This window comes from Microvirga arvi (genome assembly GCF_016892765.1).
GTDB lineage: Bacteria > Pseudomonadota > Alphaproteobacteria > Rhizobiales > Beijerinckiaceae > Microvirga > Microvirga arvi.
Window position 1 is genome coordinate 171,620 of sequence record NZ_JAFEMD010000003.1, and the last position, 43,629, is coordinate 215,248.

42 protein-coding genes and 2 pseudogenes (1 of these 44 running past the window's edge) are annotated in these 43,629 nt (G+C 63.6%); 19 read left to right on the forward strand and 25 right to left on the reverse strand.

Features of this window, described 5'->3' with window-relative positions; all coding sequences use genetic code 11:
- Positions 1–477: the 5' portion of a 2-hydroxychromene-2-carboxylate isomerase gene (locus tag ILT44_RS03145; RefSeq protein ID WP_204238108.1), read on the reverse strand. The gene continues 153 nt to the left of window position 1, outside the view; 477 of the gene's 630 nt are visible here — the first part of the coding sequence; its start codon is at positions 475–477; the stop codon falls past the left edge of the window.
- Positions 478–809: 332 nt separating this feature from the next.
- Between ILT44_RS03145 and ILT44_RS03150 the strand changes: the two genes are divergently transcribed.
- Both ILT44_RS03150 and ILT44_RS03155 read left to right on the forward strand, forming a co-directional pair.
- Positions 810–1,313: a hypothetical protein gene (locus tag ILT44_RS03150; protein ID WP_204238109.1), complete on the forward strand. Its 504-nt coding sequence runs from the start codon at positions 810–812 to the stop codon at positions 1,311–1,313.
- 93 nt (positions 1,314–1,406) lie between these two features.
- Positions 1,407–2,639 (forward strand): argininosuccinate synthase, encoded by a 1,233-nt coding sequence (locus tag ILT44_RS03155; RefSeq protein ID WP_239467860.1) that lies wholly within the window; start codon positions 1,407–1,409, stop codon positions 2,637–2,639.
- Positions 2,640–2,712: 73 nt separating this feature from the next.
- On the opposite strand, the pseudogene ILT44_RS30675 reads toward ILT44_RS03155, so the two are convergent.
- The 3 genes and pseudogenes from ILT44_RS30675 to ILT44_RS03165 form a co-directional block, all read right to left on the reverse strand.
- Positions 2,713–3,000: pseudogene (locus ILT44_RS30675) on the reverse strand (GIY-YIG nuclease family protein).
- Positions 2,997–4,922, reverse strand: coding sequence for an adenylate/guanylate cyclase domain-containing protein (locus tag ILT44_RS03160; RefSeq protein ID WP_204238110.1), 1,926 nt, complete (start codon positions 4,920–4,922; stop codon positions 2,997–2,999). Before ILT44_RS03160 ends, ILT44_RS30675 begins: the two are co-directional and overlap by 4 nt.
- Positions 4,923–5,205: 283 nt before the next feature.
- Complete coding sequence (locus tag ILT44_RS03165) at positions 5,206–7,095, reverse strand: PAS domain-containing HWE histidine kinase family protein (protein WP_204238111.1); 1,890 nt, start codon at positions 7,093–7,095, stop codon at positions 5,206–5,208.
- A 1,002-nt stretch (positions 7,096–8,097) separates the two neighbouring features.
- Here ILT44_RS03165 and typA point away from each other — a divergent pair.
- Positions 8,098–9,927, forward strand: a complete 1,830-nt coding sequence (gene typA, locus ILT44_RS03170; RefSeq protein ID WP_204238112.1) for a translational GTPase TypA — start codon at positions 8,098–8,100, stop codon at positions 9,925–9,927.
- Positions 9,928–10,003: 76 nt separating this feature from the next.
- Positions 10,004–10,627, forward strand: coding sequence for a glutathione S-transferase family protein (locus ILT44_RS03175; RefSeq protein WP_204238113.1), 624 nt, complete (start codon positions 10,004–10,006; stop codon positions 10,625–10,627).
- Positions 10,628–10,675: 48 nt separating this feature from the next.
- Here the strand turns inward: ILT44_RS03175 and ILT44_RS03180 are convergent, their stop codons facing one another.
- The 9 genes from ILT44_RS03180 to ubiE all read right to left on the reverse strand — a co-directional run bounded on the left by ILT44_RS03180 (position 10,676) and on the right by ubiE (position 17,107).
- Positions 10,676–10,840, reverse strand: a complete 165-nt coding sequence (locus tag ILT44_RS03180; RefSeq protein ID WP_204238114.1) for a hypothetical protein — start codon at positions 10,838–10,840, stop codon at positions 10,676–10,678.
- Positions 10,841–10,853: 13 nt separating this feature from the next.
- Entirely contained in the window at positions 10,854–11,087 is a 234-nt protein-coding gene (locus ILT44_RS03185; RefSeq protein ID WP_204238115.1) for a hypothetical protein, read from the reverse strand.
- 12 nt (positions 11,088–11,099) lie between these two features.
- Positions 11,100–11,450, reverse strand: a complete 351-nt coding sequence (locus tag ILT44_RS03190; protein WP_204238116.1) for a hypothetical protein — start codon at positions 11,448–11,450, stop codon at positions 11,100–11,102.
- 148 nt (positions 11,451–11,598) lie between these two features.
- Positions 11,599–12,579: a cysteine synthase A gene (cysK, locus tag ILT44_RS03195; protein ID WP_204238117.1), complete on the reverse strand. Its 981-nt coding sequence runs from the start codon at positions 12,577–12,579 to the stop codon at positions 11,599–11,601.
- 73 nt (positions 12,580–12,652) lie between these two features.
- Positions 12,653–13,102: an RrF2 family transcriptional regulator gene (locus ILT44_RS03200; protein WP_204238118.1), complete on the reverse strand. Its 450-nt coding sequence runs from the start codon at positions 13,100–13,102 to the stop codon at positions 12,653–12,655.
- A gap of 13 nt (positions 13,103–13,115) precedes the next feature.
- Positions 13,116–13,571, reverse strand: a complete 456-nt coding sequence (gene dut, locus ILT44_RS03205; RefSeq protein ID WP_204238119.1) for a dUTP diphosphatase — start codon at positions 13,569–13,571, stop codon at positions 13,116–13,118.
- A complete protein-coding gene (gene coaBC, locus ILT44_RS03210; RefSeq protein WP_204238120.1) occupies positions 13,568–14,782 on the reverse strand; it encodes a bifunctional phosphopantothenoylcysteine decarboxylase/phosphopantothenate--cysteine ligase CoaBC in 1,215 nt (404 codons plus the stop codon). The genes dut and coaBC overlap by 4 nt, the downstream gene beginning before the upstream one ends.
- The gene (ubiB, locus tag ILT44_RS03215) at positions 14,779–16,353 is read right to left on the reverse strand and encodes a 2-polyprenylphenol 6-hydroxylase (protein ID WP_204238121.1); all 1,575 of its coding nucleotides are present in this window, start codon (positions 16,351–16,353) and stop codon (positions 14,779–14,781) included. The genes coaBC and ubiB overlap by 4 nt, the downstream gene beginning before the upstream one ends.
- A gap of 4 nt (positions 16,354–16,357) precedes the next feature.
- Entirely contained in the window at positions 16,358–17,107 is a 750-nt protein-coding gene (ubiE, locus tag ILT44_RS03220) for a bifunctional demethylmenaquinone methyltransferase/2-methoxy-6-polyprenyl-1,4-benzoquinol methylase UbiE (RefSeq protein ID WP_204238122.1), read from the reverse strand.
- Between the two features lie 208 nt (positions 17,108–17,315).
- Here ubiE and mutM point away from each other — a divergent pair, with 208 nt between their 5' ends.
- The 10 genes from mutM to gyrB all read left to right on the forward strand — a co-directional run bounded on the left by mutM (position 17,316) and on the right by gyrB (position 28,959).
- The gene (mutM, locus tag ILT44_RS03225; protein WP_204238123.1) at positions 17,316–18,209 is read left to right on the forward strand and encodes a bifunctional DNA-formamidopyrimidine glycosylase/DNA-(apurinic or apyrimidinic site) lyase; all 894 of its coding nucleotides are present in this window, start codon (positions 17,316–17,318) and stop codon (positions 18,207–18,209) included.
- Between the two features lie 85 nt (positions 18,210–18,294).
- The gene (locus ILT44_RS03230) at positions 18,295–19,068 is read left to right on the forward strand and encodes an enoyl-CoA hydratase (RefSeq protein ID WP_204238124.1); all 774 of its coding nucleotides are present in this window, start codon (positions 18,295–18,297) and stop codon (positions 19,066–19,068) included.
- Positions 19,069–19,070: 2 nt separating this feature from the next.
- Positions 19,071–19,862, forward strand: coding sequence for a TSUP family transporter (locus ILT44_RS03235; protein WP_204238125.1), 792 nt, complete (start codon positions 19,071–19,073; stop codon positions 19,860–19,862).
- Positions 19,863–20,035: 173 nt separating this feature from the next.
- A complete protein-coding gene (rpsT, locus tag ILT44_RS03240) occupies positions 20,036–20,302 on the forward strand; it encodes a 30S ribosomal protein S20 (protein ID WP_204238126.1) in 267 nt (88 codons plus the stop codon).
- An 832-nt stretch (positions 20,303–21,134) separates the two neighbouring features.
- The gene (gene dnaA, locus ILT44_RS03245; RefSeq protein ID WP_239467878.1) at positions 21,135–22,589 is read left to right on the forward strand and encodes a chromosomal replication initiator protein DnaA; all 1,455 of its coding nucleotides are present in this window, start codon (positions 21,135–21,137) and stop codon (positions 22,587–22,589) included.
- Positions 22,590–22,728: 139 nt separating this feature from the next.
- A complete protein-coding gene (dnaN, locus tag ILT44_RS03250) occupies positions 22,729–23,847 on the forward strand; it encodes a DNA polymerase III subunit beta (protein WP_204238128.1) in 1,119 nt (372 codons plus the stop codon).
- Between the two features lie 154 nt (positions 23,848–24,001).
- Positions 24,002–24,418, forward strand: coding sequence for a hypothetical protein (locus ILT44_RS03255; RefSeq protein WP_204238129.1), 417 nt, complete (start codon positions 24,002–24,004; stop codon positions 24,416–24,418).
- A 52-nt stretch (positions 24,419–24,470) separates the two neighbouring features.
- Entirely contained in the window at positions 24,471–25,652 is a 1,182-nt protein-coding gene (recF, locus tag ILT44_RS03260; protein WP_204238130.1) for a DNA replication/repair protein RecF, read from the forward strand.
- Between the two features lie 66 nt (positions 25,653–25,718).
- The gene (locus ILT44_RS03265) at positions 25,719–26,333 is read left to right on the forward strand and encodes a LysE family translocator (RefSeq protein ID WP_204238131.1); all 615 of its coding nucleotides are present in this window, start codon (positions 25,719–25,721) and stop codon (positions 26,331–26,333) included.
- Between the two features lie 199 nt (positions 26,334–26,532).
- On the forward strand, positions 26,533–28,959 hold the full coding sequence (gyrB, locus tag ILT44_RS03270; protein ID WP_204238132.1) for a DNA topoisomerase (ATP-hydrolyzing) subunit B: 2,427 nt from the start codon (positions 26,533–26,535) through the stop codon (positions 28,957–28,959).
- Positions 28,960–29,004: 45 nt separating this feature from the next.
- Here the strand turns inward: gyrB and ILT44_RS03275 are convergent, their stop codons facing one another.
- The 4 genes from ILT44_RS03275 to ILT44_RS03290 form a co-directional block, all read right to left on the reverse strand.
- On the reverse strand, positions 29,005–30,384 hold the full coding sequence (locus tag ILT44_RS03275) for an FAD-containing oxidoreductase (protein WP_204238133.1): 1,380 nt from the start codon (positions 30,382–30,384) through the stop codon (positions 29,005–29,007).
- A complete protein-coding gene (locus ILT44_RS03280) occupies positions 30,381–30,845 on the reverse strand; it encodes a DUF4126 family protein (protein WP_204238134.1) in 465 nt (154 codons plus the stop codon). The genes ILT44_RS03275 and ILT44_RS03280 overlap by 4 nt, the downstream gene beginning before the upstream one ends.
- A 176-nt stretch (positions 30,846–31,021) precedes the next feature.
- Positions 31,022–31,432 (reverse strand): DoxX family protein, encoded by a 411-nt coding sequence (locus tag ILT44_RS03285; protein ID WP_239467861.1) that lies wholly within the window; start codon positions 31,430–31,432, stop codon positions 31,022–31,024.
- Positions 31,433–31,437: 5 nt separating this feature from the next.
- Positions 31,438–31,869: a VOC family protein gene (locus tag ILT44_RS03290; RefSeq protein ID WP_204238136.1), complete on the reverse strand. Its 432-nt coding sequence runs from the start codon at positions 31,867–31,869 to the stop codon at positions 31,438–31,440.
- 73 nt (positions 31,870–31,942) lie between these two features.
- On the opposite strand from ILT44_RS03290, the gene ILT44_RS03295 reads away from it, so the two are divergent.
- The gene (locus tag ILT44_RS03295; protein WP_204238137.1) at positions 31,943–32,386 is read left to right on the forward strand and encodes a MarR family winged helix-turn-helix transcriptional regulator; all 444 of its coding nucleotides are present in this window, start codon (positions 31,943–31,945) and stop codon (positions 32,384–32,386) included.
- Positions 32,387–32,402: 16 nt separating this feature from the next.
- On the opposite strand, the gene ILT44_RS03300 is transcribed toward ILT44_RS03295, so the two are convergent.
- From ILT44_RS03300 to ILT44_RS03310, 3 genes are all read right to left on the reverse strand, one after another.
- Complete coding sequence (locus ILT44_RS03300; protein WP_204238138.1) at positions 32,403–33,143, reverse strand: dienelactone hydrolase family protein; 741 nt, start codon at positions 33,141–33,143, stop codon at positions 32,403–32,405.
- Positions 33,144–33,416: 273 nt separating this feature from the next.
- On the reverse strand, positions 33,417–33,596 hold the full coding sequence (locus tag ILT44_RS03305; RefSeq protein WP_204238139.1) for a hypothetical protein: 180 nt from the start codon (positions 33,594–33,596) through the stop codon (positions 33,417–33,419).
- Between the two features lie 83 nt (positions 33,597–33,679).
- Positions 33,680–33,952: an HNH endonuclease gene (locus tag ILT44_RS03310; RefSeq protein ID WP_204238140.1), complete on the reverse strand. Its 273-nt coding sequence runs from the start codon at positions 33,950–33,952 to the stop codon at positions 33,680–33,682.
- A gap of 89 nt (positions 33,953–34,041) precedes the next feature.
- Here ILT44_RS03310 and ILT44_RS03315 point away from each other — a divergent pair, with 89 nt between their 5' ends.
- Entirely contained in the window at positions 34,042–34,617 is a 576-nt protein-coding gene (locus ILT44_RS03315; protein WP_204238141.1) for a BON domain-containing protein, read from the forward strand.
- Between the two features lie 24 nt (positions 34,618–34,641).
- On the opposite strand, the pseudogene ILT44_RS03320 reads toward ILT44_RS03315, so the two are convergent.
- Positions 34,642–35,306 (reverse strand): annotated as a pseudogene (locus ILT44_RS03320) (HAD family hydrolase).
- 26 nt (positions 35,307–35,332) lie between these two features.
- Here ILT44_RS03320 and ILT44_RS03325 point away from each other — a divergent pair.
- Both ILT44_RS03325 and ILT44_RS03330 read left to right on the forward strand, forming a co-directional pair.
- Positions 35,333–35,527, forward strand: a complete 195-nt coding sequence (locus ILT44_RS03325) for a hypothetical protein (protein WP_204238143.1) — start codon at positions 35,333–35,335, stop codon at positions 35,525–35,527.
- Positions 35,528–35,758: 231 nt separating this feature from the next.
- Positions 35,759–36,577 (forward strand): MipA/OmpV family protein, encoded by an 819-nt coding sequence (locus ILT44_RS03330; protein WP_204238144.1) that lies wholly within the window; start codon positions 35,759–35,761, stop codon positions 36,575–36,577.
- A gap of 80 nt (positions 36,578–36,657) precedes the next feature.
- On the opposite strand, the gene ILT44_RS03335 is transcribed toward ILT44_RS03330, so the two are convergent.
- The gene (locus ILT44_RS03335; protein ID WP_204238145.1) at positions 36,658–38,589 is read right to left on the reverse strand and encodes a putative bifunctional diguanylate cyclase/phosphodiesterase; all 1,932 of its coding nucleotides are present in this window, start codon (positions 38,587–38,589) and stop codon (positions 36,658–36,660) included.
- A 543-nt stretch (positions 38,590–39,132) separates the two neighbouring features.
- On the opposite strand from ILT44_RS03335, the gene ILT44_RS03340 reads away from it, so the two are divergent.
- On the forward strand, positions 39,133–39,879 hold the full coding sequence (locus ILT44_RS03340; protein ID WP_204238146.1) for a class I SAM-dependent methyltransferase: 747 nt from the start codon (positions 39,133–39,135) through the stop codon (positions 39,877–39,879).
- A gap of 45 nt (positions 39,880–39,924) precedes the next feature.
- Here the strand turns inward: ILT44_RS03340 and ILT44_RS03345 are convergent, their stop codons facing one another.
- The 3 genes from ILT44_RS03345 to ILT44_RS03355 all read right to left on the reverse strand — a co-directional run bounded on the left by ILT44_RS03345 (position 39,925) and on the right by ILT44_RS03355 (position 43,315).
- Positions 39,925–40,443, reverse strand: coding sequence for a putative pterin-binding protein (locus ILT44_RS03345; protein WP_204238147.1), 519 nt, complete (start codon positions 40,441–40,443; stop codon positions 39,925–39,927).
- 249 nt (positions 40,444–40,692) lie between these two features.
- Entirely contained in the window at positions 40,693–41,631 is a 939-nt protein-coding gene (locus ILT44_RS03350) for a ring-cleaving dioxygenase (protein WP_204238148.1), read from the reverse strand.
- Positions 41,632–41,878: 247 nt separating this feature from the next.
- Positions 41,879–43,315: a M20 family metallopeptidase gene (locus ILT44_RS03355; RefSeq protein ID WP_204238149.1), complete on the reverse strand. Its 1,437-nt coding sequence runs from the start codon at positions 43,313–43,315 to the stop codon at positions 41,879–41,881.
- Between the last annotated feature and the right edge of the window lie 314 nt (positions 43,316–43,629).

Consider the following 43,629-nt stretch of genomic DNA (forward strand, 5'->3'; position numbering starts at 1 on the left):
CAGGCGCATCTTGTTGGTCTCCCCCTGGGCCTCGGCGATGACGCCGCCGGCCTCAAGGCCGAGATCCGCGAGGATGCCGGTGACGACCTGCGGGTCGGCGATGTCGCGCCCTTCCGCGAACTGCGCCGTGTAGACCGCCTTGGTGAAGGCCGGGGTCCAGCCCCGGTCGGCGCCGAGAAGGGCGATTCTTGCGGCCAGGAGCCCGTTCTGCGGGAAGGGGTTGGGGCGGTAGAAGGGCAGCCCGAGCCGGGCGGCCTCCCGCTCCATGTCGCGCCACATATAGCGGCCCTTGGCAGGATAGAGGTTGAAGGGTGAGTTGTCCCACCCCTGAGCCTTGAAGATCGGCCCCAGCAGGACGGGACGCCAGACCAGCACGACCCCGGCCGCATCCGCCGCAGCCTCAACGCGCATGGCGGCGAGATAGGAATAGGTCGAGGCGAATTCGTACCAGAATTCGAGAACCGGCTGACGGTGCATGGGCGTCCTTCGCAACCAGAAAACCCGCGGGGACCAAGCCAACTCTCAAAGCCGGCTCATCGCTCCATAAAGGGCCTAGTCCATTCCGCTGGGTTACGGCAGCCTTCGACTCTCCGGGCAGGAATGCAGCGCAAGCATGGCGGCTCAACCACAGTTCGTTGCTTCTGCGACCGCAGAAAATTGATCTGAGTTTTTCGTCCAACCGAAGCGGAACGTTTGTTGCGACCGAGCAACAATAAGCATGCGGCTGTAAAAATGCTGGTGAGTGCAGTATCAAAGCAGAGACCAGTAGGATAGTTATCAAACCCTCAACGCACTTAGCCTACCAAAATATGCGCCATAAAAGAACGGCAATACCGAGAGATTGGGCTCTTTTCACGGAAATGCTTCAGTTACTTCTCTTTCTAATACTTATGACTCTTCTGGCAGCTTTCTTCCCGTTTATTTTCGGGTCGGTAATTACTCTGATTTTGGGAGTCATCGTAATCGCCTTCCTAGCTGGGATTATAGGCGAGATTGTACATGGGACTTCCAAGGCTATACGTGGGGCACCTGCAGCGCTGATCAGGTTCAAAGATGGAGCCGTCTGGCTCATCGGCAAATGGGCCGAAGTAATGGTCTCTCCGATTACCGAAGCAAAGAGCCGATGGCGGGAGCTTCGATCCGATCAAAGAAAAAATGGGAAGAGGGGGCTGGTAGTAACCCTTGCTCTGGTCGCCATCGCCATAATGATCGAACTCGTTCAGGTTCTCGTTATTGGGATCCTGCCGCTGCTACTCATACTTGGTATGGGTGCGACGCTCTTTGACTCCGGCACTGTACCGCCCCGTCATTGAGGAGAGCGGCGTGTTTCGTGCGAGAATTGCCCGTTGCGCTCAAAAGCCTTCCCGGCTAAGCCGCTGGCACCCTTTCTCTCTGGAACCTTTGCCATGGCCGACAAGCGCGTGAACAAGGTCGTGCTCGCCTATTCGGGCGGCCTCGACACCTCCATCATCCTCAAGTGGCTGCAGACCACCTATGGCTGCGAGGTGGTGACCTTCACCGCCGATCTCGGCCAGGGCGAGGAGCTGGAGCCCGCCCGCAAGAAGGCCGAGCTTCTGGGCATCAAGCCGGAGAACATCTTCATCGAGGATCTGCGCGACGAGTTCGTGCGCGACTACGTGTTCCCAATGTTCCGGGCGAACGCCCAATACGAGGGCCTCTACCTGCTCGGCACCTCCATCGCCCGTCCGCTGATCGCCAAGAAGCAGATCGAGATCGCCGAGAAGGTGGGCGCCGATGCGGTGTCCCACGGCGCGACCGGCAAGGGCAACGACCAGGTGCGCTTCGAGCTCGGCTACTATGCCCTCAAGCCCGACGTGACCGTGATCGCGCCCTGGCGCGAATGGGACCTACGCTCCCGCGAGCAGCTCATCGCCTTCGCCGAGCAGCACCAGATTCCGATCGCCAAGGACAAGCGCGGCGAGGCTCCGTTCTCCGTCGACGCCAACCTCCTGCACGCCTCCTCCGAGGGCAAGGTGCTGGAGGATCCGGCCATGGACGTGCCGGACTACGTCTATTCGCGCACCAACGACCCCGAATCCGCGCCCGACAAGCCGACCATCATCAAGATCGAGTTCCTGAAAGGTGATCCGGTCGCCATCGACGGCCGGAAGATGGGCCCTGCCGATCTCTTGGCGAAGCTCAACGAGCTCGGCAAGCTCAACGGCATCGGCCGCCTCGACCTCGTCGAGAACCGGTTCGTGGGCATGAAGAGCCGCGGCATGTACGAGACCCCCGGCGGCACGATCCTGCATCTGGCCCATCGCGGCATCGAGTCGATCACGCTGGATCGCGGCGCAGCGCACCTGAAGGACGAGCTGATGCCGAAATATGCTGAGCTCATCTATAACGGCTTCTGGTTCTCGCCGGAGCGCGAGATGCTCCAAGTGATGATCGACAAGTCGCAGGAATTCGTCACCGGCGAAGTGACGCTCAAGCTCTACAAGGGCGGCGTCCACCTCATCGGCCGCCAGAGCCCCTACACCCTCTACGACCAGGACCTCGTCACCTTCGAGGAAGGCGCCGTCGCCTACGACCACCGCGACGCCGCCGGCTTCATCAAGCTCAACGCGCTGCGCCTGCGCACGCTCGCCCAGCGCAAGAAGAAGCTGGGGCTGTAGGCGACGTCACCGGTCGCGTCATCCCGGGGCGGCGCAGCCGAGCCCGGGATGACAGTGTTGCGGCTCGCGCGCCTTACCGATTAAGCGTCAAGGTCAAATCCTCCCACTCGGGATTCATCTCCTCGATCAGCCGGATCTTCCAATCCCGACGCCACTTCTTGAGCGCCTTCTCCCGCGCAATCGCTTCATCGATACGCTCGTAGCTTTCCTACCAAACGAGACGCGCCGCATCGTATTGAGCGGTGAAGCCGGGCATGCTCTTCGACTGATGCTCGCGCACTCAACGCGCCAGATCATTGGTGACGCCGATGTAGAGCGTGCCGTGGCGACGACTGGCGAGGATGGAGACGTGGTAGGTCATTCAATGGGCACCCCCGTCATTCCGCACAGCTCGTAGACCTGGACGGTCGCTTCGAATCCCTTCGGCCTGATCGTGTCGATCTTCCGAAATTCGAAGCGGTCGGCAACGCGTTGCCGGACGGCGTCGCTGACGAGGATCTCGGTGCCATATTCCTTGTTGAGCGGCTCCAGGCGGGCGGCCAGGTTCACGGTCGCGCCGAGCACCGTGTAGGCCATCCGGTCATCCGACCCGATGGTGCCGACGACCGCCTCGCCCGTATGAAGCCCGAACCGTGTCCTGTAGGCCGGCCACCCTTCACGTTCGAATTCCGCATTGAGCTTGTGATTGGCCTCCCGGCAGGCCAGCACGGCCGCACAGGCATGGGCGACATGATCGGGATCGTCGGCCGGCGCGTTCCAGATCGCCATGATGGCGTCGCCGACGAATTTGTCGACCGTGCCGCCATGCTCCGTGATCACCGCCGACAAAACCGCAAGATAGCGCGAGGTACGAAGCATCACCTGTTCGGGATCCGCCTTCTCGGTGATGGCGGTAAAGCCTGCGATGTCGGTGAACAGGACTGTGACCTCGCGACGCGACCCGCCGGGCTGGAGAGCATCACCTGTCGCGACGAGCTGCTGGACGAGGCGCTTCGGCACGAAGCTGGCGAAGGTCCGCACCACCGTCTGCATCGTGGCAACCGATTGTCCGAGGTCGTCGATCTCCCGGATCATCGAACGGATCCGCCGCGTGGGACCGCCGGTCTCGAACCTCTGGATGCGGTCCGTCTCGAGCGCCAGCACCTTCATGGACCGCGACAGCATCGATCCGATCCACCAGACGACTGGCAGCATCGCGAGGACGAAGCCGAGCGCCAGGAGAACGAGCTGGCGCCGTCCCGCTTCGATCTCGGCGAAGAACTCGTCGAGCGGCGCCACGACGGCGAGCTTAAGACCGGACGATCCGGCCGCCTGGATCGAACGAAAGGCTGCCACGTAAGTCCGCCCGTCCGCCGTGTCGAAGATCTGCTGCGCCGCCCCGCCCCATTGCCAGAGGGCGAGAGGGCGAGCGATGTCGACCGCCACGAGCTGATCGAGACGCGGCAACTCCAGCGCCGCGTCGGGACCTCGCGCACGGAAGAATTCCGACATGCGGGAATGGGCCACGATCCGGCTGCGGTCGTCGAAGAGAAAAACGGCCCCCGAGGCTCCGAGCTTCTGGGCGCGCAGGAAAGCGTCCGTCTCCGCGAGAAGAATGTCCCCAGCCGCGATGCCGCGCCGTCCTTGCGTGAACGGCGCACGCACGGTGTACCCGATCAGGGACGCAACCTTGAACATGTAAGGGTCGGTGATCGCGGCAGCATCGGGCTCGAAGGCTCCCTGGTACCATGGCCTCTCTCGCGGGTCGTAATCGGCCGGGCGATGGTCCTGGGCGAGAACGGTCAGGTCGGATGAGAGATAGGACGTGAAGCGGATCCGATCTGCCTCTCCCGGCGGTCTCTCCATGACGGACAGCCTGAAGGCGGCGTCCGGCGGCGCTTGGAGCTGCCCGCGGATCGCCGGCCCGGCCCGGTCCAGCATGTCGAGTTCGATGAACCCACCGTCTTCATACCCGACATAGAGGTTGTAGAGTTGCCCATGCCGACGCAGGAGCGCTGCCAGCGTGGCATAGAGGGGCGGATTGCCAAGGATTGTGCCGGACTCGATGGGCTGAAGCTGCCGCAGCACCTCCAGGATATCGAGGACGTCCTTGAACTGTCCGTTCACGCGGTCGGCCGTGTGGTCGGCGACCCGGTCGATGAAGCTCAGAGCCGCGGACCGGGTGATCGAGCGGGCGCGGTCGAAGCTGAGGAAGACCAGGGCCAAGCCGACGGCAAGCACCACCGCCACGAACAGCGACGTGACGGAGAGTTGAAAGCCGAGCCGAACACGCATGCCCCTCATCGGATCTCCGGAGAAGGAGGGATCGCCTTTGCTGCCCAGGGCTGAAGCGGGCACCCATACTCTCACCAAGCCGCTTGCCTTGTCGATCAGGAATCTTGGCGGGCCTGGCAGCGCGGGGGCGATGGAGACGCTCCCCGTGCTCCTCACGACGTGCCCGAGAGCAACGCCATGACACCCGCGGGCCGGTCCTGACAGGTGCTTTCATCGCCGCGGGTCGAAAGAGCGGGTATCGTGACAGGCCTTCGCCTGCCGTGTCGCCTGGAGACGATGGCCCGGACTTTTCCTACGGGCCCGTAGAGTGCTCCAGCATCCCACTTTCATCGATCAGCGGGGCGTTCATCACGCACACGACGCCGGCGGGATCGTAGATCAGCCGGACCTCTCCCCCTACATCGGTTGCGAGGCTCCGCTCGATCAACCGCGTGCCGAAACCCCTGCGGGTCGGCAGGGCTACCGGCGGGCCGTCGCGCTCCTGCCAGCGCAGTTCCAGATGCGGAACGCTGCCTGATGTGACCGTCCAGGTGATGAAGACGCATCCGGACGGGACGGAAAGCGCACCGTATTTGGCGGCGTTCGTCGCCAGTTCGTGGATCGCCATGGCGATGGCGAGAGCCGTTCTCGGAATCAGGCGAAGATGCGGTCCTTCGATCTCAAAGTGTTTCGTCTTCTGCCGCAGATAGGGCTCGACCACCTCGTTGATGATCTCCCGCAGTTCCGCTCCCTCCCAGTTCTCGCGGGTGAGAACGTCATGGGCCCGGGCCAGGGCGAACAGGCGATCCTCGAAGGCCTGGACCTTGGGACGGTTCTCCTCGCTCATCTGCCTCAGGCTTTGCGACGCCATCGACTGAACAATGGTGAGCGTGTTCTTCACCCGGTGGTTCAGCTCGTTGATGAGAAGCTCGCGATGCTCCTCGACCTGCTTGCGGTCGGTGATGTCGAGCACCGAACCCACATAGCCGAGGAAGGTGCCGTCTTCGCCGAAGCGCGGCGCGGCGGCGTCGATCGCCCAGCGGTAGGTGCCGTCGGCGCGACAGAGCCTGTACTCGAGCCGGAACGGCTCACGTCTGCCATTGGCGTCTCGGAAGACCTCTCCCGACCAAATCCTGTCGTCCGGGTGGACGGCGTCGAGCCAGCCGAAGCCGAGACCCGTTTCCGATGTCTGGCCCGTGAACTCGTACCAGGAGCGCGATAGGTAGCTGCAGGTCCCATCCGGCTCCGTGACCCAGACCATCACGGGCGCGTTGTCGGCGAGATTGCGGAACCGCGCCTCGCTCTCGCGCAGACTTGCTTCAGCCTGCACGCGCTCGGTGACGTCATAGCCTTCGGCAAAGATGCCGGTCACGCTGCCCGCCTGATCGGTGACGGGCTGATAGACCAGATCAACGAACCGTTCCTCGACTTCGCTCCCCGGCTCGCGCTGCAGCCCGACCCGCAGGTTGCGCCCGACGAACGGCTTGCCCGTCGTATAGACCTTGTCGAGCAGCTCGAAGAAGCCCTGACCTGCCACCTCGGGCAGCGCTTCGCGCACGGGCTTGCCGACGATGTCGCGGCGATGGCCCACGAGCTGCAGATAGGCATCGTTCACCAGCTCGAAGACGTGATCTCGCCCGCCCATCATCGTCATAAAGCCCGGCGCCTGCTTGAAGAGATCGCGAAGCCGGTCTTGCTCCGCCCTCAGGGCCGCGCGCAGCTTCACCTCCTGGGTGGTCTCCGTGCAGGCGCAGAACATGCCAGCGATTTCACCTGTCTCATCACGCACGGGCGAGTAGGAGAAGGTGTACCACGTATCCTCCGGATAGCCGTGGCGCTCCATCACGAGATGCAGGTCCTCGTGATAGGTCGCCTCGCCTGCAAGCGCCTTGATCACCAGGGGTTCGATGTCGGGCCAGATATCCGACCAGACCTCACGAAACGGCAGTCCGAGAGCATGCGGGTGCTTTGCGCCCAAGATCGGCACGTAGCCGTCATTGTACAAAAACGCCAGTTCCGGGCCCCAGGCGATGAACATGGGGAACTTCGAGGTGAGCATCAGGCTCACCACGGACCGGAGGCTCTGCGGCCAGTATTCAGGCCGGCCCAGCGGAGAGGACGACCAGTCGTGGGCGCGCATGAGCGCACCCATCTCGCCACCCCCGCTCAGAAAATTCGAACCGGAGGCAAGACTATCGTGCATGAGGCTCGCCTGCCGGCCCTGTCCGGTCCTGCCATGCATCGATCCGGCCTCGCCGGTCGATCGGCCGATGGATGGCAGACACGGTCACAAAGACGCGAGGACGGGACCCGGACCCGACCTTGGCCGCTGTCGGACCTTCAAGCTCGGGCATGCGGAAGGCGTTCAAGGTTGTCCTGGTGAGCATGCGGAGCTTTGGAGTGGCAAGGGATATCAGCCATTTAGGCTCTCGCCGCATGACTTCAATCATTGTGTAGAACATATCATGGCCTCGATCGATGCCTTAGCGCCGCAGCAATCCGGGATCGGCTGCAGGATAGGGCGCGGCTTTCCCCTCCCCCCTGTGCGGGGGAGGGTGGCGAACGAAAGTGAGCCGGGAGAGGGGGCGTCATTGGTCTTGCACCGCCCCTCTCCCGACTCTCGCTGACGCGAGGGCCACCCTCTCCCGCTAAAGGGGAGAGGGCAGGCGCACGTGTTCTCATTTTGTTCTTGACAAGGTTCCTAAGCTCGGCTATATCGTTGTCTTAGATCTGGTCCTGTCGAGGGGCGCGCTCGCGAGGCGTCGCAGTGCGGGAGCAGACACGGTCTCGCAGGCTTGCCTCGCACGCAGTCTGGCGAGAGGCCCAGGCTGTATGCCGGTGGTCGGGATCGGTTCAAGGCCCCCGTCGAGCAGACGGACAACGCCTTAAACGGTCACCGGGCTGGCATCGCCTGAACGCCTAAACAAACCGTGCGCGAAGAGGCATCTCGGCTCTTCCATCTCACACCATCCATCATCGAGCCGGGCTGCCTGACGCGCCACCCTCGATCTCAACCCAAGGCTCGCAGCTCACGCTGCGGGCCCCAAGGCGCTGCCCTATCGGCCTGTCACAGGAGCCAAGCTGCCCTATTGCCGCCGCACCTTAATCATTATATTGCAGCGCATCAGATTTCCGCCCGGTTCGAGCCAGGGGCGCGGCCACGCTTGCCGCGAACCGGGCCATTTTGTTTTGAAAGACTAGCCTCATGAAGCTGCGCAACATCGCCATCATCGCCCACGTCGACCATGGCAAGACTACCCTCGTCGACAAGCTGCTCCAGCAATCGGGCAGCTTCCGCGAGAACCAGCGCGTGGAAGAGCGCGCCATGGACTCGAACGACCTCGAGAAGGAGCGCGGCATCACGATCCTGGCCAAGGCGACCTCGGTCGTCTGGAAGGACACCCGCATCAACATCGTCGACACCCCCGGCCACGCCGATTTCGGCGGCGAGGTGGAACGCATCCTGAGCATGGTGGACGGCGCCATCGTTCTGGTGGATGCGGCCGAAGGCCCGATGCCGCAGACGAAGTTCGTGGTCTCCAAGGCCCTCAAGATCGGCCTGCGCCCCATCGTGGCGATCAACAAGATCGACCGTCCCGACGCGCGCCACGTCGAAGTCGTCAACGAGGTGTTCGATCTCTTCGCGGCGCTCGACGCCACCGACGAGCAGCTCGACTTCCCGATCCTCTACGGATCCGGCCGCAACGGCTGGATGGCGAAGGCCCCGGAAGGCCCGAGCGATGAAGGTCTGGCTCCCCTGTTCGACCTCGTGCTCGAGCATGTGCCGCCGGCGAAGACCGAGGAAGGCCCGTTCCGCATGCTCGGCACGCTGCTCGAAGCCAACCCCTTCCTGGGCCGCATCGTCACCGGCCGCATCAGCTCCGGCACCGTGAAGCCGAACCAGTCGATCAAGGTGCTCGACCGCGAGGGCAAGGTCGTCGAGACCGGCCGCGTGTCCAAGATCCTGGCCTTCCGCGGCCTGGAGCGCCAGCCGATCGAGCTCGGCGAGGCGGGCGACATCGTCTCCATCGCGGGCCTGGTGAAGGGCTCGGTGGCCGATACCTTCAGCGCGCCGGAGAACGACATCCCGATCCAGGCGCAGCCCATCGACCCGCCGACCGTGACCATGTCCTTCATCGTCAACGACTCGCCGCTGGCCGGCACCGAGGGCGACAAGGTCACGAGCCGCATGATCCGCGACCGCCTGTTCAAGGAGGCGGAGGGCAACGTGACCCTCAAGATCGAGGAAGCCGCCGACAAGGATTCCTTCTACGTGTCGGGCCGTGGCGAGTTGCAGCTCGCGATCCTGATCGAGACCATGCGCCGCGAGGGCTTCGAGCTCGCCGTGTCCCGCCCCCGCGTGGTGTTCAACAAGGACGAAGCCACGGGCCAGCTCCTCGAGCCCATCGAGGAAGTGGTCATCGACGTGGACGAGGAGCATTCCGGCGTCGTGGTGCAGAAGATGTCCGAGCGTCGCGCCGACATGGTCGAGATGCGCCCCTCCGGCGGCAACCGCCAGCGCCTGGTGTTCTATGCTCCGACCCGCGGCCTCATCGGCTACCAGGGCGAGCTGATGACCGACACCCGCGGCACCGCGATCATGAACCGCCTGTTCCACGCCTACGAGCCCTATCGCGGAGAGATCGCGGGACGGCGCAACGGCGTGCTGATCTCCAACGATTCCGGCGAGGCCGTGGCCTATGCGCTGTGGAATCTCGAGGATCGCGGCCCGATGATGATCGAGCCCGGCTGGAAGGTCTATCAGGGCATGATCGTCGGCGAGCACAACCGCGAGAACGATCTCGAGGTGAACGTGCTGAAGGGCAAGAAGCTCACCAACATCCGCACGACCTCGAAGGACGAAGCGGTGCGCCTGACGCCGCCGATCCGCATGACGCTGGAGAAGTCGCTCGCCTGGATCCAGGACGACGAGCTCGTCGAGGTGACGCCGAAGTCGATCCGCATCCGCAAGGCGATCCTCGACCCGAACGACCGCAAGCGCGCCGAGCGCTCGAAGGAAGCGCTGAGCGCTTAAATCGCAGCGCCTTAGGCAACAGTTGAAAGGCCGCTCCTAGAGCGGCCTTTTTCATGAATGGGGATGAGGAGCGGACATGCTGAGGATCCACGGATATGCAGGCTCCATCAATGTCCGGAAGGTGCTCTGGACCTGCGTGGAGCTGGGCCTTCCCTTCGAGCGGATCGATTGGGGTGGCGGCACGCGGCCCGTCACGGACCCCGACTTTCTCAAGCTCAATCCTGTCGGCATGATCCCCGTGATCGAGGATGCAGGCCAGCTCTTCTGGGAATCGAACAGCATCGTCCGCTATCTGGCGGCGCGCGAAAACCGCCACGACCTGCTGCCTGCCGCTCCGGCGAGGCGGGCGCAGGTCGAGAAGTGGATGGACTGGCAGGTCTCCGACTTCAACAACACCTGGCGCGCCGTCTTTCAGGCAACGGTGCGCAAGAACCCGAACTTCCAGGACCGGACCGAGATAGCAGCATCCTGGAGCAGGTTCTGCGCCGCGGTTGAGGTGCTCGACCGGGAACTCGCCCGCACCGGCGCCTATATCGCAGGGCCTGATTTCACCTGCGCCGACATCGTCATCGGCCTGTCGATCCATCGCTGGAAAAGCATTCCGCTCGAGCGGCCCGATCTGCGGCAGATCGAGCGCTACTACGATCGTCTGTGCGAGCGTGAAGGCTTTCGGCTCTATGGACGGGATGGGGGATTGTAGAGGGAAACCGCTGCGGGCTTCCCCGGTGCTGCCGGCAAGTAGTCTTGCTTAGCCTTCCGCCTTGTCGCTCTGCCCCTTCTTGGCGCCCTCACCCATCGGGTCGGTGGAATCCTCGCCCGATGCCTCGGGGTTCTCCCGACCCTGCGGAGTCAGCCGGGGAGCGCTGATATCCTCCTCGGTCGCCTTGTTCGATTTCTTGTCGGGTGCTGTCATCGCTGCTTGTCCCTCATGAGCTTGTGGAATCGGTCGCATCCCGGTCGCCGGCATCAGGCAGAGCGCCCGTGCCCGGGGTCGAATCCGGGTTGGTCAGCGACGGCTTGCTGTGAGGACCCGCCGCCGGCTGCTTGCCGCCTGGCTGCTTGTCGGAGGAAGCCTGCTGGCCGTCCTTCGGGTCGAGACGCTTGGACTCGACGTCCTTCTTCGTGTCTTCGGTGTGATTGCCGTAGCCTGCATTGCCCATGGCGCTCTCCTGTCAGCCCTTATCCTTGCCGTTGACGGCCGTCGCCCGCTCGATCGCCTCGGCAGTCGCGTCCTTGTCCTTGGGCGAAAGGCTGGCATCGCTCAGATGCTTGGTCGTCTCGGGCGTTTCATCGGCTGTGAGTTCGTCATGCCCTTCGTCCCTATTTCCGGCGCCACCCATGGATTGGCGATAGGCATAGGCCTCACCGCCGGGCTCGTCCCAGACCTTGCGCATCGTGGCATTGCCCTCAGCTCCGCCGTCTTGGTTCGGATCAATGGGGCTGTCGATGCCGCCGCGCTGCTCGTTGCGGATCTGGTCCGCGTCCTGGTTCTGCAATGAATGGGGAGCCTTGCGTTCCGCCATGATGAACTCCTTGAAACATCGTTTGAATTCGGATGCAGCAAGGAGAACCCAGCGGGGGAAGCGAAGTTCTGGCTACGCTTGGGCCCGGCGCAAACAAAAAGGGCGGCTGTGACGCCGCCCTCTGGTTTGTGTGCTCACTGGATGGAGATCAGAGCCCTTCGAAGAGCGCACTCGAGATGTAGCGCTCGGCAAAGGAGGGGGCGACGGTGATGATGCGCTTGCCCTTGAACTCGGGTCTGGCGGCCACTTCGAGCGCCGCCGCCACGTTGGCGCCGGTGGAGATGCCTCCCGGAATGCCCTCGAGCTTGGCGAGGCGACGGGCCGTGTCGAAAGCCGTCTGGTTGCCCACCGTCACCACATCGTCGATGAGGGAGCGATCAAGCACGTCCGGCACGAATCCGGCACCGATGCCCTGGATCTTGTGCGGGCCGGGCTGGCCACCGGAGAGAACCGGAGAATCCTCGGGCTCGACCGCGATCACTTTCATGTTGGGCAGGCGCGGCTTGATCACCTGGGCGACCCCGGTGATGGTGCCGCCGGTGCCGACACCGGCCACGAAGGCATCGAACTGGCCGTTGGTGTCGTTCCAGATCTCCTCGGCCGTCGTCTTGCGGTGGATCTCCGGATTGGCCGGGTTCTTGAACTGCTGCGGGATGACCGAACCGGGGATGTCGCGGAGCAGTTCCTCGGCCCGGGCGATGGCGCCCTTCATCCCCTGGGGACCGGGAGTGAGTTCGAGTTCCGCTCCGAGGAAGGCGAGCATCTTGCGGCGCTCAAGCGACATGGTCTCGGGCATCACCAGGATGAGGCGGTAGCCTCGCGCCGCCGCCACGAAGGCAAGCGCGATGCCGGTATTGCCGGAGGTCGGCTCGATCAGGGTCGCGCCCGGTTTGATAAGACCCGCCGCCTCCATGGAGTCGATCATGTTGACGCCGATGCGGTCCTTCACGCTGGAAATCGGGTTGAAGAACTCGAGCTTGAGGAGAATCTCCGCGTCGATTCCGTGCTCCTTCGGCAGCCGGTTCAGGCGCACGAGAGGGGTGTTGCCGATGGTTTCCGTGATGGAGCCGTAGATGCGGCCGCGTCCGGGTTTGGTGCTGGCCCCCGATGCATTGACAGTGTCAGCCATGAAATCCTCCTACAGGTCAGAGGAACCTTAACCTTTCCCGCAATAGGTGTCGATATTTGGAGTAATTTACATTTCAGATCGTGAAATCGACCGCCGAAGCCGGTTCGACAGCCGATTCCGCCTGCGCCTTCTGGCAAAGGTCCTCCACCGTCACCTGATCGAGTTCGGTGAGGAAAGCCTCCGTGCCGCGCTGAACCAGGGGGCTGACAACAGCCTCGGCCAGGCGTGATTCGGGGATTGGCGACGAGCCGTCCTCCTCCAGGGCCGCCATGGCGATGCGCACGATGTCGCCTGCCGTGATCCGCCGCCGCTCGCGGGCGAGTTCATAGCCGCCCCGGGGCCCGCGCACGCCCTTCAGGATGCCCTGGCGCACGAGAGCCTGCAGGATCGGCTCAAGATAGCGCGGCGGCAGGTTGTGCCGGGCGGCCAATGCCTTGGCCGAGACCGGCATGGGCCGGGCATGGAGCGCGATATCGGTCACGGCGGCGATGGCGAGAAGCGAGCGGCGTGAGAGAAAGTTCATGGCGGATGCTCCCCTAGCCCAATCCGGTGGAGCCGAAGCCGCCGGCGGCGCGAGGCGTCTCGTCGACCTGCTCCACTTCCACAGGCTCGACCTGGATGACAGGCGCAACGATCATCTGGGCAATGCGCATGCCGCGCGTGACGGTGAAGGGTTCTGAGCCCAGATTGACGAGCAGCACCTGCACCTCGCCACGGTAATCCGCATCGACGGTGCCCGGCGCATTGAGCACCGTGACCCCATGCTTGAACGCCAATCCCGAGCGAGGACGCACCTGCGCTTCGAACCCCGGCTCGAGCTGGAACACCAGACCTGTCGGGATCCGCGCGCGGGCCCGGGGATGCAGGATGATCGGCGCATCGGCAGGATTGGCTGCGATGAGGTCCATGCCCGCGGCATCGGCCGTCTCATAGCGCGGCAATGGCAAATCGGCAGCATGGGCGAGACGCTGGATGCGCAGGCGATGGCTCATGGAGTCCCACCTTCGATCATCGCGCCTAAGCGTTCGACAAGCTTTTTCGCGACATCGGTTTTCGACAAAGTCGGCCAGGTTTCCACATCGGACGTGGAGACAAGATGCACGGTGTTGCTGTCTCCGCCCATCACGCCGGTTTGCGCAGAGACATCGTTGGCGACGATGAGATCGCAGCCCTTCCTGGCGAGCTTCTGCTTCGCATGCTCGATCACATGCTCGGTCTCGGCCGCGAAACCTACCATGAGCGGCGGGCGGTTTTCGGTGCGGCGCGCGATGGTGGCGAGGATGTCGGGGTTCTCGGTGAGCGACAGGTTCGGCAGGGCGCCATCCTTCTTCTTGATCTTCTGCTCGCCCGCATTGGCCACGCGCCAATCGGCCACGGCGGCGGCGAAAATGCCGACGTCGGCAGGCAGAGCCTGCTCCACGGCCTGCAGCATCTCGCGGGCGCTCTCCACATGCACGGTCGTGATACCGGGAGGATCGGGCAGGGTGACCGGACCGGAGATCAGCGTTACGCGGGCCCCGGCCTCGGCGGCGGCTCTCGCGATGGCGTGGCCCTGCTTGCCGGAGGAGCGGTTGGCGATGTAGCGCACCGGATCGATGGGCTCGTGCGTCGGGCCGGAGGTGACGATCACATGCTTGCCGGCGAGCGGACCCGAGGGAGCCACCAGCCGCTCGACGGCCGCCGCGATTTCCAGGGGCTCGGCCATGCGGCCGGGGCCGAATTCGGCCTCCGCCATGGCGCCGTCATTGGGCCCGACCACATGAACGCCATCCGCCTGCAGGGTTTTCAGGTTGCGCTGCGTCGCCGGATGCAGCCACATGCGCACGTTCATGGCCGGCGCGATCAGGATCGGCAGGGTGGTGGCCAGCAGCACCGTGGAGGCGAGATCGTCCGCATGCCCTCCCGCCATCTTCGCCATGAGATTGGCGGTGGCAGGGGCGACGACGATGAGGTCCGCATCGCGGGCGAGCTTGATGTGGCCGATATCCGCCTCGTCCTCGCGGTCGAAGAGGTCCGTATGCGAGCGCTGGCCCGTCAGGGCGGAGGCGGCGAGCGGCGTGATGAACGCTTGAGCGCCGTTGGTCAGGATACAGCGCACCGAGGCGCCGCGTTCGCGCAGCCGGCGGATGAGATCGAGCGACTTGTAGGCCGCGATACCGCCGCCGATGACCAGAAGGATGCGTTTGCCTGAAAGCGCCGTCATGCGAAGCCTCTGAACAGCATGATCATCAGCGAAGCGGCGATGATCCACAAGGCCGCCACCCCCCAGCGGTTGCCCCGCGCCTCGGCGCGACCGATGGCGGCGACGCTGTCCTGGTCCAGCGCCACGCCCCGGGCCGTCACCTCCTCGAGCTGGCTGAGCACCCGTTCGGCGCGCAGCGCCAGCTCCGGCAGGTCGCCGATGACCCCCGCCAGCGTCCACAGGCCCCGGCCGGCCTGCTCGGCGCGACCGAGGGGACCGAGATTCCGCTCGATCCAGTCGCGCACGACGGGCTCGGAGGTGGTCCACATGTCGAGCTTCGGATCGAGGTTGCGCGCCACGCCCTCGACCACGACCATGGTCTTCTGCAGCATGACGAGTTCGATCCGCGTTGCCATGTCGAAGAGCGCCGTGATCTCGAAGAGAAGCGTCAGCAGCTTCGCCATGGAGATCTCGTCGGCGCGCCGGTCGTGGATCGGCTCGCCGATGGCGCGGATGGCCTGGGCAAAATCCTCGACCGAGTGGTGCGGCGGCACGTAGCCGGCCTCGAAATGCACCTGCGCGACACGCAGATAATCGCGGCGGATGAAGCCCAGCAGGATCTCGGCGAGGAAGCGTCGCTCCTTCATGCCGAGCCGGCCCATGATGCCGAAATCGACGGCCACGAGGCGGCCTTGCACATCGACGAACAGGTTGCCCGGATGCATGTCGGCATGGAAATAGCCGTCGCGGATCGCATGGCGCAGGAAGGACTGGATCACCGCGCGCCCGAGCGCCACCCGGTCGAAGCCGGCGGCATCGATGGCGGCGAGATCATTGAGCCGAATGCCCTCGATCCAGGTGGTGGTGAGCACGTCGCGGGCGGTGAGGTCCCATTCCGGCTTCGGCACGCGGAAATCGGGATCGTCCTTCGTGTTCTCGGCGAGTTCTGAGACGGCGGCGGCCTCGAGACGCAAATCCATCTCGACGGAGACGGAACGGGCCAGCGCCTCGACGATCTCGAGAGGCTTGAGGCGGCGCGCATCGGGAACCACGCGCTCGAACAGGCGGGCTGCGGCGCGCATGGCCTGGAGATCGCGGGCAAAGCCCTCGCGCACGCCCGGCCGCACCACCTTCACGGCGAGCGTCTCCTCACCTTCTGCGGTACGGATGCGGGCCTTGTGGACCTGAGCGATGGAGGCGGCCGCGATCGGCTCGCTAAATTCGAGAAAGAGCTCGTCGATAGGACGGCCGAGGGCGATCTCAACCATGCGCACGGCTTCAGCCCTTGGAAAGGGCGGCATGCGGTCCTGCAGGCGCTCCAGATCGCGGGCGGCCGCCACGCCGACGATGTCGGGACGGGTCGCCAGGAACTGGCCGAATTTCACGTAGGATGGACCGAGCCGCGTGAGGGCCTTCGACAATCGCGTGGCGCCGTCACCGGCCTGCGGACGCTCGACGAGCCGGGCCATTTTCAGGGCGAGGCGGGCAGAGGGCGGCAGGGCGCTCGGATCGACAAGCGCCAATGCGCCTTCGCGCGCCAGGACGAAGCCTGCGCGCAGGTTGCGGGCGAGATGGAAGAGGCTGCCGATCACGCGCTTAGATCTTCCAGCCTGAGTGAATGGCGACCACGCCCGCGGTGAGCGAGCGGTGCGTGACCCGCCTGAAGCCCGCCTCCTCGATCATCCGTGCGAAGGCGACGGGCGGTGGGAAGCGGCGGATCGACTCGACGAGATATCGGTAGGATTCCGCATCCCCTGTCACCATCTGCCCGAGCCTCGGGATGACGTTGAAGGAATAGGCGTCGTAGATCTTGTCCAGCACCGGCACGTCCACCTTGGAGAATTCCAGACACAGGAAGCGCCCGCCGGGCTTGAGAACCCGATGCGCCTCGCTTAAGGCGCGGTCGATGCGCGGCACGTTCCGGATGCCGAAGGCGATGGTGTAGGCATCATAGGTTTTGGGCTCGAACGGCAGCTCCTCCGCATTGGCCTCGACGAAATCGATGCGGCCCTCATAGCGGTGCCCGGCCCGCTCGGCGCCCACCTTCAGCATCTCGCCATTGATGTCGAGCACGGTCACGTGAGTCCGGGGTCCGCCTTCGTCCAGGATGCGGAAGGCGACATCGCCGGTGCCGCCGGCCACGTCGAGATGGCGGAAGGAGCGGTCGCGGGGCGGGCGAAGGGTCGAGATGAGCGCGTCCTTCCAGAGGCGGTGGAGCCCGACGGACATGAGGTCGTTCATGAGATCGTAGCGGCTCGCGACCGAGCGGAAGACCTCGTTGACCTTGCCCTGCTTCTCGCCGAGCGGCACGGACTGGAACCCGAAATGGGTCTTCTCGTCGGTCATGATCCTCACCAAACCTCTCGTCACCTTGAGCATCGGACCCAAAAGTGGATTTGCACTTTTGGGATCCATCCGATGCTTAATCCTTTGATCGGCGCATCGTGCGGAAAAGTGGACCCGGTTTTCCGCACGATGCGCTAGTGTCGCGATCCATAGCGGAAGCGGGGCCTAAAGGCTATGTAAGAGCCCTCAAGAAGCCGAGAGATGGTTGATGCCCGAACTGCCCGAAGTCGAAACCGTGCGCCGGGGCCTGGAGCCCGCCATGGTCGGAGCCCGCTTCACCAAGGTCACCCAGCGCCGGCCAGACCTGCGCTTCCCCTTCCCCGATCGGTTTTCCGAACGGCTGGAGGGGCAGGAGGTCAAGGCGCTTGGCCGCCGGGCCAAGTATCTCCTGGCCGATCTCTCCTGCGGCGAGGTGCTGGTCATGCATCTGGGCATGTCCGGCCGCTTCCTCGTGACCAAGGACGGAGCCACCCGCATGCCGGGCGAGTTTCATCACGAGCATGGGGGTCTGGGCGCTCACGATCATGTGGTCTTCCAGCTCTCCAACGGAGCGGCCGTCACCTATAATGACGCCCGCCGCTTCGGCTTCATGGATCTGGTGCCGCGTTCGGACATCGAAACGTCCAAGCATTTCGCCGGCATGGGCATCGAGCCGCTCGGCAACGAGCTCTCGGGCGAGACCATCGCCAAGCTCTTTTCCGGCAAGCGCACGCCCCTGAAGGCCGCCCTCCTCGACCAGCGCCTGATCGCGGGCCTCGGCAACATCTATGTGTGCGAGGCCCTGTTCCGCACAGGCCTCCACCCGGAGGCGCCCGCCGGTTCGCTCGTGACGAAGAAAGGTGAGCCTACGGACCAGGCGCACCAGCTCGCTGAAATCATCCGGGATGTGCTCTCGGAGGCGGTGGAGGCCGGCGGCTCTACCCTGCGCGACCATGCGCAGGTCGACGGGTCCCTCGGCTATTTCCAGCATTCCTTCCGGGTCTACGACCGGGAGGGCGAGCCCTGCGTGACGCCCGCCTGCACCGGCACCGTGGCGCGGCTCGTGCAGTCCGGACGCTCCACCTTCTATTGTCCGGAATGCCAGAAGCGCTCCTCGGCTTAAGGCGAAGGCTGGCCTCCCTTTTTCCTCTTGCCGCATCGTCCGCCCTCACATACCGGTGTCTCTCCATCGAGGAGGAGATGCCGGCATGGCTTTTGAGACGATTCTCGTTGAGACGCGCGGCAAGGTTGGGCTGATCACCCTCAACCGCCCCCAGGCCCTGAACGCCCTCAATTCGGCGCTGCTGAACGAGGTGAACCAGGCCCTCGACGCCTTCGAGGCGGATGCTGATATCGGCTGCATTGTCATCACCGGCTCGGAGAAGGCCTTTGCCGCCGGCGCCGACATCAAGGAGATGGCGGAGCTCGCCTATCCGCACACCTACATGGCCGATTTCTTCTCCGGCTGGGAGAAGGTATCGGGCCGGCGCAAGCCGATGATCGCGGCGGTGGCGGGCTTTGCGCTCGGCGGTGGCTGCGAATTCGCCATGATGTGCGACTTCATCATCGCAGCGGACAACGCCAAGTTCGGTCAGCCGGAGATCAAGCTCGGCGTGATGCCGGGCATGGGCGGCACCCAGCGCCTGACCCGCCTCGTCGGCAGGGCCAAGGCCATGGAGATGTGCCTGACGGGCCGGATGATGGGCGCAGAGGAAGCCGAGCGCTCCGGGCTCGTCGCCCGCGTGGTGCCGCTGGCCGATCTCCTCACCGACGCGCTGAAGACGGCGGAGACCATCGCGTCCATGTCGCTGCCGATCGCCATGATGACCAAGGAGACCGTCAACCGGGCCGACGAGGTGTCGCTCTCCGAGGGCATCCGTTTCGAGCGGCGCCTGTTCCACGCCATGTTCGCCACCGCCGACCAGAAGGAAGGCATGGCGGCCTTTGTGGGCAAGCGCCCGCCTGAGTTCAAGAACGGGTAATCGTGTTCGACATCGGTTTCGACATGATCGCGGCGCTCGCCGCGATCTCTTTTCTGGCGGGCTTCGTGGATTCCATTGCCGGGGGCGGCGGGCTTCTCACCGTGCCGGCCCTCCTGCTCGCGGGCTTCGATCCGGCGCAGGCGATCGCCACCAACAAGGTGCAGGGCTCGGTCGCGGCCGCCTCCGCCACCTACACCTTCGGCCGCAAGGGGCTGATCGAATGGCGCAAGGCCTGGGGCTTCACCTTGGTGGCTTTCCTAAGCAGCGTGGCGGGAGCCCTCTGCGTTCAGTTCCTGCCGCGCTCCGTGCTCGAGGTTCTGATCCCGGTCATGCTCATCGCGATGGCGATCTACTTCGCCGTCTCGCGCAAGATGAAGGACGAGGACGCCCATGCCCGGATGACGGCTCTCGCCTTCGGCCTCACCGCGCCCGTCGCCATCGGCTTCTATGACGGCATCTTCGGGCCGGGTGCGGGCTCCTTCTACATGCTCGCCTTCGTGACGCTCCTCGGCTATGGGGTGGTGAAGGCAACCGCGCATACGAAGCTCGTCAATTTCGCGAGCAATTTCGGCAGCCTCCTCCTCTATGCGTCGACAGGCGCGGTGGTGTGGCCTCTGGGTCTGGTCATGGCCGGAGCGTCATTGCTCGGGGCTCAGGCGGGGTCGCGGCTTGCCATGCGGCTGGGCTCCCGGCTCATCCGGCCGCTGCTGGTCCTGGTGTCGAGCCTGATGGCCCTGACGCTCCTGCTCGACCCGGCCAATCCGTGGCGCCAGGGGCTCTTGGCGCTTTTTTGACGCGCAAAGGCCCACGGACGTTGACGTTCGCGAGCATCGCGTCTATAAGCCGCCTCACATGAGCCCGCGCGTCCCGCGGGCTCTTCGGTTTCCATGCAATCAACCGATCGCTGCCGGAGCTCTCCTTAGGGCTTGAGCTTGGCCATCGGGATTTTAAAGAACGAGGATGGGCCATGGCCAACACCGTGTCCGCCAAGAAGATGACCCGCAAGATCGCGAAGCGCACCGCGATCAACAAGTCGCGTCGCAGCCGCATGCGGACCTTCGTCCGCAAGGTTGAAGAGGCAATCGCTTCCGGTAACCAGACCGAGGCTGCGGCGGCTCTGCGCGCTGCCGAGCCGGAGATGATGCGCGCGGCCCAGAAGGGCATCGTGCATAAGAACACCGCGTCGCGGAAGGTCTCGCGCCTGGCGAACCGCATCAAGACGCTGAGCGCTTAAAACAGCAGCTCAGACAGCTGTCTTTATCGCGTTGATCAGACCCGGCCGAGAGGCCGGGTTTTTTCATGTCCGATGTCGGATTCTACGCCAAAATTTTATCCACACGGGAGCTTGACTTTATCCCGGCCTGACGGGGTGAACGCTCCACAGCCCAGATTCAAACCGCACATAAAAGAACAAGATGCCTCAATAGCTTAGCAGGCAAAGCTTCGCGAAGCATCAGAATCACCTCGCGAGTCGAGCCGAATCGGTTCTGAATCAAGGTTGCGCGAAAACTCTTTTTTCGGGCCTGCGCACAGGCTGTGATGACACAGTGAATCAGTTGAAGAGTCAGGACTTTAAAGCCCAGATTCAAAACCTGTGGACGAGGCTGTGAACGCACTCAGGAGGCTTTCAGGCGCTTGCGACTCGACTCAGGTCTGTTGCACGCCCTGCCGCACCCTGTGTAAGGTCAATCTGCTTCAACGGCTCGCCGTTAAGTCATTCACTCAAAGCTCGAACTAGACACACCATGTGTGGGGATAAGCGGTTGTTTCATTCTCTCAAGAAGCAAGCGAAGACTCATCCTTTACCAAGGGGTAAACTCGATAGACCTTGAGTGAAGACGAAGGAGGTGGCAGCTGACGATCATCTCCACTTAAAAGTGAAAAGATAATCTTTAGTACAATTGGGGGCGCCAAGTTTTGAATAACCTGTGAGGCATCTGTGCCTTGGTGTTCAAGACGGGTCATGCGTGGGGGTTTCCGACCTTAAGAAGGAGGGACCTCGTGGAGGAACATTGATGTATCGCAGCGAAGATCACCGCACCTTTGCCGCTCCCAGCGAGAACGGCATGGAGGTTCCGGGCGAACAAACGGCCTCAGAGGTATGGTCGCGGGTCAAGCGTCGCCTTCGGGCCGAGCTGGGCGAGGATATCTTTGCCAGCTGGTTTGGACGCCTGGAGCTGGATTCGGTGGTCGAGGGCTGTGCTTATCTGACCGTTCCCACCCGCTTCCTGAAGAGCTGGATCGAGTCGCATTATGCCGATCGGGTGCTGGCGCTTTACCGCTCCGAGACCGGCGATGTGGAGCGCGTCTCCATCGGCGTTCGCAGCACCCTCGGGCGCGACGCCACAGCCCTGCGCCGGGCCAGCGAAGCACCCCGCTCGGCCTCGCCAACCCCTACCATGGCAATGCCCAGCATGGCCGGAGAGGTCAAGTCTTCCTCCGCGGCGCCTTCACACGAAGAGCGTAGCGAGAATGGCGAACTCGGCGGTGCGCCGCTCGATTCCCGCCTGACCTTCGAGAGCTTCATCGTCGGCCGCTCCAACGCCCTCGCACACGCCGCGGCAGATCGCATTGCCCATGCTCAGAACGGCCAGGCGATCTACAACCCGCTTTATTTCCACGCGGGCGTCGGGCTTGGAAAAACGCATCTTCTCCATGCCATCGGCCATGCGGTGCGCGCTCAAGGGCGCCGGGTCATCTATCTCACCGCCGACCGCTTCATGTACGGCTTCGTCGCCTCCCTGAAGGCGCAGACGTCGCTCGCCTTCAAGGAGCGCCTGCGCGGCATAGACCTGCTCATCATCGACGACGTGCAGTTCATCCAGGGCAAGCAGATCCAGCAGGAATTCGGCCACACCCTCAATGCTCTCATCGATGCGGGCCGCCAGATCGTGATCGCCGCCGACCGTCCGCCGGCGGATCTGGAGAACCTCGACGAGCGGGTGCGCTCGCGCCTGGCCGGTGGGCTCGTGGTCGAGGTGAGCGCCCTCGACGAGGCCCTGCGCACCTCGATCCTCACCACGCGCATCGAAGGCCTGAAGGCGATCCATCCCACCTTCGAGGTGGGGCCGAACGTGATCGCCTATGTGGCCCGCGCCATCACGGCCAACGGGCGCGACCTCGAAGGCGCCGTGAACCGCCTGCTGGCGCACGCGACGCTCACCGGCTCGGCCATCACGCTGGAAACCGCCGAGACCGCGATCCGCGACCTCGTGCGCAACCGGGAGCCCAAGCGGGTCAAGATCGAGGACATCCAGAAGCTGGTGGCCTCGCGCTACAACGTCTCCCGCTCCGACATCCTCTCGGAGCGCCGCACCGCCGCCGTGGTACGCCCGCGCCAGATCGCCATGTACCTGTCCAAGGTGCTCACCCTGCGCTCCCTGCCCGAGATCGGCCGCCGCTTCGGCGGGCGCGACCACACCACGGTGCTCCACGCGGTGCGCAAGATCGAGAAGGCCTTAGGCGAGGATCACGCGCTCTCCGACGAGGTCGAACTCCTCAAGCGGATGCTGCAGGAATAGGACGACCGAGGCCGGGAGAGCCCCCGGCCTTGCTTTCTCCGGCGACAAAAGCCAATCTTGCTGCCCTGCTTGTCCTGCACGAGGCTGAACTCGCTCGGGTCCGAGCCAAGAATTTCACCGAAACCGGGTGTCGAAGGTTATGAGAGTTACCGTTGAGCGCGCCGCTCTGCTGAAGGCGCTGGGGCACGTGCACCGCGTCGTCGAGCGCCGCAACACCATTCCGATCCTGTCCAACGTCCTGCTGCGGGCGGACGACGGCGCCTTGCGCCTCAAGGCCACCGACCTCGACATCGAGGTGACGGAGACGATCCCCGCCGACATCACGGAGGCCGGCTCCACGACGGTTCCGGCCTACATGATCTACGACATCGTGCGAAAACTCCCAGATGGGGCGCAGGTCTCGCTCGAGATGACCCCCGACATGGGCCAGATGCAGATCCGCTCCGGCCGCGCTCGCTTCATGCTGCAGGCCCTGCCCGAAAGCGACTTCCCGGATCTCGCCGCCGGCGACCTGCCGAACCGCTTCACGCTGCCGGCCGCCGACCTCAAGCGCCTGATCGAGAAGACCCAGTTCGCGATCTCGACGGAGGAGACGCGCTACTACCTCAACGGCATCTATCTCCACACCCTCGATGCGGGCGGCACCATTGTCATGCGCGCGGTCGCCACCGACGGCCACCGCCTCGCCCGGGTCGAGATCCCGGCGCCGAACGGCTCGGAGGGCATGCCTGGCGTGATCGTGCCGCGCAAGGCCGTGGCCGAGATCGTCAAGCTCGTCGAGGACGGCTCGGAGAACGTCACCGTCGAACTGTCCTCCGCCAAGGTGCGGCTGACCTTCGAGGGGGTGGTGCTGACCTCCAAGCTCATCGACGGAACCTTCCCCGATTATCAGCGGGTCATCCCGGCCGGGAACGACAAGGTCCTCGTGGTCGAGCGTGCCGATTTCTCCAAGGCGGTGGACCGCGTCTCCACCATCTCGTCGGAGCGCGGCCGCGCCGTGAAGCTGGCCTTGGGCGACGGGCGGCTGACGCTCACCGTCAACAACCCGGATTCGGGCAGCGCGACGGAAGAGCTCGAGGTCGATTACGATGCGGCGCCGATCGATATCGGCTTCAACGCCCGCTACCTTCTCGACATCGCAAGCCAGCTCGACGGCGACACCGCTCTGTTCAAGCTTGCCGACCCCGGCTCCCCCACCATCGTCCAGGACCGCGAAGGCGCCTCCGCGCTCTACGTCCTGATGCCGATGCGGGTGTAAACACAGCATGTTCCCTCCACGTTAGGGGAGGGAACAGCATAGCCATCCTGTCACATGACCATAGGACCTCGCGCTGAGATTGACCTGTCCGCTCGACAAAGGTAACTTTATAATAAATCACCTTTAGTCGAGCTGTGACGGGACTCTGAGCCCGATGTCGATCAACAAAATACGCTTCCGACGAATCGCGTTCCCGGTCGCTATGCTTGTCATGGTTTGGGTGAAGCTGTTCGAAGACTTCGGCTATAAACTACCCGACCCTACAGGGCTTGTGCTCGCAACACTGCTCTTAGGGCTGGTGTTATGGGCTCTGCCTCTCCCTCAGTTCGTAGGGGCGGCTGAGCAAAGCAGGCGCAAATTGATACTCATTCTCGGCCTGTTTCTTACTCCGGCGGTTCTGTACCTCATTGCAATGATAGCAATCGGCGACAGGCTAGGCTTGAGTAGCTCCCAGGCGTGGCAACTTGGGCTTGCGATCTCAGCCACTCCCGTGTTCACCTTCGTGGTGTGGGAAGGCCTGCGCGCCAACGAGCACCATTCAGCCCCATGCGATAACCGGGATCAGGACTGATCGAGTCCGTCCCGCTTGATCTTTCGCGCCCGCTCCTGAATGAAGGGGGCGCATGTCCTCCGCCCCCCTCGCCGCTTCCCGAATCGCCCGTCTGATCCTCCAGGATTTCCGCACCTATGCGAGCCTGGACCTCACCGTCTCGCGCCCGCTCGTGGCGCTGGTCGGCGAGAACGGCGCCGGCAAGACCAATGTGCTGGAGGCGATCTCCCTCTTCATGCCGGGCCGGGGCCTGAGGCGTGCGGAGCTCGCCGAGATGGCGCGCAACGAAGGGCCGGGCTCCTTCGCCGTGTCCGTCACCCTCGACGCGCCTTACGGCGAGCACCGGCTTGGTACGGGCATCGAGCATCAGAATGAAGGCTCCCGCGCCTCGCGGGAAGGGTCCCGTGCCTCACGGGTCTGCCGCATCGACGGCATGCCGGCCTCCTCGCCCACGGCCTTTGCCGAGTACCTGCGTATCGTCTGGCTCACCCCCGATCTCGATGCCCTGTTCCGCGGCCCCGCCGGCGACCGGCGGCGCTTTCTCGACCGGCTCGTGCTCGCCGTGGATGCGGAGCACGGCACGCGGGTGAATGCGCTCGAGCGGGCGCTGCGCTCGCGCAATCGCGTGCTGGAGGAGAACCCTGACGACCGTCTCTGGCTCGACGCGCTCGAGCGCGAGGTGGCGGAACTCGCCATCGCGGTCGCAGCCGCCCGCCGCGAGACGGTGGAGCGCCTCGCGGCCCTGATCCTGGAGACCCGTGAGGAGGATTCCCCCTTCCCCTTCGCCACGATGGGCTTGGAGGGCGACCTCGATACCTTGGTGGCCACCTTGCCCGCCGTCGACGCCGAGGACCGCTACCGGGCGATTCTGCGCGAGTACCGGCCGCGCGATCGGGCCGCCGGACGCACCCTCGTCGGGCCACAAGCGTCCGATCTGCTTGTGCGGCACGGTCCCAAGGACATCCCGGCCAGCACCGCCTCCACCGGCGAGCAGAAGGCGCTCCTCATCGGCCTCGTGCTCGCCCATGCGCAGCTCGTCGCCAGCATGAGCGGCATTGCCCCCTTCGTGCTGCTCGACGAGGTCGCGGCCCATCTCGACCCCCGCCGCCGCGCCGGCCTCTTCGCGGCGCTCGAATCCCTCGGCGGACAGGTCTGGATGACCGGAGCGGACCCGAGCCTCTTTGCCGAGCTCCAGGGCCGAGCCGACGTGCTGCAGGTCTCCCCTGGCGTGATCGAACCCATTACAACAGCTTAGTGGTGCTGCAGGCCTGACGGCGCTATGGTGAGCGGCAATGTCGTCCCCCATCTCCGTTTGAGAATCATGGATCCCGCAGGCCTTCTGCTCTTCTCCTCCGCCCTCTTCATCGCCGCCGCTTCGCCGGGGCCGGGCATTGCCGCCATCGTGGCGCGGGTCCTGGGGCGTGGCCCGAAGGGGGCCGTGGCGTTCAGCATCGGGGTGGCTTTGGGCGACGTGGTGTGGCTGTCCTTCGCGATCCTGGGGCTCGCCGCTCTCGCCCAGACTTTCCACGGGGTGTTCCTGGTCATCAAGTATCTGGGCGCGGCTTATCTCCTGTACATCGCCTACAAGCTCTGGACGGCCCCTGCGACGCACCATGAGCTTGAGGCGAACGTGAAGGCGGAGCATCCGGCCAAGCTCTTTCTCGCCGGCCTTGCCGTGACCATGGGAAACCCGAAGGTCATGGTGTTCTACCTTGCCCTGCTGCCGACCTTCATTGACCTGACGCAGATCACGATGCTGGGCTTCGCCGAACTCGCCCTGGCGGCTCTGACCGTGCTGGGCGTGGTCTTTGCCGGCTATATCGCCCTCGCCGCCCGTGCGCGCCGGCTCTTCACCAGCCCCCGGGCCATCCGCATCCTCAACCGAACCACCGGCACGGTCATGGCGGGCGCGGCGGCGGCTGTGGCAGCGCGCTGAGCGCCGATTCTGGGCCTGAGGCAAAGAACCGCCCCTGAGACAACCCGATCCGGCAGTTTTTGGTGGATTTTTCGGCCGCTTTTCACGCGCGCGTAGGCGCGTGGGGGTGAAATTTCAACCATTCATCCCTAAATAACTGATCTGACGAATCAAAACCCTGGCGCGCCCAGTCCTTTCGCTGCGCCTTGAAGGATCCCAAATGGCCGAACCTGCTATCAACGTGAATGCCGACGCCTATGGCGCGGAATCGATCAAGGTGCTCAAGGGCCTTGATGCGGTGCGCAAGCGGCCGGGCATGTATATCGGTGATACCGACGACGGCTCGGGCCTGCACCACATGGTCTACGAGGTGGTGGACAACGCCATCGACGAGGCACTCGCCGGTCACGCGACGGAAGTCACGGTCACGCTCAATGCCGACGGCTCGGTGACCGTCACCGACAACGGCCGCGGCATTCCCACCGATATTCACCAGGGCGAAGGCATCTCGGCGGCCGAAGTCATCATGACCCAGCTGCACGCGGGCGGTAAGTTCGACCAGAACTCCTACAAGGTCTCCGGCGGCCTGCATGGGGTCGGCGTGTCCGTGGTGAACGCCCTCTCGAGCTGGCTCAAGCTGCGCATCTATCGCAACGGCAAGGCCCACGAGATCGAGTTCCGTCATGGCAATGCGGTTGCGCCCTTGGCCGTCGTCGGCGATGCCGAGGGCAAGCGCGGCACGGAAGTCACCTTCCTGGCCTCCACGGAAACCTTCACCATGGTGGAGTACGATTACGCCACCCTGGAGCACCGCCTGCGCGAGCTCGCCTTCCTGAACTCGGGTGTGCGCATCATCCTCACCGACAAACGCCATGCGGAGCACAAGCGCGAGGAGCTGATGTACGAGGGCGGCGTCGAGGCCTTCGTGCGCTATCTCGACCGCGCCAAGTCCCCGCTGATCCAGCAGCCGATCCTGATCCGCTCCGAGAAAGACAATATCGGTGTAGAAGTGGCTCTGTGGTGGAACGATTCGTACCACGAGAACGTGCTCTGCTTCACCAACAACATCCCGCAGCGCGATGGCGGCACCCACCTCGCGGGCTTCCGCGCGGCGCTCACCCGCCAGGTCAACGGCTACGCGGAATCCTCAGGACTGACGAAAAAGGAAAAGGTTTCGCTCACCGGCGACGATTGCCGCGAGGGCCTGACCGCCGTCGTGTCCGTGAAAGTGCCGGATCCGAAATTCTCGTCGCAGACGAAGGACAAGCTCGTCTCCTCCGAGGTTCGCCCTGCGGTCGAGAACGTGCTCAATGAGGCCCTCAACAACTGGCTCGAGGAGCATCCGCAGGAAGCCCGCACCCTCGTCGGCAAGGTGGTGGAAGCCGCCGCCGCCCGCGAGGCCGCCCGCAAGGCGCGCGAGCTCACCCGCCGCAAAGGGGCACTCGACATCGCGTCGCTGCCCGGCAAGCTCGCCGATTGTCAGGAGCGCGACCCGTCGAAATGCGAATTGCTCCTCGTCGAGGGCGACTCGGCCGGCGGCTCGGCCAAGCAGGGCCGCAACCGCGCCTTCCAGGCCGTGCTGCCGTTGCGGGGAAAGATCCTCAACGTCGAGCGCGCGCGCTTCGACAAGATGCTGTCCAGCCAAGAGATCGGCACGCTGATCACGGCGCTCGGCACCGGCATCGGACGCGAGGAATTCAATATCGAGAAGCTGCGCTACCACCGCATCATCATCATGACGGACGCGGACGTGGACGGCTCGCACATCCGCACCCTGCTGCTCACCTTCTTCTTCCGGCAGATGCCGGAGCTGATCGAACGCGGCTACCTCTACATCGCACAGCCGCCGCTCTATAAGGCGACCCGCGGCAAGTCCTCGATCTATCTCAAGGACGAGCGTGCGTTGGAAGATTATCTCATCGGCGAGGGCATCGAGAACGCCTCACTGCGTCTCGAAACCGGCGTGGAGTTCCAAGGCGATCAGCTCAAAGGTCTCATCGACGAGGCCCGCCTCGTGCGGCAGGTCCTGAACAGCCTGCACACGCGCTATAACCGCAAGGCGGTGGAGCAGGCGGCGACTGCCGGCGCGCTACGCCCCGATGTGGTGGACGATCCCGACCGCGGTCCCGCGGCTGCGGCCTATATCGCCCAGCGTCTCGATGCGATTTCGGAAGAGCTCGAACGCGGCTGGACCGGCGAGGTTCGCGATGGCGGCTATGTCTTCTCGCGTACCGTGCGCGGCGTGACGCAGACCGCGACGCTCGACCAGGCGCTGATCGCCAGCCAGGAGGCCAAGAAGCTCGACGAGCGCGCCAACTCCCTGCAGGATGTTTACGCCAAGCCGGCAAGGCTCGTACGCAAGAACGACGAGATGCAGATCGACGGTCCGCTCTCGCTCTTCAATTCAGTGCTCGCAGCCGGCCGCAAGGGCCTGCAGCTCCAGCGTTACAAGGGCCTCGGCGAGATGACCGCGCAGCAGCTCTGGGAAACGACTCTGGACGCCGACGTGCGCTCGCTGCTGCAGGTGAAGGTGAAGGACACCACCGACGCTGACGACCTGTTCGTCAAGCTCATGGGCGATGTGGTGGAACCGCGCCGCGAGTTCATCCAGGAAAACGCCCTCTCGGTGGCGAACCTGGACGTGTAAAAGTTCTCTCCGGATGCGGGCCCGTCTCGCATCCGGAAACTCGCCTCACGACACAGGCTTCAGATCCCCCAGGATTGTTGGAATCAGCTCCGAGACTGTTGGGTGGATGGGGACCGCCCATTGCAGGGTGGGATAATCCACTCCGGCATTCATCATGTCGAGAATGCCATGAATGGCCTCATCGCCATTCACGCCCAGGATGGCGGCGCCGAGTATCTTCTGGCTCTCGGCATCGACGACAATCTTCATGAAGCCCTTCGTTTCATCCTTCTCGATCGCGCGCCCGACCCGCGTCATTGGGCGTTTGGAGATGAGCAGCCTGCGGCCTGTCTTGCGCGCATCCGTCTCAGACATCCCAACGCGGCCAAGCGGCGGATCGATATAGAGGGCATAGCCCGGTAGCCTGTGGCTGACCCGACGAGACGCACCCTCAAGAAGATTGGCGGCGACGATCTCGTAATCGTTATAGGCCGTGTGCGTGAAGGCGCCGCGACCGTTGCAATCGCCCAAGGCCCAGATGCCGGACACATTCGTCGCCAGCGTATCATCGACGATGATATTGCCCCGTGCATCGACGGCAACGCCTGCCTTGTCGAGACCGAGATCGTCCGTGTTAGGGCGGCGGCCGACCGCGAGCAGCACGTGCGAGCCGACCACTACCGGATCGCCTGAGGTGCAGTCGACATCGACCGCCACGCCGTCCGCATGCGGCTTGAAGCCGATGCAGGTGGCGTTGGTGCGAACGGTAAGGCCCTCGTCCGTGAGGATGTCGCGGATGGCCTCAGAGACATCCTCATCCTCACGGGAAATCAGGCGCGGCCCCTTCTCGACCACTGTCACCTCGGCTCCGAAGCGACGGTACATCTGCGCGAATTCGAGACCGATGTAGCTGCCGCCGACAACGACCAGATGTCTTGGGACGACATCGAGCTGCAGGATCGAGGTGTTGGTGAGATACTGAACGGCATCGACGCCCGGCATGTCGGGAATGTTCGCACGACCACCCACATTGAGAAAGATGCGCGGCGCCGTGATGAATGTATCGCCTACGCGAATGGTATCCGGCCCTTCAAAGCGGGCGTGTCCTTGGATGACGGTGAGCCCGTCCAGGCTGCGCAGCGAGGTCTCCACGTTTTGTCGGGCATTGGTCGAGACCTTGTCGGCGCGGGCTTTGACCTTCTTCATGTCGATCGCGACCGGTCCACCGAGCGCGATCCCGTAATCCGCTCCCCTTCGCGCGAGATGCGCCGCATAGGCGCTCGCCACCAGCGTCTTGGTCGGCATGCAGCCGGTATTGACGCAGGTTCCGCCAAAAAGCTTGCGCTCGACGATGGCAACCTTCATGCCCGCCGCGACCAGCCGTCCAGCAAGCGTCGGCCCCGCCTGCCCGGCGCCGACGACGATGGCATCGAAGACTTGCGTCATGGCAGCGCTCCTACGATCAACACGGCTCCAAGGATCGCGACCGCGTCCTCGGTCAGGGCGGCGGTTCGGTCCTTGCCAAAGGCGGCAGCCAGGCGCGCCCGGCCTTCCGCTCCGCCGAGCGTGCCGATGATACCGCCCAGCGCTCCGGCGACGAGGCCGCCGAGCAAGGAGCCGCTCTGTGCCGCAATGGCTGCGCCGCACAGGGCGCCGACGATGATTCTCGTTGCAAACGGCATCAGCGTCTTGCGGCTCGGCGTGGTGGGAAGCTGGTCGCCGATCAATTCTCCGATGGCGAGAACCGTCATGATCCACGGCGTCCAGCGATAGCCTAGAAGGGCGAGCCAGGTTCCATCGAGGTTGAGCAGGCCGAGATACGCTGCCCAGCTGATGGCTGCGGGAGCGGTCATCGCGCGCAGGCCGGCGACCACTCCGATCAGAAGCGCCAACACATAAAGGACCATCGCTCCGCCTCGTGCTTCTGCTCAGGGTGCCTGCCCGAGGCACTTTTTTCAATCCTCTACGGAAGAGATAAGCAGCTGCGGGCGTCTCCCGATCGATCATAGGCGTCGCTTAACAGGCAGAGGTGATTCTGAACATGGAATGATCCTCGCACGTAATTGTAAGAGTTGGTCGAGCGCTAGCGCAGCAGGGCCCTGATCCGTGGATCGCGCAGCCAGAGCCCGGCCCACCGGGCGATGCCGATATAGACCCCGAACAGGACATGGCTGAAGAGCGGGCTGCCAACCCGCACATGGGTGGCAACCGCGCCGCCGAGATAGGCGGTGATCAGGATCGCTCCCTGGAGCGCGGTTCGCGGGTAGACATTGAGCAAGGCGGAGGCGATGAGCACGACGCCAAGGGCTCGCCACGTGGCAGCATCCGTCGGCCAGCCGAGCGGGATGACCGTATCGATCACCACCTGAAGCGGTATCAGCTTGATGGCGCCGTCGAACAGGAGGAAAAGGGCGACCAGACTGCTCAAGGCACGTCCGATCCAAACATAAGCGCCGCTTGTTGCGCCGGCCGCTGCCGTTGCCGTGTGTGACATCGTGGTCAGGCCGGGGTCATTTCGCTCATGGCTTCCTTGGCTGCCGCCACATCCATCCACATCACCTCCCAGATATGGCCGTCGTGATCCTCGAAGCTGCGGCCGTACATGAAGCCGTAATCCTGCTTCGGACCGGGATCGATGACGCCGCCGGCGGCATCGGCCCGAGCAACCATGTCGTCGACCGCTTCGCGGCTATCCGCGGACATGCAGATCAGAACCTCCGTGGTCTCACGGGCATTGGCGATCGGCTTCGGCGTGAACTGACGGAACTTGTCGTGGGTCAGCAGCATCACGTGGATGGTCTCGGAGAAGACCATGCAGGCGGCGGTGTGGTCCGTGAACTGCTCGTTCTTCATGGCGCCCACAGCCTCGTAGAAGGCGATGGCGCGTGGCAGATCGCTGACAGGCAGGTTCACGAAGATCAGTTTGGACATGGAATCCCCCTGGCAAGGATCATTTGTTTCAGTGTCGCCTTGACTTTTTAGTTGATATCAACATAATATGATCATGTCAAACAGACGAAGCATTCCTTTCGAGACAACCCATCTGGTGCGCGACACCTGTCTCTGCCTGCATACCCAACGCGCCGCGCGGGCCCTCGCCCGCCGCTTCGACGAGGCTCTGCGGCCGGTGGGGCTCACCAACGGACAGTTCTCCCTGCTGATGTCCCTGAACCGTCCGCAACCGGCCACCATGGGATCGGTGGCATCGCTCTTGGCCATGGACCGTACGACCCTGACGGCGGCGCTGAAGCCGCTGGAGCGGCGCGGTTTGGTGGACATACGCCCCGATCCCAAGGACAAGCGCAGCCGTCTGATCACCCTGACAGCGGAGGGCTTGAGCCTCCTGTCCCGCGCAGTCCCGATCTGGGAAGAGACGCACAGAGCCGTGGAAGCCCTGACAAGCGGGGAGGCCGATCGCCTGCGCACCCATCTGCTCGCGCTCTCCTGAGCGCTCCCGGCAAGGTCTATCGCAGCGTCTCGTCAAAGAAGGTGAGCAGGCGCTTCCAGTGCCGCTCGGCGCCGCGCTCGTCATAGACCTTGCTGTCGGGAACCGCCCAGCCATGGGCCATGCCGACATAGTTCTCGATCACATGATCGACCTCGGCCCGACGCAGAGCCTCCGCCAAACGCGCCGATTGCTCGGGCGGAAAGCTGTCGTCGACGCCGGCGCTGCCCACATAGACGCGGCCCCGGATTATGGCCACGTTCAGATGCGGACTGTCGGGATCATCGTTTGCGAGACGCCCGCCGTGGAAGCTCGCTGCGGCCGCGATGCGATCCGGGTAGGCGGCCGCCGCATTGATGGCGCGGCTCCCGCCCATGCAATAGCCGACGGTGCCGATCCGGCCCGTGGCTCCCGCCTGGATGAGCGCCTCGAGAAAGGCTTTTGTGTCGCGCCGGGTCATATCCTGGCTTGTGGCGCCGATCATGCCGCGCAGCTCGGTGCGGGTTTTTTCCTCCGAAAACGCAGTCTTGGCATCGAAGGGACCGTAATCGCCGTAACGGTAGAAGAGATCGGGCACGAGAACGACATAGCCCTCATCGGTCAGGCGCTCGGCCATGGCATCGAGGGCGGGGCGAGGACCGAAGGCGTCCATGTAGAGGATCACGCCCGGCGCTCCGACCGCAGGTTGTCGGCTTGGCTGGAACAGACCTGCCTTGGCGGTTCCATCCTGGGTCCTGATCGCAATGTCCTGCTTGGCCATGCTCGCCTCCTCATCACGATTGTCACGGAAACCGCTGCACTGCTGCACATGGCCACTTATGCAGGAAGCGACGAGCGTGTCGACATGACCTTCGACTTCTCGCCGTCCTCGACCCGCGACCGTTGGGCTGGGCGGCAACGTGCCCTAGAGAAGGTCCTCACGCTCCTCGACTCACCGCCTGCCGATGGGCGCCGACTTCGCTATCTTGCCCTGGATCCACAGAGGAGGCCGTATGGGCCGGGCGTGGCGCCGCTGCGGCGAGCGCCTGACCCTTCAAGGTCCGCCGGCGAGCGACCCCATCACGGCCATGATAAGCTCATCAAGATTGACCCGGCCTTCGATGGTGATCATCTCGGCCTCGGCCGCGTTGACGCGAAGGCCCTGCTGGCCCGCCTCCGACTGACGCTTCAGTTCGGCGATAATGGCCTCGCGCACTTGATCCTCGATGTTCATCATCGTCTCCGTTCGCCACACGACGTCTCGCTGTCGAACGTCGCTGCCGGCAACCCTGTTCCACGCCTGCGGACTGCGAACGCTCAGGCTGTCCCCCGGCTCGCCTTGAGCGCCCGGAACGTCTCGGCTTCCATGGTGCCGCGCTCGTTGTTGCAGGCCGAGCAGGCCAGGACGAGGTTGTCGCGGGTGAGAGGACCGCCGGCGGATTTCGGCAGGACATGGTCGAGGGTCGCGAGATCCGGGCCCCGTTTCACTCCTCGCCCGGGCTGGCGCGCAGGAATGCCGCAATAGACGCAGCACCCGCCATCGCGGGCATAAATATCCTGGAAGAGCTTGATGCGCAGGGCTGACTTCATGGGGTTGGAGTGCTCTTCATGCCGTGTCGTTTTCGCGTGGAACCACAGGGGAGCCGGGTGGTTGCTCCTGCAATTACAGGAGCAGAGCGATGGTAGATACCCGCCGCAGGAACCGGAACCCCTTCGACGATGAAAACGGCTACGGTGACGTGCCGCAGGGCGCTGTCGGCTTCCGCGGCGGGGATCGGGAAAACCCGGGCACCCGTGGCAGCGATGCCAACGAATTTTCCGGCGGCGTGATCGACGACGGACGCGGCGGCCCGCGGGATGACGAAGGTTTCGACCCGGGCTACAGCCGGCATCGCTCCGGCTACGGCGCCTTCGGCGACCGTGATCCGAACGATGCCGATCTCCGCTCCGACCGAGACGAAGGACGCCCCTCCACAGGCCCGCATCGGGGCCGCGGTCCCAAGGGGTACAAGCGGTCCGACGAGCGCATTCATGAGGACGTGTGCGAGCGCCTGACCGAGGATCCCTTCATCGATGCCTCGAACATCGAGGTTATGGTGAAGGATGGCGAGGTCGTGCTCAACGGCACCGTCACGAGCCGTGGCCTCAAGCGCCGCGCCGAAGATCTGGCGGAGCTGGCTTCAGGCGTGTCGCATATTCAGAACAATCTGCGTGTGCAAGGCGCCTCCGACATGCCGGGCACCTCCGCCTCCTGACGGCGGAGATGTTCAACCTGCCGATCAGGATGCCAGAGGCGAGCGTTCGTACCGATGCAGCAGGTCCTCGACATCGCGATAAACCGCAATGCAGCCGGCATCTCTCAGCACCTGCTCTGCAAAGCCTCCGGACAGGACACCGATGGATTTCATCCGCGCCTCGCGCGGGCCTCCGCATCATAAGGCGTATCGCCGATCACCACGGCCTCATCGGGTGTCAGCGCCGCAAGCTTCGCGAGGGCTGCCTGGAGGATATCGGGAAAGGGCTTTGAGCGCTCCGCATCGTCCGAGGAGGTGGCCGAGTCGATGAGGTCGGCGATGCCTGCGATCTCCTTGTAGCGTTCGACCTCGTCGGCATTGCTGGAAGAGGCCGGCACCGCCCGCTGCCCCGAGGTGCGGATGCGCTCGAAGAGCTCACGCACCCCCGGAAAGGTGCGCGCCCGGTGCAGGTAGTCGCGCTTGAAGAGGCTTGAGCGAAAGTCCTTGATCTCGTCTCCTGTCTTTTCGATCACCTCGGGCGGCAGGAGCCCGTGCAGGATCTGGTCGCCGCCCTTGCCGATCTGCAAGCGCAGGTCCTGGAAGGCGATCTCATGGCCGAAATGTTTGAGCGCCTCGACCCAGGCCTCGGCGTGAAGATCGACAGTGTCGATGAGAGTGCCGTCGATGTCGAAAACGACTGCTTTGATCATGAGAGAGCTCTGAATGCAGGAAGCGAATGTCGTCTGCCGGCGGCAGGCCTGCGGCCTCTCACGGCACCTCGGGCTGCGGCGTTGGATGGAGCACCGGCTTGTCCGGTTCCGGCGGATGCTCCGGCAATGATGATGGAACGCTGGCCGGAGCCGATGGTCCAGGCGTCTCGGGCGGAATCGGCATGGTGGGCACGGGCTCTGTCGGAGGCGGCTTGGGGTAGAATTCGTCAGGTTGCGGACGGCTGCTGGCACGCTGTGGGGACAAGAATCCCTCCCTTTTTCCCTACAGGGTCAATCGTTCATCTTCGGGAAAGTTCTCCTGGAGCCATCTGGAGCCATCGTCAAAGCCTTTGTTTGCGGTCAGATTCGCGAAACCATAAGCCTATCCCTCTGCTTGACCTTACGGCGGTTTGAGGCCACGACGGAGGGTGAAGCAACGAGCCGGAAGAATCATGCGCACAGCCCGATCCCTTGCCCTCCTCGCCTTTCTCGCAACCGGCTCGACCCTGGCTCAGGCAGCAGACCCCCTTTTCGCGCCGGAACCCATCCAGAGCTCCTCGGGCTGGATCGTCACCGTGAAGGGCAATCTGAGGGTGGGACCCTCCTACCCCGGTTCGGACGAGTTCAGCTTCATCGGCTATCCCTCCCTCAGCTTCCGCCGTGCGGGAACGGTCGAGCGCTTCAGCGCTCCCGACGACGGCCTGAGCTTCTCGTTTCTGGACGAGTCCGTCCTCCGCGTCGGCGTGGTCGGCCGGTTCGTGGGCGGGCGCTACCTGCAGGACAATCGGGAGCTGGTCGGTCTCGAGAAGGTCGACTGGGCGGTGGAGCCCGGCGTGTTCGTGGAATACTGGCCCCTCGATTTCCTGCGCGCCCGCGCCGAGATCAGGCGCGGGTTTGGCGGGCATGAGGGCTTTGTTGCCGATTTCGGCCTCGATGCCGTCCAGCGTTTTGGAGCCTTCACCGTCTCGATCGGCCCGAGGCTCGCCCTCGGGGACAGCGAATTCACCCGCACCTATTTCGGCGTGACCCCGCTCGAAGCCGCGCTCAACGGTCAGGTGACGCCCTATCGCCCTTCCGGCGGCATCACCTCGGTGGGTGCGACGGGCGCCATCAGCTACGACTGGTCGCAGCAATGGTCGACCACCGCCTTCGTCACCTACAAGCGTCTTGTGAGCGATGCCGCCGACAGCCCTATTGTCGAAAACTTCGGTTCCGAGAACCAAGTCGGCTTCGGGCTGACGGTGTCCTACTCCTTCGGCTACACGCCGTAACCGCAAAAAACTCCGGATCCGGAATGAAGAGAGCCGCCTCATCAGGGCGGCTCTTTTGTTGTACTGACTTCTTGGAAAGTTCAGGCGGCGACGATGCCGGGTTTCGACGTCGTGAACGTCAGCTCTCCGGCTGGTTTGGGGCGCCCGAAGTAATAGCCCTGAGCCTCGGTGCATCCCGCAGCGCGGATCTGGGACAGCTGGTCTTCCGTTTCCACGCCCTCGGCTACGGTCGGCATGCCTAAGCCAGCGCCGAGGCTTGCGATCGATTGCACGATCACCAAGCAATCCGCGCGGGAGGACAGCTCCCGGACGAAGGATTGGTCGATCTTGATCTTGTCGAACGGGAAGCTGCGCAGATAGCTCAGAGATGAATAACCTGTCCCGAAGTCATCCATGGCAATGCGCACGCCGTGCTTCCGCAACTCGTGCAGAGTGGTAACGGTGGCTTCATTATCCTGGAGCAGAACCGTTTCCGTAATCTCCAGCTCCAGCCGCCGAGGATCGAGGCCGGAATGGGCAAGGGCCCGCTTCACGCTCCGAACGAGGCCTTTGTTGCGGAACTGCACGGGCGAGAGGTTCACCGCAACCTTGATGGTCCCCGGCCAGGCGGACGCGTCCACGCAGGCCTGTTCGATGATCCATTCGCCAATCCCTGAAATCAGTCCGATGTCCTCGGCGATTGGGATGAACTCTGACGGGGATATCATGCCTCGCTCGGGGTGACGCCAGCGAAGGAGCGCCTCGAAGCCGCTGATCTCATTGGTCGCAATGTTGACCTGCGGTTGATAGAACAGCTCGAACTCCCTGTTCGCCAGCGCCTTGCGCATGTCGCTCTCGAGAGCGCGCCGGGCCTGGAATTGTGCATCCATCTCCGGCTCGAAGAACCGGAACGTACCGCGCCCGTCAGCCTTGGCGCGGTAGAGCGCCATGTCGGCCTGCTTCAGGAGCTGGTCGGGTGCAACATCCCCGTCTGACACCAAGGCGATGCCGATGCTTGTGCCGATGACGATCTCCTGCCCCTCGATGATGTAAGGCTCGCTCACGGCCTTGATGATATCCGATGCGAGCTGGGCGCATTCATAGGATCTGCTGACACCTGATCGCAGAATGGCGAACTCGTCGCCGCCGAGACGGGTGACGACATCGACTTCCTGAACGCATTCTTTCAGGCGATCCGCCACGACCTTCAGGAGTTCATCACCCATCTGGTGACCATAGGAGTCGTTCACATCCTTGAAGCGATCGAGGTCCAGATACAAAACGGCGGTCGCGTGCCCCCAGTGCTTGAGATGCGCGAGTGCCTGCTCCAGCTGCTGGCGAAACAGCACACGATTGCCCAGGCCCGTTACCACATCGTGATGGGCAAGGAGGTGAACCTCCTTGTGGGCGCGTCCAAGCAGCCGGATGTGCCGGTAAAGGATTCCGATGAGAACAATCCCGATGGCGATCAGGCTCGCTGCAAGGCCGGAGAAGAGCCAGTGCAGGCGGACGAGCTCCTGCTGATCCTCTCTGACCAGCTCTGTCGCGTAGTTTTCCGCCACTGATGCAAGTGTCGCAAGCTTGCTCTCCAGGGGCTTCAGGATGCCAAGCACCTGATCGATGGTACCGGGACGCTCCAGATTTTCGATGAGAGGCTCGACTTTAGCGAGCGCCTCCTGGAGGTCGACCAAGGCATTCTGCAGATCCGGATCCCGCTGAACCACGGCCTGAACTTTGCCCTCCTTCAGCACCGTCACTCGACTAAGCAGGATCTCATACCGTAGTTTGACTTCATCCTCGCCCACCCTTTTGACCGGAAGACCAAACTCTGCCACCCGGTGCTGGAGCCGGGTGAACTCGGCAACAGCCTGAGCCGCTTCCCAAGCCGTATTGTGGCGGGAGACCTGCTGCAGGGCCTCCTGGCGAACGATGATCAGGACCGTAATGTAGGCGGCGGCCAGGATGAAGCCGCTGATGACGATGGCAATTCCCACCTTGAGGCTGTGTAGCGGCTTGAAAATGCCCAATCGCATTGGCCACGCTCCGGACTGCGGCTGCCTTACATCATGGCAGGGTTATAAACTAGGCTGCCAACAAAAATCTGTGGTGCAAGCGACATGCCAGGCAAGTGTCCATCCCATAGCACTGCTGGCCTTGAGCTGGATGTGGACATAGCCACGGTGATTACATTACAAGGCATTTTTTAACAATCTATGCGTTCATTCAATCCGCTGGACAGATTTCATGACGGTTTAGTTCTGTCAAAGCTTTCGTGCTTCCAAAGCGGCGCATTGAACCTGCCCGTAAACCCGGCGGCTCGTGGGATCTCCGCTTCAGGAACTCTCAGGCTCGCCGAAGCGGCTTTCCGTACGCCGATCGGGAAAGCAGGGTGGATCCCTCTATGGGCTGTGCTCTCGGACCGGACATTTGAGTCGTATCGCAAGAGCAATGAAGCTTTCCTGAAGACTTCCTCCGTCCTTTTCTATCGAGTATGGCTGAGACAGATTGCTGACTTCCAGAGCATACCTTGAGACGAGAGCCGGAGACGAACGCCAATGCAGCAGGATGGACAGGCCATGCCCGGTGACAAGGAGGAAGCCGGTCTTGTGCATCGGGTGCTGGGGCTCGCCTATCAACGGCTGATCCGCCCTTGGCTCCCAGGCCGCACGCTCGTCTATGCCGGCATTCCCGTTTGCTATGACCGCAAGTGGGGCGACGCCATCGTACCGGCCGCCTGGCTTCCCGATTTCGGATTTGAAACTGGCTATACGGACGAGCCCGGCTATGAAGTCGCGCTGATCGCCGCCTTGAATGAGAGCGTGAGGCCGGGGGACAGGGTTGTCGTGGTCGGTGGCGGCGTGGGCGTCACCGCAGTGATTGCCGCCATCCGAGCGGGATCGTCCGGCACCGTCGTGTGCTTCGAAGGAAGCAAACAATATGTCAGACATATCCAGAAAACAGCTAAACGAAACAAAGTAACGAACATTACCGTTCATCACGCCATCGTTTCAAAACCCATTGCGGTCTATGGAAAGGAGAGCGACTTCGGTGAAGTCGTATCTCCCGATCACTTACCCGAATGCGACGTCCTTGAACTGGATTGCGAGGGTGCTGAAGTCGACATCTTGCGAAGCATGATGATCCGGCCTCGCGTGATCATTGTCGAGACGCATGGCGCCTATGGGGCACCTACGCCTCTGGTTGACTCCCTGCTCAGGGAGCTTGGATACGAGGTTCGTGGACTTGGGCTGGCCGAACCGCGCATAGAAGACATTTGTGTCGAAAAAGACATCCAGATCCTGCTCGCGACCAGAAGCGCATAGCTGCAGCGGCGAAGGGCCTTGGATGACCAGCCGGCCCGGCTGCCTTTATCTCACGATGATCTTGGCGACCTGCCAGGCGGATCGCGCATAATAGGTCTGGGTCCGCAGGTCTGGATTGCTGTCGTACGGATAGATGATGAACAGGGGGCCCTTGTCGCGAACTGGCATGTACTCGCCGTTGCGCTTGATGGCGAGTATCGTGTTGTACTTCCCGAAATCCTCTATCGGGATCTCCGTGCTGTAGTCGTTGAGCGCCACCGCCACGACACGCTGGCCGGTTGCACCCACCAACTTCATCAGCTTGTCCATGGAGACGCCTTCGAACTTCACCTTGCCTTCATGCCAGGGTGTCGAGGTCTCGACGGTCACAAGACCTAGGGATTCGAGCATCGCTCGATCGAACTCCGCAGTGTCGCCCTTGTTGGTCACGGCGATCTTGCCCGAGATCGTCAGGATCGGCTTTTCGGCCGGTGCCGCCAATGATGCGGCATAGGCTGCTCCCACGATCGCAAGGAGCGCGACGAATGCTCCGAGCAAGCTTGTTTTGACCTTGGTGCTAGACATGAAGATCCCCCACGAAAAGTAATGAACACGACTAAACACAGATCATTGAGAAATGTCTTACATGACCTTGCTTGAGAAGTAAAAACGGCAGAAGCAATCTTGTTATTGTTTATGAGACCTTATCTCTCGGCAGCATAACGCTCCGAGCGAGAGGCCAAGTCTCGTTCGGTACGGATCATAGAAAAAGCCGCCCTGGTTTGTGATCCAGGGCGGCGCAGGAAGCATGGAAGGCTTGGAAAAATCCTGATTCTAGAGAGACTTGAGCCCCGCTTCGATCTCTGCCCGGCGCGGTTCGAGGAAGGGCGGGAGAGCCAGACGTTCGCCCAGCTTGTCCATGGGCTCGTCGGTGGCAAAGCCCGGCCCGTCGGTGGCGATTTCGAACAGGATGCCGTTGGGCTCCCGGAAATAGAGGCTGCGGAAGTAGTAACGATCGACCGGACCGCTCGAGGGGGCCCTCAAGGATTGCAGGCGCTCCCAGCACTCCTGGTAGGTCTGCTCGTTGGGCGTGCGGAAGGCTACGTGGTGTACGCCGCCCGCACCGGGCCGGGCGGGGGGAAGGCCAGGCTCGACGGCCACGTGCAGCTCCGCGGCGGGACCGCCCTCGCCCATCTCGAAGACATGGACCGGCGTGTCGCCGACGCGGTACTCCCGCGCGGCCCGCATATCCATGGCCTCGGTCAGGACACGGGCCGTGCGCTCAAGCTTCGGCACGCTGATCCGGATCGGACCGAGGCCCCTGATCTGGTACTCGGCCGGCGCCGCGCTGCGCTCCCAGGGATGCGCCTCCCCCTGCCCGCCATCATCGACGAGGCTCAGGCGCTGGCCCTCGAAATCCTCGAAATCGAGGGAAAGCCTGCCGTCGCGTTCGTTGATTTGATCGCTGCGAATATCGAGGCTGTCGAAGCGGTCCTTCCACCATTGCAGGGCCTTCTCGCCGTTCACGCGCAACCCCGTCTGGGCGATGCTGTGGGTGCCGCGCCGCTCGCGCTCCACCGGCCAGTCGAAGAAGGTGATGTCCGTGCCGGGGGATGCTTTCCCGTCTGCATAGAACAGGTGGTAGGCGCTGACGTCGTCCTGGTTGACGGTCTTCTTCACCAGCCGCAGGCCAAGGGTCTGGGTATAGAAAGCATGGTTTCCCCGCGCATCCGCCGTAACGGCTGTCAAATGGTGAATTCCGGTCAGCTTCATGGCGCTCTCCATTCCTGAGAGTTGTAGATAAGCCGCCATTCATTCGAGGACGAGCCCATCAGGCGCCAAGCTGACCTTGCTCAAATGCAAGCGCAGTGATGAGGCTATGAACTCCCCTCTGCATTCGAAACCAGAGATCACACTCTCTTCGTCATGGCCGGACTTGTTCCGGCCAGCCACGTCTTGAGAACCGCCATGTCGCAGGACATGGATCCCCGGGACAAGCCCGGGGATGACGGCAAAGAACTCAAGCCGCCTTGGCGCGCAGGTCGTCCGGCGTGACGTCGTCCGGAATCGGGCAGCGATAGGCGCGGCCGCCGGTGCGCTCCTTCAGCTCCGCCTTGGCGCGAGCCACGAGATCCGGATTGCGCAAGACATCGGCGGCGGTTGCCGCCATGGCCTTGGCGGCCAGCACCATGCCCTTGTGGGCCGCAGGCAGATTGCCCTGGGTCACGAGCTGCCAGGTGTGAAAAGGAGTGCCGATGGCAAAGCACGCCGTGTGGCACTGCACCGTCGGTACGATCCAGCTGACATCGCCCACGTCGGTGGTGCCCATCATCACCTCCTCGCGCGCTGGCATGGAAAGAACGCCGTCGTGCAGAACCTTGGTCTTCAGAGACAGATCATGCGGCTTCACGCTCGCAAGGATCTCCTCTTCCGTTAGCGCCGATTTCTGAAGCTGTTCCGCAAAGCCAAAATCGGATTCGTCGAAGGCGGGCGGGCCGAGACGGCGCATGTTTTCGTACATGGCCTCTTGCAGCGCCTTGTTGGGCACGACATTCGAAGTGGCGTCCGTGATCTGCACCGAGACCGACGTTTCGGTCATCAGCGCCGCGCCTTCGGCGATCTTTCTCACGCGCTCGAACAGGCGCTCCGCATCGGGCAGATGCGGCGAGCGCACGAGATAGAGCGATTCCGCATAAGCCTGCACCACGTTGGGCGCATCGCCACCGGTGTTGGTGATGGCGTAATGCACGCGGGCATCGGAGGGCATGTGCTCGCGCATGTAGTTCACGCCCACATTCATCAGCTCCACCGCGTCGAGCGCCGACCTGCCCACATGGGGCGAGGCCGCCGCATGCGCCGCGCGGCCCCTGAAGCGAAAGTAAGCCTGGATGCAGGCGAGCGAGGAGGTGGTCTGCACCTCGTTGACGACGCTGGGATGCCAGCAGAACGCCGCATCGAGATCATCGAACAGGCCGGCGCGGGCCATGAAGGTTTTGCCGGACCCGCTCTCCTCCGCCGGGCACCCGTAATAGCGCACGGTGCCGGCGATCCCTTCGGCTTCCAGCGCATCCTTGAGGGCGACAGCCCCCAGGGCGGATCCTGCTCCCAGCAGGTTGTGGCCGCAGCCATGGCCCGGCGTTCCGGTCATGGTCGGCTTGTGCTCGGTGTGTCCCGATATCTGCGCCAGATCGGGCAGGGCATCGAACTCGCCGAGGATCCCGACGACGGGACCACCCGAGCCCCATTCCGCGACGAAGGCGGTGGCCATGCCGCCCACATTCTTCGTGATGCGAAAACCCTCGCGCTCCAGCATGGTGATCTGTTCCTGAACGGCGCGATGCTCTTCGAAGGCGAGTTCCGGTGCAGCCCAGATGCGGTCGCTCAAGGCGCAGTAATCGTCGGCCTTGGCATCGACGTGGCGGGCAATGACTTCAAGGCTCAGGCGGTCGTTATGCATGGCGTGACAAAATCTCAGGATGATGGGAATGGGGCGACCATAATCCATGATCGCGGGACGGTAAAAGACATGAGTGCGAGTTGTTCTCCCTCCCCCTTGCGGGGAGGGAGCGAGGGTGGGGATTGGACAGTCGGAGCGCTGGGTCTGATCCAGAAATCATCAGAATTGCTACAGAGCATCCCCTCTCCCGCCCGGGAGAGGGGCAGGGGTGAGGGTGTGGCGCTTGACCAGCAAAGCTGAAGTAGTTTGGACTTAATCTGACAGACGGTGTCGTTAAGCTGAGGCATGAGCCGAGGCCGGGCGCGGAGTGGACG

Coding starts and splice junctions, on each gene's coding strand:
- ILT44_RS03150 (WP_204238109.1), top strand. CDS start 810: ATGCGCCATAAAAGAACGGCAATACCGAGAGATTGGGCTCTTTTCACG.
- ILT44_RS03155 (WP_239467860.1), top strand. CDS start 1,407: ATGGCCGACAAGCGCGTGAACAAGGTCGTGCTCGCCTATTCGGGCGGC.
- ILT44_RS03160 (WP_204238110.1), bottom strand. CDS start 4,922: ATGAGGGGCATGCGTGTTCGGCTCGGCTTTCAACTCTCCGTCACGTCG.
- ILT44_RS03165 (WP_204238111.1), bottom strand. CDS start 7,095: ATGCACGATAGTCTTGCCTCCGGTTCGAATTTTCTGAGCGGGGGTGGC.
- typA (WP_204238112.1), top strand. CDS start 8,098: ATGAAGCTGCGCAACATCGCCATCATCGCCCACGTCGACCATGGCAAG.
- ILT44_RS03175 (WP_204238113.1), top strand. CDS start 10,004: ATGCTGAGGATCCACGGATATGCAGGCTCCATCAATGTCCGGAAGGTG.
- ILT44_RS03180 (WP_204238114.1), bottom strand. CDS start 10,840: ATGACAGCACCCGACAAGAAATCGAACAAGGCGACCGAGGAGGATATC.
- ILT44_RS03185 (WP_204238115.1), bottom strand. CDS start 11,087: ATGGGCAATGCAGGCTACGGCAATCACACCGAAGACACGAAGAAGGAC.
- ILT44_RS03190 (WP_204238116.1), bottom strand. CDS start 11,450: ATGGCGGAACGCAAGGCTCCCCATTCATTGCAGAACCAGGACGCGGAC.
- cysK (WP_204238117.1), bottom strand. CDS start 12,579: ATGGCTGACACTGTCAATGCATCGGGGGCCAGCACCAAACCCGGACGC.
- ILT44_RS03200 (WP_204238118.1), bottom strand. CDS start 13,102: ATGAACTTTCTCTCACGCCGCTCGCTTCTCGCCATCGCCGCCGTGACC.
- dut (WP_204238119.1), bottom strand. CDS start 13,571: ATGAGCCATCGCCTGCGCATCCAGCGTCTCGCCCATGCTGCCGATTTG.
- coaBC (WP_204238120.1), bottom strand. CDS start 14,782: ATGACGGCGCTTTCAGGCAAACGCATCCTTCTGGTCATCGGCGGCGGT.
- ubiE (WP_204238122.1), bottom strand. CDS start 17,107: ATGACCGACGAGAAGACCCATTTCGGGTTCCAGTCCGTGCCGCTCGGC.
- mutM (WP_204238123.1), top strand. CDS start 17,316: ATGCCCGAACTGCCCGAAGTCGAAACCGTGCGCCGGGGCCTGGAGCCC.
- ILT44_RS03230 (WP_204238124.1), top strand. CDS start 18,295: ATGGCTTTTGAGACGATTCTCGTTGAGACGCGCGGCAAGGTTGGGCTG.
- rpsT (WP_204238126.1), top strand. CDS start 20,036: ATGGCCAACACCGTGTCCGCCAAGAAGATGACCCGCAAGATCGCGAAG.
- dnaA (WP_239467878.1), top strand. CDS start 21,135: ATGGAGGTTCCGGGCGAACAAACGGCCTCAGAGGTATGGTCGCGGGTC.
- dnaN (WP_204238128.1), top strand. CDS start 22,729: ATGAGAGTTACCGTTGAGCGCGCCGCTCTGCTGAAGGCGCTGGGGCAC.
- ILT44_RS03255 (WP_204238129.1), top strand. CDS start 24,002: ATGTCGATCAACAAAATACGCTTCCGACGAATCGCGTTCCCGGTCGCT.
- recF (WP_204238130.1), top strand. CDS start 24,471: ATGTCCTCCGCCCCCCTCGCCGCTTCCCGAATCGCCCGTCTGATCCTC.
- ILT44_RS03265 (WP_204238131.1), top strand. CDS start 25,719: ATGGATCCCGCAGGCCTTCTGCTCTTCTCCTCCGCCCTCTTCATCGCC.
- gyrB (WP_204238132.1), top strand. CDS start 26,533: ATGGCCGAACCTGCTATCAACGTGAATGCCGACGCCTATGGCGCGGAA.
- ILT44_RS03275 (WP_204238133.1), bottom strand. CDS start 30,384: ATGACGCAAGTCTTCGATGCCATCGTCGTCGGCGCCGGGCAGGCGGGG.
- ILT44_RS03280 (WP_204238134.1), bottom strand. CDS start 30,845: ATGGTCCTTTATGTGTTGGCGCTTCTGATCGGAGTGGTCGCCGGCCTG.
- ILT44_RS03285 (WP_239467861.1), bottom strand. CDS start 31,432: ATGTCACACACGGCAACGGCAGCGGCCGGCGCAACAAGCGGCGCTTAT.
- ILT44_RS03290 (WP_204238136.1), bottom strand. CDS start 31,869: ATGTCCAAACTGATCTTCGTGAACCTGCCTGTCAGCGATCTGCCACGC.
- ILT44_RS03295 (WP_204238137.1), top strand. CDS start 31,943: ATGTCAAACAGACGAAGCATTCCTTTCGAGACAACCCATCTGGTGCGC.
- ILT44_RS03300 (WP_204238138.1), bottom strand. CDS start 33,143: ATGGCCAAGCAGGACATTGCGATCAGGACCCAGGATGGAACCGCCAAG.
- ILT44_RS03305 (WP_204238139.1), bottom strand. CDS start 33,596: ATGAACATCGAGGATCAAGTGCGCGAGGCCATTATCGCCGAACTGAAG.
- ILT44_RS03310 (WP_204238140.1), bottom strand. CDS start 33,952: ATGAAGTCAGCCCTGCGCATCAAGCTCTTCCAGGATATTTATGCCCGC.
- ILT44_RS03315 (WP_204238141.1), top strand. CDS start 34,042: ATGGTAGATACCCGCCGCAGGAACCGGAACCCCTTCGACGATGAAAAC.
- ILT44_RS03325 (WP_204238143.1), top strand. CDS start 35,333: ATGTCGTCTGCCGGCGGCAGGCCTGCGGCCTCTCACGGCACCTCGGGC.
- ILT44_RS03330 (WP_204238144.1), top strand. CDS start 35,759: ATGCGCACAGCCCGATCCCTTGCCCTCCTCGCCTTTCTCGCAACCGGC.
- ILT44_RS03335 (WP_204238145.1), bottom strand. CDS start 38,589: ATGCGATTGGGCATTTTCAAGCCGCTACACAGCCTCAAGGTGGGAATT.
- ILT44_RS03340 (WP_204238146.1), top strand. CDS start 39,133: ATGCCCGGTGACAAGGAGGAAGCCGGTCTTGTGCATCGGGTGCTGGGG.
- ILT44_RS03345 (WP_204238147.1), bottom strand. CDS start 40,443: ATGTCTAGCACCAAGGTCAAAACAAGCTTGCTCGGAGCATTCGTCGCG.
- ILT44_RS03350 (WP_204238148.1), bottom strand. CDS start 41,631: ATGAAGCTGACCGGAATTCACCATTTGACAGCCGTTACGGCGGATGCG.
- ILT44_RS03355 (WP_204238149.1), bottom strand. CDS start 43,315: ATGCATAACGACCGCCTGAGCCTTGAAGTCATTGCCCGCCACGTCGAT.